The organism is Microcoleus sp. PH2017_28_MFU_U_A, from assembly GCF_020738035.1.
In the GTDB taxonomy this organism is placed as follows: domain Bacteria; phylum Cyanobacteriota; class Cyanobacteriia; order Cyanobacteriales; family Microcoleaceae; genus Microcoleus.
In genome coordinates, this window is the sequence record NZ_JAEQCX010000032.1 from 1 (window position 1) to 56,630 (window position 56,630).

General features: G+C 47.3%; 45 protein-coding genes. 20 read left to right on the top strand and 25 right to left on the bottom strand.

Annotated features, from left to right (window positions below; all coding sequences use genetic code 11):
• Positions 1–455 precede the first annotated feature (455 nt).
• Positions 456–1,535, top strand: a complete 1,080-nt coding sequence (locus JGK14_RS05355) for a M23 family metallopeptidase (protein WP_293189399.1) — start codon at positions 456–458, stop codon at positions 1,533–1,535.
• A gap of 158 nt (positions 1,536–1,693) precedes the next feature.
• On the top strand, positions 1,694–2,275 hold the full coding sequence (locus JGK14_RS05360) for a hypothetical protein (RefSeq protein ID WP_325314830.1): 582 nt from the start codon (positions 1,694–1,696) through the stop codon (positions 2,273–2,275).
• A gap of 183 nt (positions 2,276–2,458) precedes the next feature.
• On the opposite strand, the gene JGK14_RS05365 is transcribed toward JGK14_RS05360, so the two are convergent.
• Positions 2,459–2,692, bottom strand: coding sequence for a hypothetical protein (locus JGK14_RS05365; RefSeq protein WP_293153381.1), 234 nt, complete (start codon positions 2,690–2,692; stop codon positions 2,459–2,461).
• Between the two features lie 180 nt (positions 2,693–2,872).
• Here JGK14_RS05365 and JGK14_RS05370 point away from each other — a divergent pair, with 180 nt between their 5' ends.
• Positions 2,873–5,095, top strand: coding sequence for an NAD(P)/FAD-dependent oxidoreductase (locus JGK14_RS05370; protein WP_325314831.1), 2,223 nt, complete (start codon positions 2,873–2,875; stop codon positions 5,093–5,095).
• Positions 5,096–5,411: 316 nt separating this feature from the next.
• On the opposite strand, the gene JGK14_RS05375 is transcribed toward JGK14_RS05370, so the two are convergent.
• The 3 genes from JGK14_RS05375 to JGK14_RS05385 form a co-directional block, all read right to left on the bottom strand.
• Positions 5,412–6,749 (bottom strand): hypothetical protein, encoded by a 1,338-nt coding sequence (locus JGK14_RS05375; protein ID WP_293196973.1) that lies wholly within the window; start codon positions 6,747–6,749, stop codon positions 5,412–5,414.
• A gap of 215 nt (positions 6,750–6,964) precedes the next feature.
• Entirely contained in the window at positions 6,965–7,630 is a 666-nt protein-coding gene (locus JGK14_RS05380; RefSeq protein WP_293178576.1) for a (2Fe-2S) ferredoxin domain-containing protein, read from the bottom strand.
• Between the two features lie 182 nt (positions 7,631–7,812).
• The gene (locus JGK14_RS05385) at positions 7,813–8,058 is read right to left on the bottom strand and encodes an Asr1405/Asl0597 family protein (protein ID WP_293178573.1); all 246 of its coding nucleotides are present in this window, start codon (positions 8,056–8,058) and stop codon (positions 7,813–7,815) included.
• Between the two features lie 356 nt (positions 8,059–8,414).
• Between JGK14_RS05385 and JGK14_RS05390 the strand changes: the two genes are divergently transcribed.
• Positions 8,415–8,957, top strand: coding sequence for a Dps family protein (locus JGK14_RS05390; protein ID WP_293178570.1), 543 nt, complete (start codon positions 8,415–8,417; stop codon positions 8,955–8,957).
• A gap of 324 nt (positions 8,958–9,281) precedes the next feature.
• Here JGK14_RS05390 and chlP read toward each other — a convergent pair whose 3' ends face one another.
• Complete coding sequence (gene chlP, locus JGK14_RS05395) at positions 9,282–10,502, bottom strand: geranylgeranyl reductase (protein WP_293178567.1); 1,221 nt, start codon at positions 10,500–10,502, stop codon at positions 9,282–9,284.
• A 506-nt stretch (positions 10,503–11,008) separates the two neighbouring features.
• Here chlP and JGK14_RS05400 point away from each other — a divergent pair.
• Positions 11,009–11,395 (top strand): hypothetical protein, encoded by a 387-nt coding sequence (locus JGK14_RS05400; RefSeq protein WP_293196972.1) that lies wholly within the window; start codon positions 11,009–11,011, stop codon positions 11,393–11,395.
• 16 nt (positions 11,396–11,411) lie between these two features.
• Here JGK14_RS05400 and JGK14_RS05405 read toward each other — a convergent pair whose 3' ends face one another.
• The 8 genes from JGK14_RS05405 to JGK14_RS05445 form a co-directional block, all read right to left on the bottom strand.
• On the bottom strand, positions 11,412–11,579 hold the full coding sequence (locus tag JGK14_RS05405; RefSeq protein ID WP_293189391.1) for a hypothetical protein: 168 nt from the start codon (positions 11,577–11,579) through the stop codon (positions 11,412–11,414).
• A gap of 121 nt (positions 11,580–11,700) precedes the next feature.
• The gene (locus tag JGK14_RS05415) at positions 11,701–12,306 is read right to left on the bottom strand and encodes a hypothetical protein (protein ID WP_293189389.1); all 606 of its coding nucleotides are present in this window, start codon (positions 12,304–12,306) and stop codon (positions 11,701–11,703) included.
• A complete protein-coding gene (locus tag JGK14_RS05420) occupies positions 12,306–12,659 on the bottom strand; it encodes an STAS-like domain-containing protein (protein ID WP_293189387.1) in 354 nt (117 codons plus the stop codon). Before JGK14_RS05420 ends, JGK14_RS05415 begins: the two co-directional genes overlap by 1 nt.
• Positions 12,660–12,674: 15 nt before the next feature.
• Complete coding sequence (locus JGK14_RS05425; protein ID WP_293189385.1) at positions 12,675–13,151, bottom strand: ATP-binding protein; 477 nt, start codon at positions 13,149–13,151, stop codon at positions 12,675–12,677.
• Between the two features lie 314 nt (positions 13,152–13,465).
• Complete coding sequence (locus tag JGK14_RS05430) at positions 13,466–13,891, bottom strand: hypothetical protein (RefSeq protein ID WP_293196970.1); 426 nt, start codon at positions 13,889–13,891, stop codon at positions 13,466–13,468.
• A gap of 93 nt (positions 13,892–13,984) precedes the next feature.
• Positions 13,985–14,410, bottom strand: a complete 426-nt coding sequence (locus JGK14_RS05435) for a universal stress protein (protein ID WP_293197003.1) — start codon at positions 14,408–14,410, stop codon at positions 13,985–13,987.
• A gap of 322 nt (positions 14,411–14,732) precedes the next feature.
• On the bottom strand, positions 14,733–16,037 hold the full coding sequence (hisD, locus tag JGK14_RS05440; protein WP_325314832.1) for a histidinol dehydrogenase: 1,305 nt from the start codon (positions 16,035–16,037) through the stop codon (positions 14,733–14,735).
• A 188-nt stretch (positions 16,038–16,225) separates the two neighbouring features.
• A complete protein-coding gene (locus JGK14_RS05445) occupies positions 16,226–16,438 on the bottom strand; it encodes a hypothetical protein (RefSeq protein ID WP_293178543.1) in 213 nt (70 codons plus the stop codon).
• A gap of 467 nt (positions 16,439–16,905) precedes the next feature.
• Between JGK14_RS05445 and rpsT the strand changes: the two genes are divergently transcribed.
• The 3 genes from rpsT to JGK14_RS05460 all read left to right on the top strand — a co-directional run bounded on the left by rpsT (position 16,906) and on the right by JGK14_RS05460 (position 18,450).
• Positions 16,906–17,205 carry a 30S ribosomal protein S20 gene (gene rpsT / locus JGK14_RS05450; RefSeq protein ID WP_293178540.1) on the top strand — a complete coding sequence of 100 codons (300 nt, stop codon included), beginning with the start codon at positions 16,906–16,908 and terminating at the stop codon, positions 17,203–17,205.
• 224 nt (positions 17,206–17,429) lie between these two features.
• Entirely contained in the window at positions 17,430–18,209 is a 780-nt protein-coding gene (locus JGK14_RS05455) for a TatD family hydrolase (RefSeq protein WP_293178537.1), read from the top strand.
• A 31-nt stretch (positions 18,210–18,240) separates the two neighbouring features.
• Positions 18,241–18,450: a hypothetical protein gene (locus JGK14_RS05460; protein ID WP_293178534.1), complete on the top strand. Its 210-nt coding sequence runs from the start codon at positions 18,241–18,243 to the stop codon at positions 18,448–18,450.
• Between the two features lie 116 nt (positions 18,451–18,566).
• On the opposite strand, the gene JGK14_RS05465 is transcribed toward JGK14_RS05460, so the two are convergent.
• Complete coding sequence (locus tag JGK14_RS05465; RefSeq protein WP_293178531.1) at positions 18,567–18,710, bottom strand: hypothetical protein; 144 nt, start codon at positions 18,708–18,710, stop codon at positions 18,567–18,569.
• Between the two features lie 102 nt (positions 18,711–18,812).
• On the opposite strand from JGK14_RS05465, the gene rpoB reads away from it, so the two are divergent.
• The 4 genes from rpoB to JGK14_RS05485 all read left to right on the top strand — a co-directional run bounded on the left by rpoB (position 18,813) and on the right by JGK14_RS05485 (position 29,927).
• The gene (gene rpoB / locus JGK14_RS05470; protein WP_293178528.1) at positions 18,813–22,199 is read left to right on the top strand and encodes a DNA-directed RNA polymerase subunit beta; all 3,387 of its coding nucleotides are present in this window, start codon (positions 18,813–18,815) and stop codon (positions 22,197–22,199) included.
• A 133-nt stretch (positions 22,200–22,332) separates the two neighbouring features.
• On the top strand, positions 22,333–23,421 hold the full coding sequence (locus JGK14_RS05475; protein WP_325314833.1) for an HNH endonuclease: 1,089 nt from the start codon (positions 22,333–22,335) through the stop codon (positions 23,419–23,421).
• 83 nt (positions 23,422–23,504) lie between these two features.
• The gene (locus JGK14_RS05480) at positions 23,505–25,379 is read left to right on the top strand and encodes a DNA-directed RNA polymerase subunit gamma (RefSeq protein ID WP_293189380.1); all 1,875 of its coding nucleotides are present in this window, start codon (positions 23,505–23,507) and stop codon (positions 25,377–25,379) included.
• Between the two features lie 405 nt (positions 25,380–25,784).
• Entirely contained in the window at positions 25,785–29,927 is a 4,143-nt protein-coding gene (locus JGK14_RS05485; RefSeq protein ID WP_293324240.1) for a DNA-directed RNA polymerase subunit beta'', read from the top strand.
• Between the two features lie 306 nt (positions 29,928–30,233).
• Here the strand turns inward: JGK14_RS05485 and JGK14_RS05490 are convergent, their stop codons facing one another.
• Positions 30,234–31,550, bottom strand: a complete 1,317-nt coding sequence (locus JGK14_RS05490) for an RNA-guided endonuclease InsQ/TnpB family protein (protein WP_293189379.1) — start codon at positions 31,548–31,550, stop codon at positions 30,234–30,236.
• Between the two features lie 740 nt (positions 31,551–32,290).
• Entirely contained in the window at positions 32,291–32,686 is a 396-nt protein-coding gene (locus JGK14_RS05495) for a response regulator (protein WP_293153459.1), read from the bottom strand.
• A 1,472-nt stretch (positions 32,687–34,158) separates the two neighbouring features.
• Here JGK14_RS05495 and iscB point away from each other — a divergent pair.
• The 4 genes from iscB (at position 34,159) to JGK14_RS05515 (ending at position 40,080) form a co-directional block, all read left to right on the top strand.
• Positions 34,159–35,451, top strand: coding sequence for an RNA-guided endonuclease IscB (gene iscB / locus JGK14_RS05500; protein ID WP_293178516.1), 1,293 nt, complete (start codon positions 34,159–34,161; stop codon positions 35,449–35,451).
• Between the two features lie 64 nt (positions 35,452–35,515).
• Entirely contained in the window at positions 35,516–38,068 is a 2,553-nt protein-coding gene (locus tag JGK14_RS05505; protein WP_293189378.1) for a DNA gyrase/topoisomerase IV subunit A, read from the top strand.
• A 290-nt stretch (positions 38,069–38,358) separates the two neighbouring features.
• Complete coding sequence (locus JGK14_RS05510) at positions 38,359–39,801, top strand: ATP-binding cassette domain-containing protein (protein ID WP_293269336.1); 1,443 nt, start codon at positions 38,359–38,361, stop codon at positions 39,799–39,801.
• Positions 39,802–39,927: 126 nt separating this feature from the next.
• Positions 39,928–40,080, top strand: a complete 153-nt coding sequence (locus tag JGK14_RS05515; RefSeq protein WP_293178506.1) for a chlorophyll A-B binding protein — start codon at positions 39,928–39,930, stop codon at positions 40,078–40,080.
• A gap of 238 nt (positions 40,081–40,318) precedes the next feature.
• Here the strand turns inward: JGK14_RS05515 and rpoD are convergent, their stop codons facing one another.
• Together rpoD and JGK14_RS05525 are read right to left on the bottom strand one after the other, a co-directional pair.
• Positions 40,319–41,488 (bottom strand): RNA polymerase sigma factor RpoD, encoded by a 1,170-nt coding sequence (gene rpoD, locus JGK14_RS05520; RefSeq protein WP_293178503.1) that lies wholly within the window; start codon positions 41,486–41,488, stop codon positions 40,319–40,321.
• Positions 41,489–42,174: 686 nt separating this feature from the next.
• Positions 42,175–42,336 (bottom strand): hypothetical protein, encoded by a 162-nt coding sequence (locus JGK14_RS05525; RefSeq protein WP_293178500.1) that lies wholly within the window; start codon positions 42,334–42,336, stop codon positions 42,175–42,177.
• Between the two features lie 800 nt (positions 42,337–43,136).
• Between JGK14_RS05525 and JGK14_RS05530 the strand changes: the two genes are divergently transcribed.
• Complete coding sequence (locus JGK14_RS05530) at positions 43,137–43,367, top strand: hypothetical protein (protein ID WP_293189374.1); 231 nt, start codon at positions 43,137–43,139, stop codon at positions 43,365–43,367.
• Here the strand turns inward: JGK14_RS05530 and JGK14_RS05535 are convergent.
• The 4 genes from JGK14_RS05535 to JGK14_RS05550 all read right to left on the bottom strand — a co-directional run bounded on the left by JGK14_RS05535 (position 43,364) and on the right by JGK14_RS05550 (position 49,327).
• On the bottom strand, positions 43,364–46,384 hold the full coding sequence (locus JGK14_RS05535) for a tetratricopeptide repeat protein (RefSeq protein ID WP_325314834.1): 3,021 nt from the start codon (positions 46,382–46,384) through the stop codon (positions 43,364–43,366). The two genes, JGK14_RS05530 and JGK14_RS05535, sit on opposite strands and share 4 nt — an antisense overlap.
• 258 nt (positions 46,385–46,642) lie before the next feature.
• Entirely contained in the window at positions 46,643–47,527 is an 885-nt protein-coding gene (locus tag JGK14_RS05540; RefSeq protein ID WP_293185819.1) for an ABC transporter permease, read from the bottom strand.
• Between the two features lie 10 nt (positions 47,528–47,537).
• Positions 47,538–48,695: a glycosyltransferase family 2 protein gene (locus JGK14_RS05545; protein ID WP_293216140.1), complete on the bottom strand. Its 1,158-nt coding sequence runs from the start codon at positions 48,693–48,695 to the stop codon at positions 47,538–47,540.
• Between the two features lie 23 nt (positions 48,696–48,718).
• Positions 48,719–49,327: a class I SAM-dependent methyltransferase gene (locus JGK14_RS05550; protein WP_293185821.1), complete on the bottom strand. Its 609-nt coding sequence runs from the start codon at positions 49,325–49,327 to the stop codon at positions 48,719–48,721.
• Between the two features lie 199 nt (positions 49,328–49,526).
• Here JGK14_RS05550 and JGK14_RS05555 point away from each other — a divergent pair, with 199 nt between their 5' ends.
• Positions 49,527–49,829: a hypothetical protein gene (locus tag JGK14_RS05555; RefSeq protein WP_293185823.1), complete on the top strand. Its 303-nt coding sequence runs from the start codon at positions 49,527–49,529 to the stop codon at positions 49,827–49,829.
• Between the two features lie 51 nt (positions 49,830–49,880).
• Here the strand turns inward: JGK14_RS05555 and trxB are convergent, their stop codons facing one another.
• Positions 49,881–51,248 (bottom strand): thioredoxin-disulfide reductase, encoded by a 1,368-nt coding sequence (gene trxB / locus JGK14_RS05560; protein ID WP_293185824.1) that lies wholly within the window; start codon positions 51,246–51,248, stop codon positions 49,881–49,883.
• 516 nt (positions 51,249–51,764) lie between these two features.
• On the opposite strand from trxB, the gene JGK14_RS05565 reads away from it, so the two are divergent.
• Complete coding sequence (locus JGK14_RS05565) at positions 51,765–52,772, top strand: methyltransferase domain-containing protein (protein WP_293204763.1); 1,008 nt, start codon at positions 51,765–51,767, stop codon at positions 52,770–52,772.
• A gap of 221 nt (positions 52,773–52,993) precedes the next feature.
• On the opposite strand, the gene JGK14_RS05570 is transcribed toward JGK14_RS05565, so the two are convergent.
• Both JGK14_RS05570 and JGK14_RS05575 read right to left on the bottom strand, forming a co-directional pair.
• Entirely contained in the window at positions 52,994–54,109 is a 1,116-nt protein-coding gene (locus tag JGK14_RS05570) for a GGDEF domain-containing protein (RefSeq protein WP_293204765.1), read from the bottom strand.
• Positions 54,110–54,749: 640 nt separating this feature from the next.
• On the bottom strand, positions 54,750–55,244 hold the full coding sequence (locus JGK14_RS05575) for a DUF427 domain-containing protein (protein WP_293216142.1): 495 nt from the start codon (positions 55,242–55,244) through the stop codon (positions 54,750–54,752).
• Positions 55,245–55,357: 113 nt separating this feature from the next.
• Between JGK14_RS05575 and JGK14_RS05580 the strand changes: the two genes are divergently transcribed.
• Positions 55,358–56,569 carry a GH25 family lysozyme gene (locus JGK14_RS05580; protein WP_293216144.1) on the top strand — a complete coding sequence of 404 codons (1,212 nt, stop codon included), beginning with the start codon at positions 55,358–55,360 and terminating at the stop codon, positions 56,567–56,569.
• Positions 56,570–56,630: the final 61 nt, after the last annotated feature.

Below are 56,630 nucleotides of genomic sequence, written 5' to 3' on the forward strand. Positions count from 1 at the left end.
GCGACTCGATACAGAAAAAACTTATCTTTAACCAAGCTTGAATATATTGATCGCTCCTGCTCTTGGTTGGCAATCAATTATTCAGCAAGCCCTATATAAGCCCCCGGATTTATCCGTGGAATCAATCCCAAATCGAAAATCAAAAATCCTCTCTTCCCCCGGATTTATCCGTGGAATTAATCTAAAATCTAAAATCTAAAATCGATTGACGCACCGTAGCAATTACAATTATTAATTCCATAGAAATTATCGGTTATTTGCATAACTCCCCGCCGGAAATAGCCCTGCCGTTTCCCTACAGATGAAATCCTCTAAGCAATATTGTTCATAATTCGTATTGCCACAAATCTAGGAAACAAAAACACCCGATCGATCGTCGAGATTCCTGAGCAAGTATATTTTGAATGATTAATAGATTTTTCACTACCCACCTCAGCTTTACATCCCACCGGCGAATGATTTTACTATCAAAAAAACAGATTTCTACAATTTTGTTGACCGTGGGGTTGACAACTATTTCTAGCTGTGGTAATAACACGGGAGTTAATGCGCCGATCGCCCAAGCCAACTCGATCGCCCAACGCCTCGTCTCTTCAGCAGTCGCCCAACAGCCCAACAGCCCGAAATTCGGTCAGCCGATCGCCTGTACCCTAGGAAAAGACTGTTTTGTCATGCACTATTTCGATCGCGATCCAAGCCCTGGCGCCGTTGAATTCGGCTGCGGGCGACAAACCTACGACGGGCACGACGGCATAGATTTTGCCATTCCCGACGCCAAAGCAATGGCTAAAGGAGTCCCCGTTGTCGCCTCCGCTGCGGGGAAAGTTTTGCGAGTGCGAGATGGTGTAGTCGATCGGCGTTTGCAAAACCAGACAGACAAAACCAACGTCGCAGGTACAGAATGCGGCAACGGTATGGTAATCGATCACGGCAACGGCTGGGAAGCCCAATATTGCCACCTCCGCCAAAACAGCCTTGTTGTCAAACCGGGAATGCAGGTACAAAAAGGCACTGTTTTGGGCATGGTGGGCAACTCTGGCTTAGCCTCTTTCCCCCACGTACACATCACTTTTCGCTATCAAGGCAAGCCCGTAGATCCGTTTGTGGGGCCAGACGCGAAGTTAGGCTGCAACATTGCCCGCAATCCAATTTGGGACAAGCCGATCGACTATGTTTCTACCGGTTTAATTCGCGCCGGTTTTGCCCCCAAGCCGCCGGATGAGAATACTGTCTGGGCGGGACAATTTTCGGAAACTCAACTACCTGTCAACAGTCCGGTTTTATTGTTTTGGGTGCAGAGTTACGGAGTCCTCAAGGGCGATCGCGAACAATACAAAATATTTGCACCCGATGGCAAAACTATCGTCAACGACAGCAAGGAAATTCCAGCCCCCAGCCGCACTTGGTTGCGTTATGTCGGCAAAAGAAACAGCACAAATTCTCCCCTGACTCCCGGAGTGTGGCGCGCTGAATATCGGTTGACGCGGGGCGATCGGGTTTTAGCAGAAGTTAAGCGAGAAGTTGAATTGCGTTAGCGGCTAAGCCTTATAAACTTTAATATCCCTTTATTTCTTAGTCCGCGGAGGCGGACATCGTTTGTGTAGATGCGGTTTCAACCGCCGACTTTTATTTAGATTTAGTTCCCGATCGCACTTTTAAAAGAATGTCATACAGTCAATTCATCAACCTAGAAATGATTGAAACCAACTTTGGCATCACCATTGCTGACAAAGTTGGTATTTTTGCCAATTTACCCAAATCCGAGTATAGCGACCTTCTCAGTCAAACCCTGCAAGAAAATATCTCTTTAGCTTTAGCAATTAATACCGAAAAAGCTCGCTCAGAATTAATTGTTACACCTATTTTAGTAGAACTGAGAAAGCAGTTTAAGTATCAAATTAGCTTGTTTTCAGGAAAAGAGTTTAATGTAGATTTAGAAAAAGGATTGACTGGTTTTTGTGATTTTCTAATTAGTCGTTCTCCAGAACAACTTTTAATTAAAGCCCCGGTTGTCGCCTTAGTAGAAGCTAAAAATGATGATATCCAAGCTGGATTGCCACAATGTATGGCAGAAATGATTGCAGCTCAAATTTTTAATGAAAGACGAAACAATAATATTTCCGAAATATATGGAGTGGTCACAACCGGAACAAACTGGAAATTTTTACGACTTAGCAATCAAATTATGGAAGTGGATTTAAATGATTATTTTATTGATAATATCAGTCAAATTATTGGCATATTAAAATACTTAATAAACGCAGCTAACCTGTGAAACTCAAACTATCTTGAAAGTCATCTGCGTTTATCTGCGTTTATCTGCGGTTTCCCCAATCAAAGATTTATGCCATAAGTCTATAATTTTTGCACGATCGCCAATTCTACCGGACAATGTAGCTGTCATCAGCTTATTGTCCCCGGCTCGATCGCACTGGCGAATGCTTCTGATTTTGACAATTTAGGGCAAATTTTCCCAAGCTTGAGCCACAATCTCACTCAGCCAGCGCCTTTGAGTCAAATCGAGCAGATTGTCGTCCGCCAGTACCTCAGCCTTTAACTCATCCAAAGACTGCGATCGCGATCGGGCAATCTGAACCACACCCACGATCGCAGATGCCACCAATTCTTCATTCAGCGGCTGCTGTCGCAAAGCAATCATTTCTTGAGGATTCGTAGGAATGGGATAATTCATGAAATTGCATACCGAAGAAAGTAGATATTCAGCCACTGCGGGGTTTCCAGCCAATTAGCTAAAAATCTGAGAACAATGTAAACTTATTTAAAACTAAATAAGTATTTGGGAGTATAGCCTACTTTGCTCCCTTGTCAACTCCCCCATCTTTATGAATTTATTGAGAATTGAGACATTAAAATGCAAGAAATTCTTTATTTAGAAGTCCCGACACCCGATACAGCAGCCGTCTGCACTTGGTTGCAACAGGAATTCGATCCCGGAATCGGAGAAAAAATTATTACTCCTGACGGTTTTCGCCTGCTTTCCAACGTCACAGCAGCCAAATTGGTCAAATCTGGAGCTCAAAATGCTAATCTAAAACCGACATTCGCCCATAGCAATTCCGAAAAGCGCAATTCGCGATCGACAGAACTTTCGACCTTTGTCTGGTCAGTCCAGCGCACAACTTATTTAAAAGTCTTTCGTATCGAAGACGCACCCGCTGGAGAAAGAAAGTTCCTGGAAACTCTGAATCTGGCTGTAAGAAACAAGTTTCCCGAACTATACCCAGAACCCCCCGTTATAGACCTCTCCAAACAGTCAATTTTTGAAGCTCTTGCCCCCTATTACCCCCTTACCGTCAAATACTTCAAAAAAATGCCCAAAGGCGAATACGACCTCCAGCGCGTCTACTGGTGGGAGCAGCGCTGGCGTGAAGGTACTCGCAATCCTCAAGCGCCAAAGCAAGTAGTGTTTTTGAAGAAGGAAGAAGTCCGAGGGAAGTCGGAAGAAGTCCGAGGGAAGAGGGAAGAAGGCACAGTTTCGGTGTCGGATGTTGGGGATAGTTTTAAGGAAGAAGGAAGAGGGGAGAAGAAAGAAGGCACAGTTTCGGTGTCGGATGTTGGGGATACTGTTTACGACTTGATTTATATTGGCGGGGCGTTGGGGGTAATTCACGCCGCAGTCATGGCGAGATTGGGCTACCGAGTGCTGCTGCTGGAAAGAATGCCTTTCGGGCGGATGAATCGCGAGTGGAATATTTCGCGGGATGAAATTCAAAGCTTAATTGATTTGGGTTTGTTTACGGCTGCGGAAATCGAAACTTTGATTGCGCGAGAATATAAAGATGGCTATAACAAGTTTTTTGATGCTAACAATCCAACCGTTGCTCAAGCCCCAATCCTGCACACGCCGAAGGTGCTGAATATAGCTTTAGATGGCGAGAAATTGCTGTATTTGGCGGGAGTTAAGCTAACAGAAGCTGGTGGGGAAATTTGGGACGAAACTGAATTTGTTAGAGCCGATGTTGAAGCAAAAAAAGTAGTGGTTCAAGCCAGCCACTTGCCGACAAAAGCCGATCGCACAACCTCCGCCAGACTGCTCGTGGATGCCATGGGTTCAGCTTCTCCCATCGCTTGGCAATTGAACGGAGGACGGGCGTTTGACAGCGTTTGCCCCACCGTCGGAGCTGCCATTGACGGAGGATTTGAGCCTGGAGTTTGGGATTCTGACTACGGGGATGTTCTCTACAGTCACGGCGACATTTCCCGGGGGCGCCAGCTCATTTGGGAACTGTTTCCCGCTGCTGGTGGAGAACTGACAGTTTATCTTTTTCACTACCACCAAGTACATCCCGAAAATCCCGGTTCTTTGCTAGAACTGTACGAGGACTTTTTCGCTATTCTGCCGGAGTACCGTCGCTGCGATATCGACAAATTGGTGTGGAAAAAGCCGACTTTTGGTTATATTCCGGGGCATTTTAGCAGCAACAGCAGCGATCGCGCGGTAGCAGTCGATCGCCTAATTGCGATCGGCGATGCAGCATCCCTGCAATCTCCCTTAGTATTCACCGGTTTTGGCTCCCTCGTCCGCAATCTTTTCCGCTTAACTGACCTTTTGGATACAGCATTAAAACACGATTTATTAAGTGCCAAGCACTTAAACCAAATTCGCGCCTACCAGAGCAACGTGTCAGTAACTTGGCTGTTTTCTAAAGGGATGATGGTTCCCACCGGCCGCAGTTTGCCGCCCCAGAGAATTAATTCAATTCTCAATACCTTCTTCGGCATTTTGGCAGGACAAGAACTCACCGTAGCCGAAACTTTTATCAAAGATAGAGTCGATTGGCTAACTTTCAATCGATTGGCGATTGAAGCAGCCGGAAAAAATCCTTCTCTGCTGCTGTGGATTTTAGATTTTGTCACCTTGGGGGATGTTTGGCGCTGGTTGGGGAGTTACTTGACTTTTACTCTGTTGGCTTTAGCTAGTTGGCTGTTCGGATGGCTACCCAGTTTCGCCCGCAAGGTACAGCCTTGGTTGGAACCCAGATATCCGGGTGTTTGGCTGTGGCTGTTGGCTACCAGCTATGCTCTCACCTACGGCATGGGAAAGGGGAAAAAAGAGTTTTCAGTTGATAGCTGAGTGCGAGCGTTTCGCTGACGTTGAACACGCGAGGATCTCGCTGACGTTGAACACGCGAGCGAGACGCTCGCACTGCACTCGGAATAATATTTTTCCGGTCAAAACCCAAACGACGATCTGTCTTTTTGGTAATTGGTAAATTTGAGCAATTACCAATTACCAATTACCAATTACCATAAAGAATTGGTTTAAAGCCGGAACCCTGATCGGGAGAAATTAAAAGAAGACGATTGATTACTCCAATCCTCTTCCTTCTTTTGTCAACTATCAACTGTCAACTGTCAACTGTCAACTGTCAACTGTCAACTTGCGTTTGCTATCGAAAACTCGGCAATTCAATTTCAGCCAGCGATCGACGTTTTTTAGAAGCCCGCAACGGATTGGAAATCAAGGTCAGCCACTCGGGTTGTCCGGCTGCTGTAGGTTTGACCGCACTCGATCGCACTTCCTGAAGGCCAAAGGTTTCCACTGAATTCAAAATTTGAACCGCCTTAGCCAATTCTTGGCTGCCTAAGGTGGGCGCAGCAGTTTCTGGTTCAGGTTCAGGCTCAGCCGCCGGCAGTTGAGGTTCCGCAACCCCAAGGGGCGAGTCAGTTGCTGGCTCAAACGGCTGGTAGGTTTCCGTCTCCTGCAATTGAATGCCGGATGCTTGGGCTAATTTGTTAAGTTCCATATTTGCGATCGATTCAGGGTCGATCGCATATTCAGCAAGCGCTGCCTCTAGATGCTCTTCGGGATCTGACCAAGCTTGGACAGGGGCAGCGTTGAAGGCTGGTGGCAGGGGACTCTGAGAGCTTCTGACTGCCGCTAGCAAGGATTCTAATTGCTTGTGGGCGCTATCTTCCGCCTCGTCAGGTGGCTCAATAATTGGAGATTTCTGTGGCCTTTCCAGACTTTTTTCCAAAGCAGCTTTAAATTGCAGAGTGTGGCGCTGCTGGCGGTGCAAGCGCGATCGCAATTCCCTGCAAACATTTTCGGTAGCTACTAGCTGGTGAAACTGTTCGTTGTAGCGCTGCACAGTAGACGCACATTCTCGCTCCACAATCGCTAACCTGGTTTGGCTGGTTGTCAACTGACTGCTTAAACTTTCCACTAAAATTTCTTGACCTTGCAGAGTTTGATGGGAAACTTCCACTTTCCCAAACAGTCGCGTCAATTGTTCTTGAATGCTTTCTAGTTCAGCAGTCCGCTGTTCTAGTAACGTTTCGCGATTCTCCAATTTGTTGTGGGACTCTTCGAGGGCTGTTTCTAGCTGAGCGATTCGCTGCAAAAGGTCGCGGTTGCATTCGTGCAGCGCTTGCATGAGGGTAACTGGTGTCGATCCTTTGTTCTTAGCCTGTTCGGCATTCCCAAGCAGATTTTTGAGATTGTCTGAAATCACGGGCGATCCCACCTCTGGCGGCTGTGTCTGAGATGGCAAATTGTTCGGGGAGGGTGTTGTGGGAATTGCATCTACGCTGATCGCGTTGGGAAAATCTAGTGTTTGCCAGTCTTCTTCTGGCTGTTGGGGCACCGTTGCGGGAGTATCTGTCGGACGGGGGGCGATCGGCTCAAAACCCCCAGCAGCAGCAAAATTTGACTGCAATCCTTCGTTCTCGGATCGAACAGCAGGGTGGGGTTGGTGCTGACTGGCTCGAAGATCAGCTTCTGACATGGCTTTTTATCCCAATAGTCACAGGGTCTCAGATACAGTCTATCCTTATAGATTATCTAAAAGAAAGCCCCTAGTTATTGGTTATTGGTTATTGGTTATTGGTTATTGGTTATTGGGCAAGCAGGGCAAGCAGGGCAAGCAGGGCATTGGTCACAAGCAAAATTCTCCGATTGGGGACTCCGACATTCGGGCATTCCGAGATTTCCTGCGATCGGCTAAACTTTAACAACTGCAAAATGTTTGTCAACAATTGCTGGAACTTCTGCCGGTTTGATGCGACTGTAGCGAGTTTTGTCCGGCATCACCACTATATTTGGCCCTGCTTTGCACTGTTTGAGACATCCGGTTCCCTGAACAGTCACTTGCTCTTCTAAACCCCGCGCATTCAAAGCATTTTCTAAAGCTTTACAGACTGCTGCGCCGCCCCGCTTCTGGCAGTCAGATTTTTGACACACTAATATTTTGGTTTGAGTTTTTGCCGCAGCTTTGACAGTTTGAGCTGCTGTGGGAGTGGTGACTTCGGTTTTGCCGATCGCGCCAACTGATGTCAGTACCCCAGCAGGTACGCTGGTAGAGTCGAGGTGTTCGAGCGATCGATCGTTGTGGCCCCGAGCCAGAGTGAGGCTGTGAGCTTTCAGTTTTATTTTACCGTTTTTCAAATTGAGTTCTTTCTCACCTGCAACTTGAACTCTCAACCCAGGAGTCAAAACAGGCGCTAAAAATGACCGCAATTCCTTGGAAAGTTTAACAAGGTATTCTACTTTGCGATCGCTGCTAATACGCAAATATTTAAGTTTATAACCATCTTCAATAATCAGGCTGAGGATTTCTCCCTCTAGGCTGAATTCAGAAACTTGCTTGCCAGACTTATACATTGTCATAACTCCTGGGTTGACTGTTCGGTGAAAATTATCAAACTTGACAAGAAAACGTCGCCAGTGAAGGTATTTATGCGTTGAATCGCATCATTATTTTTACTTCTTCCGTCTTCCTTCTTCCGTCTTCCGTCTTCCTTCTTCCTTCTTCCTTCTTCCTTCTTCCTTCTTCCTTCTTCCTTCGGGCTTTATCCGATTTGCCAGCAGCACTCCAGCAACTGAACCAGTTCGCGCCGAGGGGCACTAACTTGCCTCAACACGCTCATTAGCTGAGCAGCTTGTCTGACAGTGTTGACTTTTGCCCGCAAAGGTTGGTCAACCGCACACCAGCAGGGGATTTCGAGTTCTTGCAAGCGTTTGTAAACTTGCCACCTGTCTAGCCAACTAACTTGCACAATCTCACAAACTTCTAACTCTCGATCGGCTGGATTCATCTTGTGACAACAATAATAATTTGCATTAATTTTTACCCGGACTGATAGCGAGCAGAAGTTAAAAGCCAGATTTCAGAAGAGAATCAAGGATTGTCAAAAGCCCTTTCTGAAAAATTTAGCCTTTTGCCTGCTGCTTTCTGCCTTCGGAGGATTCGCCCCACATTCAGGAAGCACTCAGAACGAGCATCTTTTTCCAGCATAACGCAACTGCTAATAATTCTCAATAGGTTTACAAAAAAATTTTCCTACTCTCGAAACTCTATCACTATGAAGCCAGACCCTGCTTGACTGCTAAATTTAGGATGCTAGACTAACTCTATTGGCAACAATCACTGCCTATTGAGAGGAAAACACTAATGGCCCAGATTCAGAGTGCATTGAGACCGTTTGGTCACATAGCTGAAAACCCAATTTTGTTAGAACATTCAGTCACAGCACCGATTTGTGAAGGAATGAACGCCCTGCTGGCGAGTTTTCAGGCTCTATACCTGCAATATCAAAAACATCATTTTGTCGTGGAAGGAGCAGAATTTTACTCCTTGCACAAATTCTTTGAAGAAAGCTACGGAGAAGCTCAAGATAGCGTCCACGAATTGGGCGAACGGTTGAACGGATTGGGCGGCATACCCGTAGCTAGCTTTAGCAAGTTAGCCGAGATGTGCTGTTTCGCTCCGGAAGCCGACGGCGTGTATTCGTGCCGCCAAATGCTGGAACACGATTTGACTGCCGAACAAGCTATAATCGGTTTGTTGCGCCGTCAAGCAGGACAAGCAGAAAGTTTGGGCGATCGAGCTACGCGCTACCTCTACGAAAAAATCCTGCTAAAAACAGAAGAGCGAGCTTACCACATTTCCCACTTCCTCGCCCCCGACACCTTAGTGCAATTGAACTTGAACTAACCCAAAAAAAGGACTGTCCCTAAATCGGAAAAAAGCTTAAAATCCCCTCCCAATTCAAAATTGGGAGGGGATTTCCGATTGAGCAGCTTATCTGTAGGGATACAGCACTGCTCATTGCTGTCAACTGAAGCCTGAAAGCCTTGATAAATCTCGCTCATCCCCGAGTCTCGATCCCCCTAAATCCCCCTTAAGAAGGGGGACTTTGAGAATATTCCTGTCCCCTCATCGCAGCGGAACTTTCAGAATACTCATGTCCCCCCCTTCTTAAGGGGGGCTAGGGGGGATCTCCGGATTATTATACAAAGTGTGATAACTCGCCAGAGATTAAGGCGCCAAAGCACTACCGCGCAACAAGCTACCAATGGTTTTCGCAGTAATCTTCATCTGAATCAAGGGATTAGCCGGTACTACAGTCTTATACAAGTAGCTATCGAATGTGAGTTTCTGCACATCGCGATCGGCACACATTTCCACAAAAGCTTCGCGAGTAGCATCGGAACGGTAGAACACGCGCTGCAAAATGTCAAGCACTTTGTAGGTAATACCGTAAGCCTTATCCCAGCGCTTCAGATACAGCTTAATTTCTTGTTCAGTCGGAATCCGCGCGCCCTTATTGGAAATTTCCACAATAGTTTCAGCGCACATCCGGCCAGACTTAGCCGCAAAATAGATACCTTCGCCCGAAGACTTGGTAACATAACCAGCAGCGTCGCCTACGAGAGCAACTCGGCCGACAACCCGGCGGGGACGCGGATGTTCTGGGATGGGGTGAGCTTCCACTTTAATGATCTCACCGCCCATGAGTTTTTTGGCAGCGCGGGCGCGGACTCCGGCTTGCAGCTTTTTGATATCAGCTTGATTGACTTTCATCGTGCCGGTACCGACGGCTACGTGGTCGTATTTGGGGAACACCCAGGCGTAGAAGTCGGTGGAAACGTCGTCGCCGACGTACATTTCGGCTAGACCTTCGTAGTAAGCCATTTTATCTTCTGGGAGGCGGATGCGCTCTTGGAAGGCGATCGCATAATTGTAGTCACCAGCATCAATCGCCTTAGCTACGCGGGAGTTAGCGCCGTCAGCCCCAATTACCAAATCGACTTTCAGGGTTTTCTGAGTTCCCACAGCGGTGCCGTTGGAGTGGTCGGCGTAGTGGAGAATGTAGGGGTCGGTGTTGTTGCCTGGAATTTCTAAGGTGTGAACAGTACCGTTAATCAGTTTGGCACCTAAGGAAGCGGCCCGATCGCGCAAAAAGCCATCGAGGACTTCGCGGCGGCACATACCGATGTATTCGTGTTCGTTTTCGATGTTGATATCCACCTCTACATTGGAGGGGGAAATCATTTTCATTTTTCTGACTTGGCGATCGATAATACTTTGTGGCAAGTCAAATTCTTCAACCATGCACAGAGGAATTGCCCCACCGCAGGGTTTAGCGTTGTCTAATTTGCGTTCAAATAAATAAGTTTCGATGCCTGCTTTTACCAATGTTTCGGCGGCGCAAGAACCCGCTGGCCCCGATCCAACAACTGCAACCCGTAGTGTCAAAGCTTTTCTCCCAATTTTTTCTATAAGTCTTTACCAGTCAGATGTGATGGTATCACGGAGTTTCTCTGCTGTGGGGTGAGAATGGGAGATTTAAATGAAATGCAACAGAGCTTAACAATTGGATACAAAAATGGGGTTTTTGATGCTGGTTTCTATGGAAAATCTTAAATTTTTTATGGTAGATGAATGCGGATGGACGCTAATGTGCGATCGAATGTTTAGCGGTATTTTTAAGAACAGGCTTTTCGGCTTGTTCCACAAGAGATAAATTAACTGGTTCCCAGGCTGGAGCCTGGGAAGCGAGATCTAGAGGCTCTGCCTCGTCAGTGTGTAAAATGGAGGCTCTGCCTCCGGATCTACGTTACCAGGCTCCAGCCTGGTAACGAGTAGAACGAGTTGACAATGAATTTTCTTGTGGGGTGGGCTTCTAGCCCGCCCGATCGAACTCCATGCAATTACGTTACATTTAAGTTAAGTAAAGCTCCTATATAAAATTTCAAATTGCTATGCTAGGTAATTTTCAACAAAGCCAACTGCGGATTGAGGTTGAAGCTTCGGAAACAGCGATTCGAGACAGTTTGGTGCGTCCGGTGCAGTTGCAGCAGTGGCTGTGGCCTCAGCAGTTTTCTCAGGGTTTGCCCGAATTGCTCGATCGCGAATTGACATTCACAAGTTGGATTGGCCCGGTAGCGGTGCAGCACTATGTGGAGATTGCAGAGTCAAATTGTCTGCGACTGTTGTTGAGTCAGGGAATTGACGGGTTTCACGAGTGGTATTGGGGCGACGGTTGGGTGCAGTCTCGGTTGGAGGGGGTGTCGCTGCTACCGCTGAATTTGGGACAAACTGCTAGTTTGTTGCGGCTGCGGGAGTTTTTGGCGGGGAAGGGGAAGTAGGGCTAGGGGGCGTTGCTTAATCGGAGGATGAAAAAGAACCAGGCAAAAATCCAGAAGCTTTGTTGACAATGGTTTTTAGGATTTGCATATTTAGCCCTTCATACTGTAAGTCAGCAACGCCGGCTAGGGAAATCGATCGCCCGATCGACTCAGCACAAATGGGATGAATCAAATCCATCATCATCACACGCTCTGACGGCGAAAATGTAGCCTTAATTGCCGCTGACGAATTGGCAAGCTTAATAGAGACAGTATATCTGCTGCGATCGCGTGTTGATTACTTATGAAGCATTTGGTCTTATTTCTTATCTAGTAATCAGCTTACCTTGATTTCTTGCTGCCGTAATTACATTGCGGTTAGCAGTAAAAACTTTGATACCAGGAACAGTCACATAATCACCATCATCAGTAATTACTTGAACTACCCCTGCTTTATCCATTGCTTCGAGAATTAGCAGATCGTAGCCATCTAAAAGTTGAGTTTGAAATCTGGTTAAAGATGCGTTAGTTGTAGTTTCATCAATAGTCACATCAGTCGATACAGCAATAGATGTTACCTGACCCCAAGCAGCTAGAACTTCAGCTACTACGTTAGCTCTTTCTGTTGGCTCGTTATGGCGATATTCTTTTGTGTTTAATGTAGCCGAAAAAATTGCTCGTTCTGCCTGTTCAATATTATGTGCTAACTCTGCCAAAGAAAGCCCACAATATAAAAGCAATCCTTGAGCAGAAATAATTTTTGTTAAATAAGCAGGATAATCATTTATTTGATAGCTTTTCGCAGAGGTACTGGCTGGAGTGTAAGTCAGCCAGTACCAGACATTAGTATCTACCAGAAAAATGTCATCTTTTTGAGGTGTGTCAAACTGGATATTAACTACCTCAGCCTTGACTGTATATTGGATTGCCATTATACATTTCCCACCTGTTGGCTGACAATTTCATTGATTGCATTGCGGGTTGCATCATCTGCTGCGTAGTAGCGTTTTGAGTTCTTAATCACCTGTTTGAGTATTTGATTGCCTACAGTATTAAGATGAGAAAATGTCAGCAGACGGTTTAAAGTGTCTGGGGAGATATCCCTAAGTAGCTGTCCAATGGCAAAATTGAAGAACGGAGATGCAAAAATCTCTACACCAGCAAAGTCAAGCTCTACAGCGTGCTCTGCCCGTAGTTCGGGGTATGTCAACTCATACACCTTCATACCGTCATCGGGTGTCATGCAAGTTTTCCCAATCAAAGTGCCAATCTTGTAAGATTTCATATTTCAGAAGTTCCCTCAGAAAAGTGGGGCGTCGCCGTCGGTGTCAGAAGCCAGCACATAAATGGCTTCATCACATTGGAGAGTAATGTTAACCAGTGTCCCTCCGAAAAAGGTTGGGCGATTTTGGTAAGTTTCCTCATCTTTGTTAATCAGGACATACCCATTGTGACTGAAAAACTCCAATTTTCCTCCATTCATCTTTACAAATCTTTTCAGAGAGTCAAGTCCAACACCCCCAGCAACATCACCGCGCCTGGTTGTAGTTCCTGCTTCAAATGCCCATTTTAGGGCTTCGTCTGCTGGTAAATCCGAGAGTTTTCGGAATAGGCGCACATTTTGGGGAATCCCAACACCGAAGTCAATCACAGTGAGTTTTAGTTCCTTTTTTTTAGGGTAGTGCTGTCCACAGCTAAAGACTCCGATTTCTGTTTGCCCATGCTCAAAGGCGTTAGCGTATATCTCCCAAACAGTTCCTACGATGACGTTTTGCAATTTTTGACCAAAAAATTGGGATACAAGCCCTGTCCTTCTAGGACGGCTTTATGTTAGAATTTAATTGGTTGAAATTCCCACCTAAGATTGCAGCGATATATACTCATTCCGAGTTGAAACCGAGACTGATCCAGTAATAGGGAAAGACTGAAGGGCAATGGTTAAAACCCAACCTGGAAGCAAAATAAAAAGTATTGTTATGTTTTCAAACGAAACGATACATATAGTCGGGATAGGGCATTGCCACGACTCTAAATGGGCGCAGAGACAGAGTAAGACTACGACCGTAGCGTCAGTCGATGAAGCGTCAAGAATCACCGCTGCTTCAGCACGGTGAGTATGTCAATTATATCAACCCAGTCTCGTCCTAGCCATTTTTCTGCTAGGTAGTCAACCAAGCCATCTTTATCTTGTTTTTTATCTTCTCGATAAGGGATAGAATTACCCTGCCAAGGTTCTTTATTCTCACAAAAAGTATACATGAATCCGTTTTGTTCAAGATTCATTTTTATGTTCTTATGAATACTATCCCAATTAATGTTTAATTTTATCGAGCGGGATTGAATGAGACGAATCAATCCTCCCAGAAAAGCTACGGCATTTTGTCTGAGAAAAAAACATTTAGAAAAGTCAATAATTACTTCTGAGCAATCCTCATTTAGTTGCTCCAAAAGCTGAAACAGATTGTCAAAATCGTTCAGATTATCATTGATTGTAGGGATGTTAAGAGTCACGCTCATAATTATTCTATGGAAGGCTTGATCCAGAAAGAAATTTAGTAAAATATCAATCAGCCGATGATCGCACTGTCAACCTCTGCGGTTCAATTCCCCCTACCTCGATCGCACAACCAACACCGAACAAGGAGCCTCAGCCACAACCTCAGCACTCACCGAACCCTCCAAAATCCGCTTCAAACCAGTCAAACCCCGACAGCCGATCGCAATTAAGTCCACTTTATAAATATTCGCCAAACGCAAAATCTCCTCGGCCGGTTCCCCCGCCACAATCTCCAACTCACTCTGGCAAGGCAACATTTCCTGATAAGATTGCAACAACTTCTCTACTTCTCGATAAGCAATCTCATTTCCCTGAGCGTGAGGTCGATCGACCACCGCATCAAAATCCAGCGTATCAGAACTCACAACATGAACTAAAATCACCTTCGCCGTAGGTTCTAGTTTAAACTGCCCCACAGCTTGCAAAACCTGTGCTGCAAACTCAGAATTGTCGATCGCCACCAAAAGAGTATCCAATATAATGCACCTTTAAATCTCAGATATTAGACTTTAAACTTCTCATTGATAGTCGCCTACTTTCCACAATTTAGCGCTTCCCACCAACAGCATCATTACTACACAGAAACCCGGTTTCTTAACATAATTGCGTCATTTACGCAAGATAAGCTGTCCTACATTTAAATTGTATGTCAAAAATCACTTAAAAACTCTTGTGGGATGGGCTTCTAGCCCGTCCCGAATATACAATTTAAATGTGCAACAGCTTATTGAAAGAAACCGGGTTTCTTAAGCCCGAAGTGCGTAAATCTCGATCGCCAACCTCAAATCTACCATCTAAAAATCACCCTCCCTCATTTTCAGTCCGCAAGCGCACCGAATCAGCGTGAGAAGGCAAACCCTCAGCTTCGGCCAACACATTAATCGCCCTACCCACCTTCTTCAGTGCAGCCGGCGAATATTGAATCAAACTCGAATGCTTCATAAAAGTTTCCACACCCAGCGGCGAAGCATAGCGCGGAGCACCAGAAGTCGGCAAAGTATGATTCGGGCCGGCCAAATAATCGCCCACGGCTTCCGGTGTCGAACAGCCCAGGAAAATCGCCCCAGCGTGCCGAATTTGGTCGAGCAAAGCCCAGGGATCTGCCACTTGCAATTCCAAGTGTTCGGGAGCAAACTCGTTAGACAGTTCCGCCGCCGCCTTCAGAGACTCAACTACTACAACTAAACCGTAATTGGCGATCGCCTTTTCAGTCAAAGTCCGGCGCGGGTGATTTACTAATTGTCTGTCAACTTCAGCCACCACCTTTCTAGCAAGCACCGAATCCGCCGTCAGCAAAATCGCCGACGCCATCGAATCGTGCTCGGCTTGAGCCAACATATCCGCAGCTACGTGTACGGGATTCGCCGAAGCATCAGCAATAATCAGCACCTCCGACGGCCCCGCCAGAGAATCGATCCCGACTGTTCCGTAAACCAGTTTTTTCGCCAGCGTGACGTAAATATTCCCCGGCCCGGTAATTAAATCTACCTTGGGAATAGTTTCTGTACCGTAGGCCAAAGCTGCGATCGCCTGCGCCCCGCCAACCCGATAAATCTCATCAACTCCCGCTTCCTGAGCCGCTACCAGCACCGCCGGATTCATTTTCTTCTCCTGCCCGGGGGGAGTACACATCACCAGTCTCGGCACCTTGGCGACCTTTGCAGGCACCGCATTCATGATCACCGAGCTGGGATAGGACGCCTGACCGCCAGGGATGTAAATTCCCGCGCGATCGACCGGCGTGTAGCGCTTGCCCAAAACAACCTCGTCATCACCAAACTGCACCCAAGACTTGGGGACGCGCTGTCGGTGAAACGCTTCTACCTGTTTGCAAGCCAACCGGATCGCATTTAATAATTCTTTCGATATTTGCTGATAGGCAGCATCCAATTCGGCGCCACTCACGCGCAAATCTGTCGCATTTAGGGTGATGCGGTCAAATTCAGCAGTATATTGCAGCACAGCCTGATCGCCTTTGCGTCTTACAGCTTGCAGCACCTCGCGCACGGTGGCTTCTTTGTGAATAACAAGTTCGTCGTGGGTGCGATCGCAGATTCGTCGCAGTTCAGCTTGCGCCTCAACCCACTGAGTAATAATTCGCAGCATGGAGATTAGGAATGCCGTCAATAATTCACTAACATTTGCTTGACAATTGGGGATTTTTGTGGCTATCTCCTGGACAAGTCAGCCACCACCAGCCCACAAGCTTAAACCGCGAGACTCGCGGGAGTTTCTAAGGCTTCAGTGCAGCGTTATAAATCTCTGTCGATGATTTTGCAACACTGAGAGCTTTTCTAGAAATTGCTCGCCAGAGAATCGGGTGCGGAGGGAGAGGGGGAGAGGGGGAGAGGGGAGAGGGGGGAGAGGGGGGAGAGGGGGAGAGGGGGAGAGGGGGAGAGGGAAAAATCTTCTGCCCTTTTCCTTCTGCCCTTTTCCTTCTTCCTTCTGCCCTTTTCCTTCTTCCTTCTTCCTTCTTCCTTCTTCCCTCTTCCTTCGACGAAGCCCAAATAACCCGTACTCTTTGTTATAGCTTAACTTGGATTTTTCAGGGAATGGGATTTTGAGCCGAATCGATGCTATATTAGTTTTTTCGACACCTGATAATTTTTTATAAAAAAACGCCAAGTTATTGTATACTTGAAAATTGCGCGCAATAAACCGTGAATTTAACTCGTGACGGTGGAAACCCCGCAAGACGCCTCGATCGCACCCTTGTCATACCTTTGGGTATCGTCAGAGGTAAAAAAAAAGGCAGTTAAATGAGTCAATTAAAAATTATTGCGCGATCGCCCTTGAAAAAATAGCCCCAGGCTCAGCTTGAATCCGATCGATCGGCTCATGGCTGACTCAGCTTTAAAAAAATCAAGCTTTTTGTGGCTCCCACCCGAAAAGATTGTCCCTCAAAATCTCCGTGTCTTGAGACTATCTTGAGACTATGATGTATCAATCAATACCTACTTCCACAAACTGAACTATGGCAAATATTAAGTCCGCCGTCAAACGAGTCAAAATCGCCGAGCGCAACCGCTTGTACAACAAGTCGTACAAGTCAGCGGTAAAAACTTTGATGAAAAAGTATTTTGCAGCCGTCGATAAATACGCCGCATCTCCGACACCAGAATTAATGCAAGAAGTCCAGCAGCGGATGTCTGAGGCCTACAGCAAAATTGACAAAGCTGTGAAAAAAGGTGTACTGCACCGCAACAACGGCGCTCGCAAAAAGTCCCGCTTGGCAAGAACCATCAAGCCACACGAAACACAAGTAGCATCCTAAGACAGAAGAAGGAAGAAGGAAGAAGGAAGAAGGAAGAAGGAAGAAGGAAAAAAGCAGCAGGAAGTAAGAAGGAAGAAGAAGAAAAAGTAGCAGGAAGAAGGAAGAGAGAAGATTTTCCCCCTCTCCCCCTCTCCCCCCTCTCCCACTCTCCCCCTCTCCCCCTCTCCCACTCCCCCCCTCTCCCACTCTCCCCCTCGTCTACTCTCTCACTCTCCCATTCCCCCATGCAGCTCATCGATACTCACGTTCATATCAACTTTCAGACTTTCAAGTCGGAGTTAGAAGCCATTCGAGAACGCTGGCGCGAAGCTGGTGTAGTTCGATTGGTTCATTCTTGTGTAGAACCCGAAGAGTTTGCTGGAATTCAAGCAATTGCCAATCAGTTTGCAGAAGTCTCTTTTGCGGTGGGGCTTCATCCCCTAGATGCCGCCAAGTGGAAAGACGAAACTGCAAGCCTGATTAGGGAATTAGCAAGTTCTGACTCTCGGGTAGTGGCGATCGGCGAAACTGGACTAGACTTTTTTAAGGCTGACGATCGCGAACACCAGTTTAAAGTGTTTGAGGCACAGCTTGAAATTGCCCAGGAACTTGACAAACCAGTCATTATTCACTGTCGCGACGCCGCCGCCCCAATGGCTGAAATGCTGCGGAACTTTTGGGAAAGACGCGGCCCAGTACGCGGGGTGATGCACTGCTGGGGAGGCACGCCCGAAGAAACCCAGTGGTTTTTAGACCTGGGTTTCTACATCAGTTTTAGCGGCACAGTCACCTTTAAAAAAGCCTTGCAAATACAAGAATCAGCTTGTATGGTAAATAGCGATCGCATCCTAGTCGAGACAGATTGTCCTTTTCTCGCGCCCGTACCCCAGCGGGGAAAACGCAACGAACCAGCTTACGTCTACTACGTAGCCGAGCAAGTTGCTAAATTGAGAGGAGTTTCTCTCTTGACTTTGTCCCAGCAGACAACCGAAAATGCCTGTCAGCTATTCGGGTTGTCACTTTAGCTACTAGCGCATAGAGAAACGAGGAAAACAGGTGGAGTTCGGGGGAAAAGATAGGAAAAATCCCATCTATATCCTGATACAAAAACCGGATTCATCCTTAATCTCAGATTCTTTGGGAGTTGCCGTAGTGCGATCGGATTTGCGTCCTATAATAATAAAAAGAACCGACCGATCGGGCGATCGCTTGCTTGCGGGCGCCGTCGCAGTCGCCGAACTGCTAGCTTGGGCGAGGGCGCGCTAATCTTCCGGACAGACAAAAACGTCAAGCAATACCTCAAACTTACACTCAATTTTACACATTACAAGCAACTTGGAACCTCAGCAATTTGGCAATAGCTGTAAAGTCAATTTTAGGAGTCAAATGTGTAAGGGATTTACCCTGGAGTACCAAGAGATCGGAGCTAAAAGAATCTCGATCGCAGCCAGAACCCGCACAAAAATAATGCGAGCAACCAATAAAAACAACCGTTGCAGCAGTTGGTAGGCGATCGAAAACATCATATAAATTCTCTCACACAATCCATCAAAAAAACGCAACAAGGTAAAAACGCCAAGCCTTGGCGCCATGTAAAAAGCTAGAGCCACTGCGGAAAAAGGACACCCATGACGACTAAAGATTACACAGAATTCGCCTTCACCTTGCCCGACTTGATCGAAATCCAGCGGGCAAGTTTTCGCTGGTTCCTAGAAGCCGGACTGATTGAAGAACTAGACAGCTTCTCCCCGATTACAGACTACACGGGAAAGCTGGAACTCCACTTCATCGGCAAAGACTTCAAACTCAAGCGCCCAAAATACGATGTAGACGAAGCTAAGCGCCGGGACAGCACCTACTCGGTGCAAATGTACGTCCCCACCCGCTTGATTAACAAAGAAACAGGCGAAATCAAAGAGCAAGAAGTCTTCATCGGCGATTTGCCTTTGATGACCGAACGCGGCACTTTCATCATCAACGGTGCGGAACGAGTCATCGTCAACCAAATCGTCCGTTCCCCAGGCGTATACTACAAATCAGAAACCGACAAAAACGGCCGCCGTTCCTACAACGCCAGTCTGATCCCCAACCGCGGCGCGTGGCTGAAATTTGAAACAGACAAAAACGATCTAGTCTGGGTGAGAATCGACAAAACCCGCAAGCTGTCGGCCCAAGTTCTGCTCAAAGCCCTAGGCCTGACAGACGGCGAAATCTACGACAGCCTGCGCCACCCGGAATACTTCCAAAAAACGATCGAGAAAGAAGGACAGTTCGGCGAAGAAGAAGCTTTGATGGAGCTCTACCGCAAACTCCGTCCGGGCGAACCCCCCACCGTAGCCGGCGGCGAACAGCTCCTCAATTCGCGTTTCTTTGACCCCAAACGCTACGATTTGGGCCGAGTCGGCCGCTACAAACTCAACAAAAAACTGCGGTTGACAGTCCCCGATACCATGCGGGTACTGACATCCCAAGATATCTTGACGGCGATCGACTATCTGATCAACCTGGAATTCGACATCGGTTCAACGGATGACATCGACCACTTAGGGAACCGCCGCGTCCGCAGCGTCGGCGAACTGCTGCAAAACCAAGTGCGCGTCGGATTGAACCGCCTAGAACGGATTATCCGCGAACGGATGACAGTTTCCGATGCCGACTCCCTCAGCCCCGCTTCCCTAGTCAACCCCAAACCATTGGTAGCAGCAATCAAGGAATTCTTCGGTTCCTCGCAGCTATCCCAGTTCATGGATCAAACCAATCCCCTAGCAGAACTGACCCACAAACGCCGGCTTTCCGCCCTCGGCCCAGGAGGCTTGACTCGGGAACGCGCCGGTTTCGCCGTGCGGGATATTCACCCATCCCACTACGGCCGGATTTGCCCCATTGAAACACCAGAAGGCCCCAACGCCGGACTCATCGGCTCTTTGGCAACCCACGCCCGCGTCAACCCCTACGGCTTCATCGAAACTCCTTTTTACCCAGTTGAAAAAGGACAAGTATTGCGGGACAAAGCCCCGGTTTACATGACAGCCGATGAAGAAGACGACTTGCGCGTCGCCCCCGGAGACATCAGCCTCGACGAAAACAACAACCTCTTGGGCGAAACCGTAGCCGTGCGCTACCGCCAAGAATTCACCACCACCACCCCGATGCAGGTGGACTACATGGCGATTTCGCCAGTGCAAATCGTCTCCGTCGCGACATCGCTGATTCCGTTCTTGGAACACGACGACGCCAACCGAGCTCTGATGGGATCGAATATGCAGCGGCAAGCTGTGCCGCTACTGAAACCAGAACGTCCCCTTGTGGGTACGGGCTTGGAAGCTCAAGCCGCCCGAGATTCCGGGATGGTGGTAGTTTCTAAGGTCAACGGCGAGGTAATTTACATCGATGCCACCCGGATTATTGTCAAGCCCCTAGCGGTAGATGCCGAGTCGAATTCCAGCGAAGAACATTTCATGATTCGCGAATACGACGAGCTCAAAACCAAGCAGCCCTCGGTGTGGAAGCAAAAATATGCCGGCTGCATCGAACACGAATTGCAAAAATATCAGCGATCGAACCAGGATACCTGTTTAAACCAACGTCCTTTGATCTATGAGGGCGATCGCGTCGTAGCAGGTCAAGTGCTCGCCGACGGTTCCTCCACCGAAGGCGCCGAACTCGCCCTGGGCCACAACATCCTCGTAGCATATATGCCCTGGGAGGGATACAACTACGAAGATGCCATGCTCATTAGCGAGCGTTTGGTGTACGAAGACGTATACACCTCGATTCACATCGAGAAATACGAAATCGAAGCCCGCCAAACCAAACTCGGCCCCGAAGAAATCACCCGCGAAATTCCCAACGTCGGCGAAGACGCGCTGCGCCAGCTAGACGAACAGGGAATCATCCGCAAAGGTGCTTGGGTAGAAGCCAGCGACATTTTGGTAGGGAAGGTGACTCCCAAAGGCGAATCCGACCAACCGCCGGAAGAAAAACTGCTGCGGGCAATCTTCGGCGAAAAAGCCCGAGACGTGCGCGACAACTCCCTCCGCGTCCCTAACGGCGAAAAAGGCCGCGTGGTGGACGTGCGCGTGTTTACCCGCGAACAGGGCGACGAACTGCCCCCCGGCGCCAACATGGTTGTCCGCGTCTACGTAGCCCAAAAACGCAAGATTCAAGTCGGCGACAAAATGGCCGGCCGCCACGGTAACAAAGGTATCGTCTCCCGGATTCTGCCGATGGAAGATATGCCTTATCTCCCAGACGGGACTCCGGTTGACATCGTACTCAACCCCTTGGGCGTACCGTCGCGGATGAACGTAGGTCAGATTTTCGAGTGCTTGCTGGGCTGGGCGGGCGAAAATTTGTCGATGCGGTTCAAGATGGTGCCGTTTGACGAAATGCACGGCGCTGAAAAGTCGCGGGAAACCGTTCACGGCAAGTTAGAGGAGGCGCGCGAAAAAACTGGCAAACCTTGGGTATTTAACGAAAAACATCCAGGCAAAACTATAGTTTACGACGGCCGCACCGGCGAACCGTTCGATCGCCCCGTCACAGTCGGCATCGCCTATATGCTCAAACTCGTCCACTTGGTAGATGACAAAATCCACGCCCGGAGCACGGGGCCTTACTCGCTGGTAACGCAGCAGCCTTTGGGTGGCAAAGCGCAGCAGGGGGGTCAGCGGTTCGGAGAAATGGAAGTTTGGGCTCTCGAAGCGTTCGGCGCAGCTTATACTTTGCAAGAGTTGCTGACTGTCAAGTCGGACGATATGCAGGGTAGAAATGAAGCCTTGAATGCGATCGTCAAAGGCAAAGCCATCCCGCGCCCCGGTACGCCGGAATCGTTCAAAGTGCTGATGCGGGAGTTGCAGTCTTTGTGCTTGGACATTGCCGTGCACAAGGTGAATACGAACGACGAAGGCAGCGAGCACGTAGAAGTCGATTTGATGGCGGATGCTGGTGGGCGGCGATCGCCCTCCAGGCCTACTTACGAATCGCTTTCTCGCGACGAACTCGACGAGGATTAGGGATTAAAGATTTTAGATTTTTTGGCAACATTCAATCTAAAATCTTTAATCGATACTCTCAAATGAAAATGCCTCAACAGTGTTCGTACCACTGTTGAGGCGAATCAACGCTCTAAAAAGGAGAGACGCTGACATGACTATTGTAACAGTTATCCCTGGAATTGAAGGAGAATTAGACCTGGCGACAGGCTGTATTAATTGGCAAGGCAGTAAGTTTGGTAACGGTTACGGGCGTAAGTGGATCGATGGCAAAACGGTATTAGTCCACCGATTAGTCCTCGAATCGAAAATAGCAGGATTCCTCGATTCCAGTTATTTTGCTTGCCACACCTGCGACAATCCCGGCTGCATCAACCCGGAACATCTCTTAGCTGGGTCTGCTGCTGAGAATACCGGACAAATGATGGGGCGCTATCGCAAAACTCCTAGACGAAAAAGTATTGCGGGACTTGATAAATTGTCGATCGCACAACTGCGGGAAATTCAGACTAAATATTTATCTGGAAAAGTCAAGAACCACCTAGCAAAAGAGTATGGGGTACAACATGAAACTATTACTAAGATCGTTCAGACAAATATTCCCGATAACTTCACCACAGTTTCCCCACGTTTTCTAGGAGAAATTCAAGACAACGGCTGCATAATTTTCCAAGGCGCAAAAGATGGTTCAGGCTATGGTAGGTACTTCAAAAATGGCAAGTTAAAATCAGTTACTCGTGCTGTTTTAGCAGAGAAATTAGGATGTGAAGTTCCCACCTATATGGATGCTTGTCATACTTGCGATACTCCCAGTTGTATTAATCCAGAACACCTCTGGGCTGGTACTCGCACTCAGAATTTATTAGATGCTTCCCAAAAAGGACGCACCCAAGGAAAAAGTCATCCCCTTTGCAACGCCAAATTAGACTGGGAAAAAGTGCGAGAAATCCGGCAAAAACTAGCAGCAGGAGAGAGAATGAAGGATGTAGCTGAAGCATACGGCGTAACTCCCTCAACTATACACACTATTAAGTATCACCTGACTTGGAAGGAAGAAGGCGAAGAGGTTCCAATTCCTCGCAGGGGTGGATATATCGATCGCAAACTGACTTTTGCTCAAGCACAGGATGTGCGAGAACGAATTAAAGCTGGAGAATCCATTGCTAAAATAGCTCTGGAATTTGCAGTATCGACAAGTGTCATTTATGACATTAAAAATAATGTCACATATAAAGGAGTCTGACATTGATTTAATTGCAAAACAATCAATCAAAACAGATAAATTACAGCAAACAATTTCAAGTAAATCATCGAGTGGAGTCAAGAATGGCTAAGATAGAACAACGATTTGATTACGTAAAGATTGGGTTAGCTTCACCCGAAAGAATTCGACAATGGGGAGAGAGAACTTTACCCAATGGTCAGCTTACCGGTGAGATCATAAAACCAGAAACAATTAATTACCGTACATTAAAACCGGAAATGGACGGATTGTTTTGCGAGCGCATTTTTGGGCCTGCAAAAGATTGGGAATGTCATTGTGGCAAGTACAAAAGAGTCCGTCATAGAGGCATTGTGTGCGAGAGATGCGGTGTGGAAGTCACTGAATCTCGTGTCCGCCGCCACCGCATGGGATTTATCAAATTAGCAGCTCCAGTGGCTCACGTTTGGTATCTCAAAGGCATCCCCAGTTACATGGCAATTCTGTTAGATATGCCCCTGCGAGATGTCGAACAAATTGTCTATTTCAATGCCTATGTTGTGCTGAATGCTGGTAATGCTGAAAAGCTCCAATACAAGCAATTGCTCACCGAAGATGCTTGGCTGGAAATAGAAGATGAACTTTACAGCGAAGATTCCACGCTGACAGGCGTAGAAGTAGGCATTGGTGCGGAAGCTTTGCAAGTTTTGCTGCAAAATATTCCGCTAGAAAGCGAAGCGGAAAAGCTGCGGGAAGATATTGCTAATGCTAAAGGTCAAAAACGCGCGAAGTTAATTAAACGTTTGCGGGTAATTGACAACTTTATCGCTACGGGTTCTCATCCCGATTGGATGGTACTCAATGTGATTCCGGTGATTCCCCCAGACTTGCGGCCGATGGTACAGCTAGACGGTGGACGTTTTGCAACCAGTGACCTTAATGACCTTTATCGGAGAGTTATTAACCGCAATAATCGCTTGGCCAGATTGCAAGAAATTCTGGCGCCGGAAATTATCATTCGCAACGAAAAGCGGATGTTACAAGAGGCTGTGGATGCGCTAATTGATAACGGCCGCCGTGGCCGGACTGTGGTGGGCGCAAACAACCGTCCGCTGAAGTCGCTGTCGGACATTATTGAAGGGAAACAAGGTCGTTTCCGGCAAAACTTGCTGGGTAAACGGGTTGACTACTCTGGACGTTCGGTAATTGTGGTGGGGCCGAAACTGAAGATTCATCAGTGCGGTTTACCGAGGGAAATGGCGATCGAGCTTTTCCAGCCCTTCGTCATCCACCGCCTGATCCGCCAAGGACTCGTCAACAACATCAAAGCAGCCAAAAAACTGATTCAACGCAACGATCCCAGCGTTTGGGACGTGCTGCAAGAGGTAATTGAAGGACACCCTGTCATGCTGAACCGGGCCCCTACGCTGCACCGTTTGGGGATTCAAGCCTTTGAGCCGATTTTGGTGGACGGGAGAGCAATTCAGCTTCACCCGCTAGTCTGTCCGGCTTTTAACGCTGACTTTGACGGCGACCAAATGGCGGTACACGTGCCTTTGTCTCTGGAATCTCAGGCTGAAGCGCGCTTGCTGATGTTGGCTTCTAATAACATTATGTCGCCGGCAACTGGAAGACCGATCGTCACTCCTTCTCAAGATATGGTGCTCGGTTGCTATTACTTGACAGCCGACAATCCTAACGGTCAAAAAGGAGCAGGTCATTACTTCTCTAATCTTAATGATGCGGTTGTAGCTTACGAACAAGGAGTCGTGGACTTGCACTCCTACGTGTGGGTGAGGTTTCAAGGCGCGATCGAAAACACAGAACCCGAAGGTGAACCGCTGAAGGTGGAGCGATCGACTGACGGTACTGTGACGAAAGAATACAAGTTCCGCCGCGTTCGGGAAGATGCAGAGGGTAAGAGGATCAATCAGTTTATTCGGACTACTCCGGGCAGGATTATTTATCACCAAACGATCGAATCGGTAATTAACAATTAGGAATTGGGTAATTGTTCAACAGTTGACAGTTGACAGTTGACAGTTGACAGTTTGAGAGCGACCTTTACCTAGAAGGAAGAGGATTGGAGTAATGAATAGTCTGATTTTAATTTCTCCCTCAAAGACTTGGGGCTTTCAACCAATTCTTTCTGGTAATTGGTAATTGGTAAGTCCTAAAGGCGAAAAAAATGAGGTGCGACTTAGCGGCAAGGTAGACAAAGCAAACCCTAAATATCGATGTTAGGCTGCTGAAATTCTATTAATTACCAATGACCAATGACCAATGACTAATGACAAGGTTCGCGAGCTCTTAAGCTCGCACTTCTGACCAATGACTAATGACAAGGTTCGCGAGCTCTTAAGCTCGCACTTCTGACCAATGACTAAATTACTAACAGCAGAAAAATGACAGAAAATAAGGAAAATAAGGAAATTGTTTTTCGCAATCGAGTTGTTGACAAAGGTCAGCTCAAAAAATTAATCTCTTGGTCATTCATGAACTATGGAACGGCCCGCACGGCGCAAATGGCCGACAAACTCAAAGACTTGGGTTTTCGGTTTGCGACCAGAGCGGGAGTTTCAATTAGCGTAGACGACCTGCAAGTACCGCCAATCAAACGACAACTGCTCGAAGCAGCCGAAGAAGAAATCCGAATCACCGAACAAAAATACACCAGAGGCGAAATCACCGAAGTCGAACGCTTCCAAAAAGTAATCGACACCTGGAACAGCACCTCAGAAGACCTCAAAGACGAAGTAGTCAAAAACTTCCGAGCCACAGACCCGCTCAACTCGGTGTACATGATGGCCTTCTCCGGCGCCCGGGGGAACATCTCCCAAGTGCGGCAGCTCGTCGGAATGCGCGGATTGATGGCAGACCCCCAAGGGGAAATCATCGACTTGCCAATTAAAACCAACTTCCGCGAAGGACTCACCGTTACCGAATACATCATTTCGTCCTACGGAGCGCGCAAAGGCTTAGTAGATACCGCCCTCCGCACCGCCGACTCCGGCTACCTGACTCGTCGGTTAGTCGATGTATCCCAAGATGTCATCGTGCGCGAAGTAGACTGTGGCACCCAACGCGGGATTCGTGTCCGCCCCATGACCGACGGTGCGACCGTGCTCATCCCCCTGAAAGATCGGCTGCTGGGGCGGGTGTTGGCCCGAGATGTGGTCAATCCCAAAACCAAAGAAATCGTGACTTTTGAGAACGAAAGAGCCGCCCGCAACCAGCCGATTACAGAAGAATTGGCAGGAGAAATCGGTAAGTCTGGAGTGCCAGAAGTTTATTTACGATCGCCCCTAACTTGCGAAGCCACCCGTTCCGTTTGCCAGTGCTGCTACGGTTGGAGCCTCGCCCACCTGAAAATGGTGGACATGGGAGAAGCGATCGGGATTATTGCCGCCCAGTCGATCGGGGAACCAGGAACCCAGCTCACCATGCGTACCTTCCACACAGGCGGCGTATTTACTGGAGAAGTCGCCAAACAAGAACGCGCACCATTTCCCGGCGTCGCCAAGTTTAAGAACTTACGCACCCGCGCCTTCCGTACCAGACACGGTGAAGAAGCCCTCGTCGCCGAAAACAACGGCAAACTCGTATTCGAGGGCGAAGGCTACGAAGAAGGCAAATCCGGCGCCAAAAATCAGAAGCTGAAAGTAGAATTCGCGATCGTCCAAGGTTCGACCCTGATGGTCAAAGACGGACAGCGCGCCATCCCCGGTCAAGTATTGGCAGAAGTGCCGATCGTCGGACGCGCCGCCCGCAAAACCACCGAAAAAGTCACAACAGACGTAGCCTCCGACTTGGCCGGCGAAGCCAAATTTGCCGACCTAGTACCAGAGGAAAAAACCGACCGTCAAGGAAACACCACCCGCACCGCCAGCAGAGGCGGACTGATTTGGATTCTCTCGGGTGAAGTCTACAACTTGCTCCCGGGTGCCGAACCAGCAGTCAAAAATGGCGATCGCATCGCAGCCAACAGCGTCATCGCCGAAACCAAACTCGTCTCCGAACACGGCGGCGTAGTCCGCATCGCCGACGAGCGAGAAATCGAAATCATCACCGCTCAAGTCCTTCTAGACCAAGCCATCGTCCGCGCCGAAAGCGCCGGCGGCCGCGAACACTACATCATCGAAACCGCCTCCAACCAAAGGTTTTCGCTCAAAACAGCACCAGGAAGCAAAGTCATCAACGGCGAAGTCGTCGCAGAACTGCTCGACGACAGCTACCGCACCGCCACCGGAGGCATCGTCAAATACGCCGGAGTCGAAGTCCACAAGCGCGGCAAAGCCAAACTCGGCTACGAAGTCGTCAAAGGCGGCACCCTGCTGTGGATTCCCGAAGAATGCCACGAAGTCAACAAAGACATCTCCCTACTCCTAGTAGAAGACGGCCAGTACGTCGAAGCCGGCACCGAAGTCGTCAAAGATATTTTCTGCCAAACCAGCGGCGCCGTAGAAGTTACCCAGAAAAACGACATCCTCCGGGAAATCGTGATCAAGCCCGGAACGTTGCACTCGGTCGATCGCCCGCCGCTCACTTACGGCGAAGGTCAAATAGTCAGTGCCGGTCAAGAAATCTTCCCCGGCTTAATTGCCGAAGAATTGGGCTATGCCGAATACATCGAAACCCCCGAAGGCCCAGCATTGCTGCTGCGCCCCGTAGTCGAGTACCCCGTACCCGACAAACCACCCATACCTTCCCAAACAGCCCTCAACGAGTCGATCGCCCTCAAAGCAGTCCAACGCCTCCCCTACAAAGACGGAGAGCGCGTCAAATCAGTCGAAGGACTCGAACTGCTGCGGACTCAGCTCATCTTAGAAATTGGTTCCGGCGCGCCGCAACTGGCAGCAGATATCGAACTCCTGCCCGACGATGGGGACGCCTTAGCTTTTGGAGCCGACGGTTCCGGCCCAGCTTGGGTTGGCTCAGAAGCGGCGGTGGCGTCGCAAGAACTAGCTCTCGTCGAAGGCGAAGAAGTCCCAGCGCCGTCTCGGATTTTCCGCTTGCAGTTAGTGATTTTGGAATCGCTGGTAATTCGGCGGGACGTATCGGCAGATCCGACCCAAGGCAGCACCCACACCAGACTATTGGTAGAAGACGGACAGTCGATCGCCCCCAGCGCAGTAGTCGCCCGCACCGAGATTCTCTGCAAAGAAGCCGGCATCGTCCGGGGCATCCGCGAAGGGCAGGGCGAACCCATCCGCCGATTGTTAGTCATGCGGGATGCCGATTCCGTCACAGTTTCAGTAGCGGGTACGCCCGAGGTGAGTCCCGGTCAATTACTCGTAGCCGGTACAGAAGTAGCGCCGGGAGTAATTCTGGAAGAGTCCGGTCAAGTCGTGAAAGTTATACCAACCTCCAATGACGGAGAAGAAGCCAAAATAGTATTGCGCGTAGCCCGTCCCTACCGAGTTTCCGGGGGTGCGGTGCTCCACGTAGACGACGGCGACTTGGTGCAACGCGGCGACAACTTAGTCATCCTCGTATTCGAGCGAGCCAAAACTGGGGACATCATTCAAGGTTTACCCCGGATTGAGGAATTGCTCGAAGGGCGGAAACCGAAGGAAGCTTGCATTTTAGCCAAGCGCCCGGGGACAGCTCAGGTAGTCACCGACGATGATGTGGTGGAACTCGCCGTAGTCGAGGATGACGGCCGAATCGAGCAATATCCTTTATTACCAGGCCAAAACCCGATCGTCTCCGACGGACAGCGCGTTGGCGTCGCCGAAGCCTTAACCGACGGCCCCGCCAACCCCCACGAAATTCTCGAAGTATTTTTCCAAGTCCTCAAAGAGCGCCAACCTACCTTCGAGGCCGCTTTGGAGAGTTTCCAGCAGGTGCAGACTTTCCTCGTCAACGAAGTGCAATCGGTGTACCAGTCTCAAGGCGTGGATATTTCCGACAAACACATCGAAGTAATCGTCCGCCAGATGACCAACAAAGTCCGCATGGAGGACGGCGGCGACACCACCATGCTCCCCGGCGAGTTGGTCGAACTGCGGCAAGTCGAACAGGTGAACGAAGCCATGTCGATTACTGGCGGCGCCCCCGCCGACTACACCCCGGTGCTGCTGGGGATTACCAAAGCTTCGCTCAATACCGACAGCTTTATTTCCGCAGCTTCCTTCCAAGAAACCACAAGGGTGCTCACCGAAGCTGCGATCGAAGGCAAATCCGACTGGCTGCGCGGCCTCAAGGAAAACGTGATCATCGGCCGCCTGATTCCCGCCGGAACTGGGTTCAATGCCTATGAGGATGCTAGCGTTCAAGATGCCGGTTTTGAGGGTGCTGTCTTTGACGACGACATCCAGGATTTGCAGGAAGATGTCGTGTTGGACGATCGCACTGCCCGCCGCAAGTATACGATCGAGAGTCCTTTTGATGTCGCCCGCGCCCCTGACATTGAATCCGATGAGGATTTTGAGGAAGTTGAGGTTGATGAGGACGATTTTGTCCCTGATACTGATGATGATTCCTTAGGCGCGATCGCCGATGATGATGATGATATCGGTTACGACTTCGACGAGGACGAAGACTAAAACGAGTGTTTTGAGATAGATTGCCGCGCAGCCAGCGATCCTGAACTGCGCGGCAATTTTTGAGAGATCCTCCCAACCAACAGGCGCAAGCGTTGGTTGAAAAATCTTAAATTTTTGGTTTCAAAACTTAAAATTCAAAATTCACAGGCGAAAGTGCGATCGGCACATCAAATCGCCCGAAAAAAGAAGGCAGAAGATATTCAGCCGCAGGCATAAATCAGAATTCATTGACACTCTCAGCGCTAAAGCGACTGAGATTCTTAAGACATTGCGGCCTTAATATCCTGATTGCTCAGGTTCCCAAACTCACCACGTTTGCTCTGCGAGCGTGGTGATATTTTTTGGGCGTTTAGGTGTTGAGCACCTAGTTTCGCGTCCTGGCCCACGTACCATTCTCAAAGCTCGATCTCTAATCGTTTTTGCAGCGCCAATATCGGCGTGTTCGTGATATCCGCACTCAACACAGATGAATTTTTCTCCATCTCTGTTGGATTTATCGATCTGACTGCAATTCCTGCATTCCTGACTAGAGTGTTTAGGATTAACTTTGATTACGATTTTTCCTTGCTTTGCAGCCAGATACTCAATCTTTAATCCCAAATCGCCCCAACCTGCATCAGACATAGCGCGATTCAATCCCTTTTTTCTGGATTGCCCATTCTTCAGAAACCTCCCAGTTTTCTCGTCACTTTTTACTTTACATCGGCGCATCATCCCTGAAATATTTAAATCTTCTGTGGCAATTACATCAACGTTACGAGATACTATTAAATTTGCAGTTTTCCATTGATATGCTTGACGCTTATCGCTAATCTTTTGATGGAAATTCCCAACTTTAATAGCTGCTTTTTTGCGATTTTTACTACCCTTAATTTTGCGACTAACCCGTCTCTGTCTGATTTTTAGAGTCCGCTTAGCTTTTTTGTTCGTCGAAAACTTGGGATTTTTGATTTGGTATCCATCAGAAAGGTGAACCAGTTTAGTGATTCCTAGGTCGCAACCTATTACTTTGGGGTTATCGCCAACAGGAGTAGCGCTGTATTCAGGTACAGATTTATCCTCTATTCTAATAGAAACATACCAGCCATTCTGGCGTTTTCTAACCGCGCAAGCCTTGATGGTAAACCCATCTGGGATTGAGCGAGAGTTGTAAAACCGCATCCAACCCAGTTTGGGTAGGTAAATTTTATTACCCTTGATTTTTACTCCCATCACGAAAGTAAAAGATGTGAAGTTGCTGCGGTTTTTAAATTTAGGAAATCCCCTACCTTCAAAGAAGTTTTTGTAGGCAATGTCTAAGCGTTTAACATTCTGTTGTAAAACTGTTGAGTCAATTCCACTATACCAAGGTCTAGCCATTTTTAACTCAGGTAATGCTGTAATCTGAATGTCACCAGCACTTCGACGAGGATTTCTAGCTTTGCCTTCTTTGTCAGACTTAGAATCTTTCCAAGGATTTCCGGTTGCGCCACTTTTACTTACGAAGCAGGTCAATGGTGAAGCTTCGCCTTTCGTTCTAATGTCACAGTAATTGCCTTGGATAAACTGCTGGCTGTACTGACAGATTCTGTCATTTAAGCACCAATTATACTGGCTTCGCAGCATATCTATCCAAGCAGACATTTTTGATGATTGTGTTTGATTGGGTCGCAACTTATAAACATAGTTTATTATCAATCTAGTTCACCTCCCTGGCTTGTATTTTAACATCTTTCTTTGGTTTTAAGTATTAAGAATCAAAAAAGATTCACGGCGGTTGAAACCGCCCGTGTCGCTTGCATCTCAGGTCTAAAGACACTGAGTTTTCCGCTTACCGAATGTTTTTTTATAAAACTTGAAAATTAAAATTTTTAATTGTTTGAATCAAACTATAAATAAAATTATTTCTTCCTTATAATACCAATTTTCAAAATTAATACAACATTAGTTGTAGGCTGTGGATCCACGAAAAATTCGTAGCTATATATCGACAATTTGACAGAGCCGCACCTGACCACAATGGTACAAGCGACCAAACAAAACATTTATTATGTCGCAATCTTTTGTCAAAATGGTATTATAAACACGCTCGCATTATTCAAGCCAGTCTGCGAAAATAACTATTTGTTCTGATGTGGGTTTAAGCACGAATTCGTAGGTTAGATTGAACACTAGGTCTTTAAGAAATATCAAGACTTTTCTTAAAAAGTCGATCAAATAAAAGCCGTCCTAGAAGGACGGGGCTGAAGAAGCCAAGTTTTCGGTAAAAGACCGCTAACCCAAGCGTATTAAACTACAAACTTCGTGGCTTCCCTCCGTTACATTTGTTACATCCGACAGCCGACGAATCCGTTGCTGAACTTCCTGCTTCAAATATGGTTCGCTTACTCAGGGAGCAAAGCCTTGATCCGATCGACAAACTCTTGATGGTCTACTACGGGTTTAGAGATGTAACCGTCGGCACCGCTTTGATCCAGAAAAGTTTCTCTATCACCGGCCATCGCGTGAGCCGTCACCAATATAATCGGCAGCGAGGCGGTTTGCGGGTCAGCTTTCAGCAGTTGAGTAATCTTAATGCCGTCAACAGATTTTCCCTGGTACACGCTGCGCGAAAGAGACACGTCCATTAAAATCAAATCAGCTTGGCCGGCCGCAGCAATCTGCATCACCTCTTCAACATTTTCCGTGTGCTTGACAGCTAAGCCCCCCCGCTTAGTAAGTATTTTGGAAAAAACTCGAGCATTAACCAAATCGTCCTCTACAATCAGAACGGTTTTCATAAATAAATATGGGAAGTATGGAAACTTTGCGACATGAGTCAAAAGAGGAACACGGCACGAGGATTAGATTCCCCGTCAAAAATGCAGAGTTTTTAGCGCCATCAGCCGGGAACCCTGCAAAACCCGCATATATTCCTTGAGCGACTACCGTGAGAGGGTGTACAGATGCCCAGAAGCATCCATTACCATCATTTAGACTACTACATACAAACAAACAGATACATTTAACCCGGTAGAAGCTGAAAATCAACCTTTACTGTGTATGGCACAATTGGTAAGATGCAATCTTACGCCTTTGTGTCGCGGATCTGTCACAGCCTTTAAAAAAAGGCTAAAAGTGCCATTCATATCACGCCCGATGCCATGACCGCAAGAAGGACAAACTGTTGGTTACCTTCTAACTTTTTGTGGTTCTGTCCATACTTTGAACAGGTTTTAGATGTATATTCTTCAGTCAGTCTGCTACAATACATCCGCGCTTAGATGCGGAAATGCTTTAACGTAAAATAGGGTGAACCTATTGATATTACTACAATCTACCACAGTCTACTAGAATATTTCAAATAATTGTCTACCTTAGATAGAGTGTTTAGTTGTTTTTTAGAACTAGACCTGACACTGACGCTCGTCTCACGATCCCCCGGTAGCAAGTTTTTAGTAACCTGTTGTCGATTTAAATTGTATATTTGAATTCTCTATTCCCCTTCACGGTTACATTTTCTCCCCGACGACCGAGAATCTCCCTCTCTCCCCCGAATATCGCAGACAATTTCGGGATTGCTACTGCTTATCCTCTCTTGTGGTCAGGACTCCAACTTGTACCATTTTAGATTTTAGATTTTAGACTGGGGACGATCGCTCGGATAGGGGTATGAAGGTGGACTGAGGTTGAGGGCAGTTCCATTACTTTTTGTAACTGCTATGGGAGTCCCGGAGCCTTGACAATTATTTTCTTTCTTGCTCTTAGAGTCAAGCAATGTTGATTGACCTACTCGGGCCTTCCCATTCGGATCGGAGTACCCAATATAGCGGGGATGGTTGGGGATTCGCCATTCTCAGTTTTGACCGCTATCGAGCTGGTGTCAGAGGCTTGAGAGTTCGCCCGGATAGATTTGACCCGGCTGAATTCTGAACGATCTGCCTTTGTGAGCGATTATAAGGAAAAGTATGACTGTGAATCAACCTTCTCGCGGCGGGTAAATAGACAGGTAGGCACAAAGGTCGGCAACATAGAGTAGCAAAGAAGCGGAGTAATTCGAGGGAAACGGAGTAATTCGGAGTACCCTGCTACACCAGATTTCACACACACCAAGAGTGTGATAGCCGCTGGAGGGTCATGACTCAATCAATTCGGGCAAGATTCAAGCGTCAGGGGAGGAACATCGCGTAGCTTCTGAACGTGGAACACCGCACCCTGGTAACAAGCCTGTAAGCCAATCGATGCAAACATTACCAAGTCCCCAGATGCAGAAATGCAAATTCAAGCTAATTACGTTTTCCTGTTGAATCACGACAGGACGTTCCTCAACATGGTGCATCCTGCCCGTGCTAGAGAGCTGTTGACCAAACAAAAAGCAGCGGTGTACAGATCATATCCGTTTGCGATCGTCCTCAAGCAACAGATTCTCAATCCCACACTCAAACCCTATCGGCTCAAAATAGATCCAGGTTCTAAATGGACGGGTTTCGCCATTCAATGCGGTGAAGATATTGTCTTCGGCATGGAACTAAAGCATCGAGGATTGCAAATCAGCGCTGACCTCAAACAACGGGCTAGCGTGCGAGGCTCGCGGCGTTCGCGCAATCTTAGATATCGAGCAAAGCGTTTTAATCGAAAGCAGCCTACAGGATGGTTAGCCCCCAGCTTGCGACATAGAGTTCAAACGGTAGAAACTTGGATTAAGCGATTCATGCGCTACAGTCCCATCACTGAGATTGAGATTGAGCAAGTCCGGTTTGACACACAACTGATGCAGAATCCTGAGATTAGTGGAGTGCAATATCAAGCGGGTGAACTGGCTGGCTATGAGGTGAAGCAATATCTACTAGAAAAGTGGGAACAAAAATGCTCGTACTGCGGTGCAACCGATACCCCCCTGGAAGTAGAACACATTCAGGCTAAATCAAAAGGTGGGTCAAACCGAGTCAGCAACCTTGCTCTTTCCTGTGTTCCGTGCAACCAGAAGAAGGGGAATCGCGATATCCAAGATTTCCTTTCGGGCAAACCCGACCTGCTACAACGTATTCTTGCACAAGCCAAGCAACCCCTTAAAGATGCAGCAGCAGTGAATTCAACCCGTTTTGCCATTGTCAGGATGGCAAAAGAGCTATGCGACACGGTGAAGTGTTGGACGGGCGGCAGAACTAAATTCAACCGCACTCAACAGGGCTTAGAGAAGTCACATAGCATTGATGCCGCCTGTGTCGGGAAATCTGGTCGCTCGATTCAATTGAGAACAACTCAGCCTCTGATTGTCACGTGTTTTGGGCACGGCACAAGGCAGGAAATACGAGTCAACAAACACGGGTTCCCAGCAGTGAAAAATACACGAGTACGATACAAGCACGTCAAAACAGGCGATACAGTTAAGTTCACGCTGGATACTGACCGCAAGAATTCACGAGCCGGAACCTATACGGCGCGAGTGAAAAAACCTACTGCAAAGGGTTTTGAGGTTTTAATTAATCAGTTTCGTATTGGAGTTTCTACCATAAAAAACGTGAAGTTTATTCACCGACAGGACGGCTACTCATATCGATTTTAGTTCACTCCGTTTCACCCCAGAATACTCCGATATTCTGCTATCTAGTAATTAGACATAAGGACTCATGGCTAAACAACTCAACCTACTTTCCGGGCAAGTAATTTCTACGCCTCTGCACGCCGAGATGCAGCAATCGTACCTCGAATATGCCATGAGTGTGATCGTCGGGCGAGCTTTGCCTGATGTCCGCGACGGTTTAAAACCTGTGCACCGTCGAATTTTGTACGCGATGCACGAACTCGGTTTGACACCAGACCGACCTTACCGCAAGTGCGCCCGGGTAGTTGGAGATGTTTTGGGAAAATATCACCCCCACGGCGACCAATCGGTTTACGACGCTCTGGTGCGAATGGCTCAGGAGTTTTCGAGCCGCTATCCTTTGCTGGCGGGTCACGGCAATTTCGGTTCGGTGGACAATGACCCTGCTGCTGCGATGCGCTACACGGAAACTAGACTGGCATCGATCGCCCACGAAGCCATGCTAACCCAAGTCGGTGACGCAACTGTTGATTTTACTAATAACTTTGACAGTTCGCAGCAGGAACCGACGGCGCTCCCTGCTCAGTTGCCGTTTCTGTTGCTCAACGGTTGTACTGGCATTGCTGTCGGGATGGCTACTAATATCCCGCCGCACAATTTGGGCGAGGTGGTAGACGGTTTAATTGCTTTGATTGAAAATCCGGAGATCTCGGATGAGAAGTTGATCGAACTAATTCCGGGCCCAGATTTCCCGACCGGAGGGGAAATCGTCTCTACAGAGGGCATTGTTGATGCCTACACTAAGGGTCGAGGTAGCATTGCGGTCAGGGGTATAGCTGGGGTGGAAGAAGTGCCTGGGAATCGCAAGGTACGAACTAAAACGGCGATCGTCGTGACGGAGTTTCCGTTTCAGGTAAATAAGGCAGCTTGGATTGAAAAGGTGGCGGAGTTGGTGAATGCCGGCCGCCTCGACGGTATTTCTGATTTGCGTGACGAGAGCGATCGCGAAGGCATTCGAGTTGTAATTGAACTTAAACGAGAATTTACTCCAGAGGCGGTGCTGGCTCGTCTTTACCAACAAACTGACCTGCAAACAAATTTTGGCGCGATTTTGCTGGCAATTGTCAACGGTCAACCCCGACAGTTGACCTTGAGACAATTGTTGCAAGAATTTCTCGATTTCCGAGAAGTGACTCTCACCCGCCGCTACAATTACGAGTTGCAGGCGGCAGAACGTCGCTGTCACATTGTCCAAGGCTTAATGTTGGCTTTGACAAATCTTGATACTGCGATCGACATTCTCAGAAATGCTCCTGACGGGACTACTGCTAAGCAAACTTTCCAAGTTCGCCTTAATCTGAGCGAAAGTCAAGCTGATGCGATTTTGGCGATGCCGATGCGTCGGCTGACTGGTATGGAAAGGCAAAATTTGCAGTCTGAGTTGGATGAGTTGATGGGGAATATTCAAGAATTGCAGCGGTTGTTGAGCGACAGGCGCGAACTTTTGAAGGCTTTAAAGAAGGAATTGCGATCGCTAAAACGCAAGTACGCTGACGAACGTCGCACTAAATTTGCCAATGGAACCGGACGCGCCAGAACTGCTCAAACACAACCGGCTGGCAAGAAAAATGCTGGTGTGAAGCCTTTGTTGCCGGCAACAATTTCACCTAATTTATTGCCCGATATTGAACCGGAGGAAACTATTGTTGAATTTTCGCACAAGCAGTACGTGAGACGATTGCCCGCTGCGGAACGCCCGCGCTCGAAAAGTCGCGAAAAATCGGTTTCAGCTTTAGAAAAAAATGAAGATTTTATTGTGACGGCAAACCTGACAAAAACCGATCGCACTTTGGTCGTCTTAATTCCTAACGGCAAAGCTTATCCGCTGAAAGTGGCTGATATTCCTAGTAGCAGCCAAAAAGACCGGGGAACGCCGATTGTTAGTTTGTTGTCGCCCAGTGCTACTAAAGAAAGTGCAGGTCGTGCTTTCTCGGAAATCACAGTTGCACACTTTATTTTGCCGGAAAATTCGGAGGCTGCGGATTTAGTAACTCTGACTCAACAAGGCAAAATTAAGCGCTTGCCGATGCAGGAATTTGCTGAGCTGACTAATCGCGGCGTGACTGTTGTTAAACTCAAGGAGGACGATCGACTGCGTAATGCTAGTCTCAGCAAAGTTGGCGACCAAGTGGTCGTCGCAACTTCGGGAGGTCGAGTCCTCCGATTTGATGTTGATGACGAACAACTGCCGCCCATGGGCCGCACCGCCCAGGGTTCTCAAGTCACCAGGTTGCGGAAGCAGGAACAGTTGGTGGGTTGTATTACGATCGACCGGGAGGACAGTCTGGTGCTAATTTCGGAGTTGGGTTGGGCTAAACGAATGCCTGCGGGTTCTGTCAGGCTGACTAACCGCGGCGAAATTGGCACTCAAGCTTTTCGCTTTGCAGAGCCTAAAGATGCTTTGGTTGGATTGCTGCGGGCTGTTCCGGGTACGGATGTTAAACTTTTTACGACTGCTGGCCGCCTGCTGCGATCGACTACTGATGCTATAGCTTTTTGGGGGAAGGATGCTCCGGGCGATCGGGTTTTTGACCTCAATCCTGGTGAAAGAATTATCAAGGTTATCAGTAGTCAATAGTCAATAGTCAGTAGTCAGTAGTCAGTAGTCAGTAGTCAGTAGTCAATAGTCAGTAGTCAGTAGTCAATAGTCAGTAGTCATTGGTAATGGGTAATTATTTGGGGAGCATCTCAGTTTTGTTTTTATAGTGCTGTCCCCGCTCGCGAGGGTTAGATCGGCAAGCGACCGGGGACGATCACACTAAAAGAAAAAATTATTTTTACAAAAATGAAATTCTCCCATTATTCTTCCCTCTTCCCTCTTCCTTCTTCCTTCTTCCTTCCTCCAAATCTAAAATCTAAAATCGTTTGATGGCGCAAGTTGTATTAGAAAATATCTACAAAAGTTTTCCCCTCCGCCAAGGAGAACAGGAAAAAGTAGCAAACAACGTCGCAGAAAGTGTCTCAACAGAGACTCCTAGCTCTTCGTCTAACACTGTTTTGCGGCGGATTAACCTGACCGTCCTCGACGGGGAATTCATGGTGTTGGTGGGGCCTTCGGGCTGCGGAAAAAGCACTTTGCTGCGATCGATCGCAGGTTTGGAAGTTTTGACAGCCGGCAATATCTGGATTGGCGATCGGCTCGTTAATGATTTACCTCCAAAAGACCGAGATATCGCTATGGTGTTTCAAAATTATGCTCTCTATCCTCACTTAACAGTCTACGATAATCTCGCCTTTGGATTGCGCCGCTCACAGAAGGAAGAAGTCCGAGGGAAGAAGGAAGAAGGAAGAGGGAAGAGGGAAGAGGGAAGAGGGAAGAGGGAAGAGGGAAGAAGGAATGAGGAAGCAGAGACAGTGACAGTGACAGAAAAAGGAAGAAGGGAGAAGGTAGAACTAATCAGGAATAAGATAGAAGAGGCGATCGATTATTTAGCTTCTAATACTGTAAGCAAAGAGCGAATATATACTTTAGGGGAGGACTTTTTAGTGGGAGCAACTCGCAAGCTTCCTCCGGGTTTGCGCTATTTGTCGGAACGGGAAAAGGCGGTAGGAGAAAGAGTTAGGGCGGTTGCTCAATTATTGCAAATAGAACCGCTTTTAAATCGCTTGCCGAAACAACTTTCGGGAGGACAAAAGCAGCGGGTGGCTTTGGGTAGGGCGATGGCTCGAAATCCTGAAGTGTTTTTGATGGACGAACCGCTATCGAATCTTGATGCGAAGTTGAGGGCGGAAACTCGATCGCAAATTGTGCAGTTGCAGCGGCAGTTGGGCACTACCACTATTTATGTGACTCACGACCAAACTGAGGCGATGACTATGGGCGATCGCATTGCGATTATGAATGCTGGCCAGCTTCAGCAAGTCGCTAAGCCTCTAGAGCTTTACAACAAGCCAGCTAATCTATTTGTGGCTGAGTTTATCGGTTCTCCGCCGATGAATTTTTTGCCCGTGCAGTTTACCGCGCCGCTGTTGATTTCTCACCCGCAGTTTCGCTTTACTTTACCCGATATTTGGGCGAAAAATCTACAAAAATATGACGGGCGAGGACTGATTTTGGGCATTCGCCCGGAACATCTCAGCATTAACCCTCCTGCTACCAAAAATTTGTCGGTACAAGTGGAAATTGTGGAGGCTTTGGGACACGAAACTTATTTGCGGGTGTGTTTGACTGACGATCGGGCTGTGCGGATGCAGGTGCGGGTGCCTCCCGAGCGATCGATCCGTGTTGGCGAGGAGCTTTGGCTGGCGATCGCCCATGACAAAATTCACTTGTTCGATCCTGATACCGAATTGGCGATTTTTCCTCGGTAGGAAACAGGAGAAAGGTCGATCGACCTTTGCGATCGATATCACGCATCACAAACTTGCATTTTTTTCAAGTAACTGTTATATTAATTAACATGAGCCTTACAAAAGTTAATGAAGGGAGTTCGCACTATGCAAGAACAAAAACGCAACGCTTGGAACTGGGGCTTCAGCGCAGGTGCTGAAAATTGGAACGGTCGTTTAGCAATGATTGGTTTCTCTGCCGCTGTCATCATTGAATTGGTTTCCGGTCAAGGCGTGCTGCACTTCTGGGGCCTGATCTAATTTTCTAGTTAAAACTTTTCAGACACTGCAAAGCTTGGGAGTTCTTTTGGGGACTCCCAAAATTTTGCCCGTGCGTTTTTAGCAGCGCAATTTTTGCAGGAGAATTTACCCGCAGCAAATAGCTAATTGCCGTCGTGCATTGAGCAGTACAATGTTTAACAGCGATCGCTCTTTTTGGGGTAGGGGGTTCCACCCCAAAAGAGCAAATCACTCTTTTGGGTGATGCGAGACAAATGCTCTAGCGGATATATTCTTTTAAGATGCTGTTACGGTTGGGATGGCGCAATTTCCGCAGGGCTTTAGCCTCGATTTGGCGAATCCTCTCGCGAGTGACGTTAAAGATTTGACCAATTTCCTCCAAGGTCTTCATCCGTCCGTCATCTAAGCCGTAACGCAGCCTCAGTACATCCCGTTCTCGGGGGCTGAGAGTGTCCAAAACGCTTTCCAAATCTTCCCTGAGCAAGTTCTTTGAGACTTGATCTTCTGGCGTTTCCCCGTCAGATTCAATAAAGTCTCCCAGACGCGAGTCTTCCTCTTTGCCGATCGGAGTTTCTAAAGAAATTGGCAACTGTGCGGATTTAGCAATAAAGCGCAACTTCTCGATGGTCATCTCCATCTTGGTGGCGATTTCTTCTTCCGTAGGCTTGCGGCCCATTTCCTGAGAAAGCAGCTTGGTAGTTTTTTTGATCCGCGAGATGGTTTCGTAAAGGTGAACCGGGAGGCGGATAGTCCGGGATTGATCGGCGATTGCTCTGGTGATGGCTTGACGTATCCACCAAGTTGCGTAGGTGGAAAATTTGTAGCCTTTTTCGTGGTCGAATTTTTCAGCAGCCCGGATTAGACCCAAAGAGCCTTCTTGAATCAAATCTTGGAAAGACAAACCGCGATTCATGTACTTTTTGGCGATCGACACCACCAAACGCAGGTTTGATTGCACCATCTTCTCCTTGGCGCGCCTACCAACGTGGAGTCGGTGACGGAATGCAGGTAGTGCCATGTCTACAGCAGTAGCCCATTCGTTGTCTTTAGGTTCGCGGTCTAACTCTTCGAGCAATTGTTCTCGAACTCGCTCCAATTCCAGCAAATCTGCAATCTTGCGGGCGAGTTCAATCTCTTCGTCTGCTCGCAACAGTCGAATCCGACCGATTTCTTGCAGGTAGAGACGAATAGAGTCTTCTGTATAATGCTTTTTCTTTGCCTGAGCCCGACGGCGGGCTTTCGCGCCTTTGCCAGCTTTAGTGTCGTCCTCCTCAGACGGGTTGTCTAGAAAATCTTCTCGATCGTCTTCTTCGTCGATAAAGAGTTCCAACTCGCTCTCAGGTAGAACGCTTTCGGCGTTCCTCAGCAACTCGATAGTTTCCATTTTGGGTGTAATTTTGGTTTCGAGTACGGTGTTAGCCTGGATCATGCCGCCTTCCTCATGCTCCTGAATTAAAGAATAAATAACAGTGGAATAGTGTCTGTTTGTAGTTTAGACAAGTTAGCCAGTATTGACATTCCCGCAGGAAGAAATCGTGGAATTTTCGGTCTGCTAAGTGAAGCAGTAACCGAAACCGCACCAATTTTATGAGTCAAAGTTCGAGCTCTGGGAAAGAAGTAGCCAGCGCATTCACTCGATCGCCGACTTTAACGTCGCAACCTCGGATTGAGCGTGCGGCTTTTTCTTGTTTGGGCTAGTTAACGCATCGTCTGCGATACCTGACCCAGAAAAGCAAACCCGGAGATGCGATCGCACCTCAAAAAATACTGGCTTTTTTACTCGGCACTTCGATGTTTTACCCGTACAAGTTTTCTGGCACGGAACCCTCTAACTTTTCTGTTATGGGTGTCCAACTTTTGATTTGCTTGCTGCTTTCACTCTGGTCGTCAGACATCACAGTTGCACGGCAAATTTTCGCCACCTTGGATGCGGGTCTGCTGCCTCAAATGTAACAGCAGAGAGTCGAAGCACCAAACTGTGAGAATCGGATCTTGGAAAGACCCTTACGATTGTAGCCGTTCTCACAAAAAATGGAAGTTGTTTTCCGTTTTTTGTCAAGAACCTAGAAAACTTTGTCAGCTTAGCTTGACAATACTGACTCATGTCTGGCTCAGCTAAATCCTGAGAACGGCCCGGAAAAACTTGGGCGCGATCGAACGGCGCTGTTTTGTGTGGATATCTGGGTTAAAGGCTGCGGCGCAGTCTGCCAGAGAGTTAGCAGACAATTTTTGACTTGCCGGAATTGAGACCAATACAATCCGTGTAGATGCACCCATCTTTACCCTGTTTCCCTGAATTGAATCATACGCAATCTGCGATTGAATAAAGCTTGTGAGCTTTAGTTGTAAGTCGGCAACTCTCTCATGAGAGACCGACGATCGCCCCCAATGAAGCGTTGCGGGTTTAGTAGTGCAACAGGGGCTTTCTTTGTTAAGTTAGCTCAATTTTGAAAAATTGGGGCTGCTTTTGACATTACATCACATTAAGTTCGTAACGTCACATTCTCATTTAAGCTTGTCTGTGAGCTTTGCGGTCTCAGAGATAACAGCCAGAATGAGAAAGTTTGCTAAGAGTTCGCTCCTGCGGTAATTGTTACGCTGCGAACTGTTCGGGGATTGCTTGTCTCTCTAGCTAATATCTACATTCATTTTAATCTCAGAAACAACTTAAGTCCAATATTACTAAGTTTACCTCGATCTCGCCGAGGCAGATCTTCCTCACGGGCGATCGCCTCCATGGCGACACTTGATGGATTTGAGAAACTCCAAGCTCTCTTGAGAGGAGCTAGCCGTTCAACCGACACCTGTTCCCTCAAAAAATGCGATGGTAGACCCGCGATCCCAACCATCATGGTATAGCTGATTCCATCGAAAATCTCAAATCGAAAATTGTCTGACCTGATTGTTGAAAAGACGTGCAACTTTATACTTAATTAAAAAATATCCGCTGCAATATAAAGACACGATGAACCTTTTCTCCGCAATACTAAGTAATATTACGGGACGACCTGCTGTATTTAAAACCAACTCATGCTATTTTAGATGCAAGATTGGGGATTGGGCGTGGGGAATGATTCATGGGATCGGGACTAGGATCTGACAAAACAGTTGTCTTCTGTTGGAAAACAGGGAGCGGCAAAACCAGACTCAGGCTTAAGTATAAAGGTTGGTGGCAAGGACAAAAAATTTGCCGCCATCATTATCCTATTAAAAACAACTGTGCAACCGATCGCGATCGCCACTCCTGTTGGGCACTCAATCACCGCTTGGCGACTCCAAACCTCCGACAACCGCGATCGAATAATTAAACTGACTCAACTGCACGATAATAAAAAGCTTCAAGGGCTGCGACGCAAGTTTTATCGCCGTACAGACGCCCTTGTCTTTGCAAAATTCGATCGGCAATACTCTGCCTCCATTCCGATTCTAAGCCCAGCCTCACAGCTATTTTTACGTATTCTGCTGCGGTTTGAGCAACTGTTTCGGTGACTCCCAGCATTTGCAAAATCCCAGAGGAATGGCGGCCCCGCATAAATTCTCCCGGACAAGTGACAATTGGTAAATTGCACGCGATCGCTTCCAAAGTCGTGTGACCTCCAGACCAACCGAAACTGTCGAGAAAAACATCAGACAAAAGTTGAAGATTCCAATAAGCTTTCTCATCCATTTTAGGTAAAATCGCGCAAAAATCAGCGCTATCCAAACCGTACTTAGCAAAAGTCCGCTGGAGGCGCTGCTGAAACAGTTTACCAATATCAACATTCGGACGTGATATAAAGGCAAACTGAGCTTGAGGAACCTGTCGGGCAATTTCCGCGAACATATAGTCGTGCTGCGGCAGGTATTTGCAGAGAGTTTGACAGCAGAGATAAACAACAGCCCCCTCCCGCAGGCAAAAATTTGCACGAGTGGCCGTTGTGCTAGGAATCGTGGGCTGCGGGTAAGAAATGCCAATATTCGGCAAGCGAATTAATTTTTCGGAATAATGTAAAACAGCATTTTCCGGTTCCATCAAGTCGCTGGAGAGGAAGTAATCGACGGTGGGCAATCCTGAAGTCATCGGATGCGCCCAAGAGGTACACTGAATGGGAGCAAGGCGCAAGGCTGCAAGTTGAGTCATTTGCGGTTGCAGCCCAATATCGAGGAAAACCAGTACGTGTAATTGGTCAGCAATAATTTGTTGGCAGATTAATTCTAAGTTGCCAGGGATGTAGTGGAAAGTATCGCTGTAAAATCGGAACTGTTGAGTAAAGTTGTCTTGCGTCTCGGTAATTTGATAGCAATATACTTCAAATTCGCTGCTGCTGTGTTGCAGCCAGCCGAGGGTTAATTTGCCGACTGTATGTCCCCACAAGCAACCAGATATGTAGCCGATGCGAATTTTTCCGGTTTTGCTGGGGGGAGGTAGCGGTAAATCCTTTACCCACTGCGGGTAGTTAGCAGCCATGACTTTGCGAACAAATTGCCCGTACTGTTTCTGGATATCTAAGTCGTTGCCGCCTTGGTAAGCTAGAAAGAAGTTGGTGTGCTGACTGATAATTGTTAAGGCTTTTTGTTGGCCTGCATCTGTATCGAGGTTGGTTTGTTGGATTAACAGTTTGATTCCCGTCTCGAACCGATCGCGATAAACAGCTATTTCCTCTACACTTTGATAAATCACCGGCAGAATTAAATACTGTCCCGGATTAAAAAAGCTGTCTTCGGGAAATAAACTCGACGCATCGGTCGCAATTGCGATCGCTTCTGAATTTCTCCCGGATGCTACCAAAGCCAAGACTAAATTGCGGTAAAGACTGGCGTCTGCTGGATAAAGCTCGATCGCCTCCCGGCAAACTTGAATGGCGGCTGCATATTCATCTAAATGTTGGTAACACTCAGCCAAATTCAAGTATAATTGAAGGTCGCCTGTTTGAACTTCTAAAAATTTCCTGTACTCGATAACGGCTTGTTGATATTCACCGCGCCCATAGCAATCGTTGCCAAAATAAAGGTATGCTTGAATTGGGTCATTTTTGAGACGGCGGGCAAAGTCGAGATTGGCGACAACTTCAGCAGCATCGGGCTGCAATTGCAGGGCAGTTTCGTAAAGCTCGATCGCGCGATCGACTTCTGTTTTCGACAGTAGCAAGTTTCCCAGATTCAGATAGCTGCCAAAATGAGCGGGATTAAGTGCGATCGCTTGACGGTAAATTGACTCAGCTCGATCGACATCGCCGATTTGTCCTAAAATATTGCCTAAATTATTATAAGCATCAATGCAGTTGGGTTCGAGGGCGATCGCCTCTCGATAAGCTCTTACGGCACCGATAACATCCCCGGTTTTTTCCAACACCAAGCCCAAGCTGTAATGAGCGCCAGCTACGGAGGAATCCACCGCCAAACATTCGCTCAGCAGATCTTGCGCTTCTCGATACCGCTCTGTGGCATAATAAAGTGTACCGAGATTTTGCCAAGCATCTACTTGATTTGGATCGTACTGCAAAACCTGCTTGTACTTCTCCTCTGCTGCTATAAATTGTCCGGCTTGGTGCAGGTTTAAAGCTTGACTGTACAGCTCTGCGGTGATTTTTTTTCGATCGGATTGCTGCAAATCGTAAATTGATTGAATCGCAGCTCGACTGCCCAATTGCTGAAAAGTTGACCACTCGTAATTGCCGGATGTATTGACGACATCCCAACTAAAAACCTGCAAGCCATTCCAAGCATCGCTAAATTCAGGTGCAGAAAAATCAAATAGCAGTTGGCATTGAGGGTGGGCGGCGATAAAATCCCAGTTGGCTTGACGCGGAGTCTCCCAATTGCTATTGCTGACGACAATCAGTGCCGAGTCTGCTAAAAAAGGTTTGGATAAAAGTAAAGCTAGTAAGTGCGATCGATAATCGTGAGCGGCATCATAAAACAATACACCAATGCGATCGGCAGATTGCATTTCCCGCAAATCCCAGAAAAATTCCTCAAAATTTTGATTGCAAAAAACAACTTGTTCCGATATATTAAAGTTGGCTAGGTTTTCTCCTAAATTATCGCTGCTGTCGCCAAAAGTATCAAATTCCGAAAAGTCATCAACGGCACAAGCGGTTATTTGTGAATGATTTAGCAGCGTACCGATTAAGCTGCCGCCTTGAAAGCAGCCGATTTCGCAGTAAATTTCTTCGGGAGACATACATTCGACAGCAAAATTTAGCAACTGCATTGCATTGGCTGTCGTTGTGGTTTGCAGAGAGTTGATTATTTGCTGAAATTGACTGGATTTTGGTTCGGCTTGCGGTGTCCCCCAGTTATTGTACAACTCGGATATGTGTTCGAGAAATGTTTGGTATTTCATCTTTTGCGTTTGCTTGTCAAACAGTTCGTAGTCAGGACTTTAGTCCTCGGAAAAGAAAGGACCCAAGTCCGAACGATCAAACCTTTTTAGACTAGAGTATTGAGAAAGGCAAGGACTGAAGTCCTCACTACGAACCTTTTTTAGGACTATAATTATAAGAGAAGAAAGGACTGAAGTCCTCACTACGAACCTTTTTGTAGGACTATAATTATAAGAGAAGAAAGGACTGAAGTCCTCACTACGAACCAATCTTTCCTATTACTGCTGGTTCCGCAGCCGGGGATTGACAAATTCGTTCAATCCTTCTCCCACCAAAGACAGCCCAACAACCATTAAAGTCATTGCCAAACCGGGAAACAAAGCCGTCCACCAAATGCCCGTAGGTAGCGCATCTAAAGCTAAACGCAAATCGTGTCCCCATTCCGGAGTTTCTTCGGGAAGTCCCAAACCGAGAAATCCTAAGCCTCCTAATGTTAGAATTGCATCGGCGGCGTTGAGCGCGAACAGCACCGGTACGCTCTGAATTACGTTGAGAAACAGGTAGCGCGACAACACTGTCCAAGTGTCAGCACCCATGGCGCGGGCGGCTTCGACAAATAATTCGGTTTTGACGCTGGCGGTGTGATTCCTGACGACGCGGTAGTATTGAGGGATGTAGGAAATGCTCAGGGCGATCGCAGCATTCAATACTCCTTTTCCCACGACAAATGCTAAAGTTAACGAAAGCAGCAATCCCGGCAACGTATAAATTGTATCCATTAAAAATAACAGCACGCGATCGAGCTTGCCACCCAAATAACCGCTAACCAAACCCAGCGGCACGCCGATAAACAAACTCAACGCTGTGGCTAAAATCACGACTTGCCAAGCCGCCCGCGAAGCAAACAGCGTGCGCGAAAAAACATCGTAGCCGCTGCGGCTGGTACCGAACCAATAATTCGCCGACGGCGGTTCGTGAATCGGGTTAATCAAAGCATCGGTAGGATTTTGCAGCCATCCCCAACCTTGCATGACGGGAGATAAGGTTGCTACTATGATAAATAAGGCAGTTATTGCCAAACCCGCCCACATCATTTTCATTGACAGGCTTGACGGTGAGGCAATGTTGAGAAATCGCGGTAATTGAACTTTGTTTAGTGTCATGTTTAGCCGTTTACTGATTGAAGCTTTGTCGGATTTTTGCTAAATTTTCCTGGGCTGCTGTGCAGTTTTCATCGAAAGTCAGCGCTAGTTCAAATGCCGATACTGCATCCGACCAGCGCTTCAGGTTAATATAAGCTAGACCCAAACAGCAAGCCGGGTCGGTGGTGGTGAAACTTGGCTCGAAAGGCTCTCTTGTATAGTAGCTGTTATCTTTACCCAGTTTCAGGCAATTCTCAAAGTAAGCAACGGCACCTAACGGAAATCCTAGATTAATTAATGTCATGCCAGCTATATAATTTAGGGGAGGATAGTTGGGACACCATTCCAGACCTCGCTGACACAGTAACATGGTTGTTTCATAGTCTCGATTTTGGAGCGATCGCCCTGCTAAAGTAAAAACTAAGGAGGGAATGAAACCAAATTCTTCTGGAGGGTTGCCGTCTATCAAATGCGGAAACAATCTTTCTAATGCTTCCTCCCAGCAGTCTCGCGCTTTCTCGTCCTCGCCCGCTGAGCCGTACATCCCAGCTAGGGAGTACAATAGCATGAGACTAAGCCCTTCTTCTTGTCGGGCCAGCTCTAAGATGGGAATATTGCGGTTGACAACTTTGGCGGCGACTTGTTGGTGGCTGTTAGCGTGATGCAATACTCTGACACTATCTAAACTGCTGACTTCACTGTCGCTAAAACTGCGGTTTTGATACTGAATTTGCTCGTGAAAGCGACCGACATATCTAATTTCTGGGAGATTGCGAAATAAACGAGTCATGTGTAGCGGAGTCATTCCCGCTTGATGCCTTACTTCTGTTCTAATTATTGAATAAGCGAGCGCTTCTGGGTGGAATTTGAGGGTTTCTCTAAAATCTACTGATGTGACAACTAACTCCTCATCTGCATCCAGCACTAAAATCCACTCACCCGTCACTAAAGATAAAGCATAATTCCGCGCCGTCGCAAAATCGTCGCACCACTCAAAATATCCCACTTTTGCTCCGTACTGAGTGGCAATTTCCGGCGTACCGTCCTCCGAACCCGTATCGACTACAATTATTTCATCAACGTAGGGTTGAACGCTAGCCAAACAGCGCGCTAAATTCTCGCTTTCATTTTTGACGATCGCACAAAAAGATAAAAATGGTTTTTGTCCGAGTGCTGCCCTAATGCTCATTTTTTATCCTGATATCTTGCAACTCAAACAAGTTCGCTGTCGCTGGGAAGGTAGAGTGCTGCTAAAATGCTTGGTAGAGCAATAAGATCTCTGCCAACACTGAACTCATCAATAAATGTTTCCGTAAAAACGTCGCCGTAAGGTAAGAGTAAATCCATTAGGCTTTCTGGAGTGTACTTGCGAACGTGCTCTGGTTCTTCATCAGGGCCGAGGCAATCGTTGGGTACGGCAAAAAAAGCTCTGCCGCCCGATCGCAACACCCTAACTATTTCTATCACGCACGCTCGATCGTCGTCGATATGTTCCAAAACTTCTGTTGCTACTACAACATCAAAACTGCGATCGGGAAAAGGAATTTCGGGTAAAGTTGAGACTACCCCTGAGATCTGTTTGGGAAGTTGGGCGATCGCAGCTTCGGAAATATCCAACCCAGTTACTGAATTGCCAAACTCTAACAACTGAGAAGCCAGGACACCTGCACCGCATCCGAGTTCTAAAACTTCCAGCCCGTGTCCGACGGCCCAACAAACTCTGCCGAAGCAGCCGGGATATCGACGCCAAGTTCCGCGGCCTTCTTCTTGCCAAATCTTATTCCAGTAGTCGGGCTGGAGATTCAAGTTAGTTTGTGTCATCAGAAAAATGGGTAGAAGCCCCGTCTTTCTAGGAGGGCTTTATATTGTTTTTTTTGAATAGACTTGAATTGCATAAGTCTTCGATCGTTCCCGAAACCGCAGATGTCAGACAGATAAAGACAGATAAACGCAGATCGTTTCAGGGTATTTTTCGATTTTGGCAATTCAAGTCTAATTATGTAGGCTTTCGAGTTCCGGTATGCGATCGCCTTGGGATTGGTTAGTTCGGCGTGCCTTTGTGCTGCACTTGCAACGGGACAGTTATGGTTTCAAATCTTCCAATCCTGGAGGTTCCGGACGCGATCGGCAAAGTTTAGCGGTCGTACTTGTTCCGGACAGACCGACGCAGTTCGATCGACTCGGTTGCTGGGTAGATTTTGCTCAACAATCTGCTCGATCGGCGCCAGTCATAATTTTATCAAACATCGACCAGGCTGGTAGTGAGGAATGCAAGTCCGCCGTTCGTAGTGAGGAATGCAAGTCCTTCTGTGGGGGAGACTGAAATTCTCACTAGCAACCAATCCGATCGCAGTCATCCTCTGCCGACACGAGCTTACAAATTGCTGGCAATTAACTCGCGGTACTGGCTTTTTGGCTTAACTCCCTTAAGCTCAGTCACCAAAGCTTTATCTTTAAAATACTGAATCGTCGGCGTACCAATCACGCCAGCATTTTCAGCAATTTCCGGATCTTCTTCGATGTCAATTTCCACGTAGTGAATTTTGCCCTCGAACTCATCTATTACTTTGCTCAAAATCGGTTTGAGACTGTGGCAAGGGCCACAACTCGGAGCCGAGTATTTGACCACAATCAGTCGATCGCTCTCGTGGAACAACTTCCGCAAAGCAAAACCTCCTTCGTGGCGAGTGTCGTTGATATCAAAGTTCTCGCTGGTTTTGCGTACTTTTGGAGCGGGCGGCGCTGCTGCTTGCTGCGATTCCTTGGTTTGATGGAATTCCTGAGTCAAGCCGTTCGATGACAGCCACCTTTCGGCTAGCATCGCCCCCATACAGCCGCTACCGGCAGCAGTGATGGCTTGACGAAACTCGTGGTCTTGCACGTCGCCGACAGCATACACTCCATCGACGCTGGTTTCTACCGAACCGTGTTTCGTGGCGATATAGCTTAGTTCGTCGAGTTCTAGCTGACCTTGGAAAAGCTGAGTGTTGGGAGTGTGACCGATCGCGTAAAACAAACCCTTCACCAGCAAATCGCTCTCGGCGTCGGTCTCAATATTTCTAATTCTCAACCCATCCATCTTGCTCCCCGGCACTCCCAAAACATCCACAGCTTCGGTGTTCCAGTGCACGGTGATTTTAGGATTGCTCAGCACTCGGTCTTGCATGGCTTTGCTAGCGCGCATCTGACCGCGCCGCACCAACATATGGACGTGAGAGCCGTATTTTGTCAGATAAATAGATTCTTCCGCTGCGGTGTCGCCCGCGCCGATGACAGCTAAATCTACTCCTTTAAAAATTGGGGTGGCGCCGTCGCAAATCGCACAGGCAGAAATCCCGTGACTCCAAAATACGTGTTCGCTAGGCAAACCCAATCTTTTGGCAGTCGCACCTGTGGCAATTACTATCGTGTGGGTTTTGATTTCTCGATCGTCCGATCGCACTGTAAACGGCCGCTGGGTTAAATCAACGTAAGTTACATCTTCTGTGTATAACTCGGCACCCCAGCGCACTGCTTGAGCTTTCATCCGATCCATCAGTTGTGGCCCGGTGATGCCTTCGGGAAAGCCGGGGAAGTTTTCGACTTCTGTGGTGGTCATCAGTTGACCGCCGGGAATTCCTCCGGTTTGGTAGCCTTCAAAAACTACGGGTTTGAGGTTTGCTCTCCCGGCGTAGATGGCTGCTGTGTATCCTGCGGGGCCAGAGCCAATAATTACTAGGTTTTCTACGGCTTGTTCAGTCATAGCTGCTTACTTGAACTCATAACGACTTCGTTTAATCTCAATTATAACAGAGATGGAGAAAGTTAGATCGAGCTTATTTCTATTGTTGAGCGGTTGAGGGCGATCGGGACAGCAGAAGCAATTTTGATAAGTAGAATAAATAATAAAATATTTTTAGTTTTAAATGTTCAATCAATCTCCGAAAATCCCCAAAATTACCACCCTTCACTATTGATTCCATTCTCATTTACTTGACGAATTTGCGCCGTTTGAGCTATTATACGATTCTGATACTCAAGGGGTGCTATAACTATTTTTGCTTTTATCGCCTGAAACTCTTTAAAATCGTTAAATAAACGAACTCTGCCAATATTAAAAATACAAGTTTTTGTGCAAAACAGGCATTTTATAGGTTAATAATTGTAACGGAAATTTTGGCAAATTTGACAAAACACCCTATCTATGATATGCAAGGTGGGTCGGAGCAATGGAATTGAGATTTTTAACCGCAGATGTACGCGGATTAACGCAGATAAAATGGATCGAACAAAGATATTGTTTGTGTGCAGCCAGAATAAGTGGCGGAGTTTAACGGCCGAGAAGATCTGCGAGAAAATTAGCGGGTACAGCGCGCGATCGGCTGGAACCGAAAAAGGTGCGAGAATTAAAGTAACTGAAGGTTTGCTCGGTTGGGCGGATTTGATATTTGTGATGGAAAAGAAGCATGGGGATCGACTTCGCAGCAAATTTCCCGACAGTATTAAGGACAAGGAAGTTATTTGCCTGCAAATCCCGGATAATTACAGATATATGGAACCGGAGTTGGTGGAGCTTTTGCAGGCGAAACTCAGCCCCTATATAGAAATCCCAGATGACAAGATAAATTTTATGGAGCGAGTTTTGGAACCGGAGGTGATGGATTCCTTGGAAGAGGCGATCGAATACGATTCGATGGACTTCACTGAGGTTAATGCTGCGTTTGCCAAGAGTGCGGCTGCTTTGGGGCCGGTTTTTGGAAACGTTTTGGACGCGGGTACGGGTACGGCGCGAATTCCAATCGCCCTCACTCAACTGCGGCCGGAATGGAAATTGACCTGTATTGACTTGTCGGCAAATATGCTGAAAGTTGGAGCGCAGAATGTGGAAAAGGCTCGAGTGCGATCGCAAATTAATCTCGAATTAATTGATGCTAAAGCCATGCCTTATCCCGACAATAGTTTTGACATGGTGATTTCCAACAGCATTATCCACCATTTGCCCGATCCGCTGCCGTTTTTACGCGAAGTCCGGCGGGTTTTGAAGCCGAACGGAGCAATATTTTTGCGGGATTTACTCCGGCCCGAAACACGGGAAATTAGGGATAATTTAGTCGAGCTCTATGCGGCAGATTGCAACTCGCATCAGAAACAACTGTTCAGCGATTCGCTACAAGCGGCTTTTACCCTGGATGAGATTGAGACAATGGTGGAAAGTGCCCGATTGGAGGGATTGAGGATTTATGAATCTTCGGACAGGCACTGGACGGCCGAGCGGGTTTGGATGTAAAGTGTGGATTGTGCGATCGAACTAAATTTTTCCTAGTCGCTCCAGAATTATCTCATATCCCATCAAAGTTGTTCGTAGTGAGGGCTAAAGTCCTCAAATTTTGATGAGGACTAAAGTCCTGACTACGAACCAATTTTTGCCGCTTATCTACTTAATCAACTTTTGAAATTTTGATGAGGACTAAAGTCCTGACTACGAATCAATTTTTGCCGCTTATCTACTTAATCTAACTTTACAGTATCGAATATGACCCGATCGCGCCCTGCGTCTTTTGCCTGATAAAGCGAACGATCGGCTGCTGCAATCAAATCTTTTTTTGAGATTGTCGGTACAGGAACCGTACTCGCTACTCCCAAACTTAGTGTAACACAAGGGGATACTGGCGAGTTAATATTTTCAATTGCCATTTTTTTCACCGAGACTCTAATATGTTCTGCAATCGAGACAGCAATCTTTGGTGAAGTTCGAGGCAAAATTACCGCAAATTCTTCACCTCCGTAACGAGCCACCAGCATTTCCTCCCAAACTTCGCCTGCCGAGTCATTTACCGCCTCAACAATTTTTTGTGCTACCTGCTGCAAACAAGCATCTCCCGCCTGATGTCCGTAACTATCGTTGTATTTCTTAAAAAAGTCAATATCACATAAAATCAAAGATATTTCTGCTGCTTCTTGTCCCAATCTCTGCCATGTCTTATCTAAATATTCGTTAAAACAGCGGCGGTTTGCTACCAAAGTTAAACCATCGGAGTTAGCAAGGCGATACAATTCGGAATTAGCTGTTTTTAATTGAGAATTAGCTGCTTCTAGTTCAGATTGTATTACCGATAAATTGTAATAAAGCTCACTAATATACCAAGTAGCTTGTTGGTGAATTTGAGCTAAAGCTACCAATACTTGATGCACGTCTAACAGTCGGTAAACTTGAGGTGCTAACTGCACAACAATCGGCTCGTAAAGTAGTTCCGGCGGCCGCTGCACGGCTCGCTGAGCAGCCATGACAATTAAGGCTACTTCTGGTAAAATCAAAGTATCGGTTTGAGCTATTTGATACAAAGCCAGAATTGGTCTGCAAGCAAATATATCTACTCCGTATGGGCGACTCATCCTTTCCATAAATCGCCTGCGCGATATCATTCCTAAAAAATCTCCATTTACCGTCAAGATAACTCCCGGAAGCAGGGGGTGAGATTGAAACAACCGAGCTACGTCTTTGGCTAGGGATGAAGCTTCAATTTGAAAATTAAAGACAGCCAGATCCTTAAGAGTAGACTCTAAAGTTAAATTTTCAGGTGGTTTTTCAGGGAAGTTAGATGGCGCGATAAATTCCACAGACACAGCGCATATCCGAATGAACAATACAGCAGCAACAAATCTAGTGTCAGCTCTTGAATTATCTTAACATTTATTTATTAGCATTGGCTGTATTCTTGACTACAGTGTTTGTTTGAGGAGGGGCTGATTCGTTAGCTTCGGCAGTGTGGATTGCATTGGTTCATCCTCGCTTAATAATAGACTTATAGTATTCTTGATTTTTTTCTTGTTGGCTTGTTGTCGCGCAAGAAAAGGTTTCTGCGCCCGCCCTTAACTCATGTATGGCGCAGACTAACTCAACAAAATCAGTTTTTAAGCCGAGACGAACTCGTAACTAAGTTGTGCGTAAAAAACGCGGTTTCTTTGCCATTCCTCAAATCAAAACCTAAAGCCGCGAAGGGTGGTGAGAAACCCAGCAATTTCACAATTACCAGAAAGAATTGGTTGAAAGCCGGAACGTTTTTCGGGAGAAATTAAAATCAGACTATTCATTACTCCAATCCTCGGACTTAAGGGTAGAGATCACTCTCAAACTCTCAACTGTCAACTCTCAACTGTCAACTCTCAAACTGTCAACTGTCAACTGTCAACTCTCAAACTGTCAACTGTCAACTGTCAACTCTCAAACTGTCAACTGTCAACTGTCAACTGTCAACTGTTGAACTCACCAACCCCAAGTTCCGATTCCTCCCTTAAAAGGGCCGACAATATCTTTGGTAATCCAACCTCCGTAAAAATCTCCTGGTTGAGATTCCACTAATTCCCCGTCCACATAACAAGCATCCATCTGGCTCGGATAAACAGCCACGTAATCTTTAATAGCTGCAAAAACCTGATTGGGATGAGGATAAAACCAAGCAGCATTTACAACTTCCTTCGACCCTACCGTCACAGTGTAATAACCCGCTTGTCCCTTCCACTCGCACCAAGATCCCCGTGAAGTTTTATGCAAATATTCCATTTGGATGTCCTCGGGAGAGATATAGTAGGCTGGAGGGTGACTTGTCTCCAATACCCGAAACGGGCGGCGCGTATCGGCGATCGTCATTCCGTTAAAAATAATCTCTACGTGTTTGGTCGATTCCTCAAGACGAGGGGGGCGCGGGTAATCCCAAACCGACTCTTGACCGGGGCCTGGCTCTATGCGATCGAGGTTCACTTGTACAATCTCCCCTACAAAAAAACAATTAGCAACTTAGCATTACAATTTAATGTAGCCTTAATCTAGTCGCTTCTTCAGACTTGCGCCAGCTTTCTTAAACTCTCCATTATATGAGCATTCGCGGTATAGATGTTTCCGACTACCAGCCCAACGTCAATTGGCAAGCCGTTGCCAAGGGAGGCATTCTGTTCGCATTTGTCAAATCGACGGAAGGTGCAACATTAGTTTCCCAAACTTTCGCCCGGAATTGGGGGGGAATTAAAGCTGCGGGGATTCAACGCGGTGCATATCACTTTTTTCGACCGGAAAGCAGCGTTCAAGGAGAAATAGATTTGTTCTTGAAAACTGTCAAACTCGAAGCGGGGGATTTGCCACCAGTCTTGGATGTGGAAACTACAGGCGGTTTGAGTGGGGACGAATTGTGCGATCGCGCGACAACTTGGCTCGAAGCAGTGGAAAAAGCCACCTCGATGCGACCAATTATCTACACCTACCCCGGTTTCTGGGACAACCTCGGGACACAGCGGTTGGCAGATTACCCCCTATGGATTGCTCACTATACCAGTGCCGAGGAACCTTGGGTGCCCGGTGGCTGGAAGACTTGGACTTTTTGGCAGTACAGCGACACTAGCACTGTGTCGGGTGTCTCGGGCAATGTAGATGCCAATATTTTTGAAAGCGTCCGAGAAGGCGCCGTAAATTATAAAGTTGCAGACATCCAGAAGCAATTAAGAAGTAAAGGCTTCTATCAAGGCGCGATGGATGGCAAATTTGGAACCTCTACCACAGCCGCCCTCATCTCGTTTCAAAAATCTCAAGGCCTCAATGCAGACGGCATGGCAGGCATCAAAACTTGGGCCGCGTTGATGAGAAAATCTCCCAAAGTAATTGTCCCCCCTACAGCGCCAACACCAACTCCGATACCAACTCCGACACCAATTCCGACACCAATTCCAGTACCAGCCGCGCGGCTGACTGAGCTCTTGTCATCTTACCAAGCTAGTGCTGCTCAAGATACTGCCTTGATTTGGCTACAAACTCAAGTTTCTACCTCTGTTTTAGGGGAATTTGCTCAAAAGTGGCGGACAACTGCCGCACCGGGCGACACTAATTTGCGATTGATAGATGTCAGCAAATTTTATCGCGGTTTGGCAGAACAAGACCAAGCTTTAGATTGGCTGCAAAAACAAATTTCGCCGGCTGTTATTGCCGAGTTTGCCCAAAAATGGCGTTCTCAATCTAATCCCACAAATTCTCCGATTCGGCTGATAGATGCCTGCAAATTTTATCAGAAAATTGGGTTTAAAACCCCGTCCTTCTAGGACGGCTTTAATTTTCTTTGAATCTTCCTGATTCTATCAGCAAAACATAGTATAATAGAAC

What these genes read in the sequence shown, in the direction of transcription:
- JGK14_RS05355 (WP_293189399.1), top strand. Translation starts at nt 456, where the DNA reads ATGATTTTACTATCAAAAAAACAGATTTCTACAATTTTGTTGACCGTG.
- JGK14_RS05360 (WP_325314830.1), top strand. Translation starts at nt 1,694, where the DNA reads ATGATTGAAACCAACTTTGGCATCACCATTGCTGACAAAGTTGGTATT.
- JGK14_RS05365 (WP_293153381.1), bottom strand. Translation starts at nt 2,692, where the DNA reads ATGAATTATCCCATTCCTACGAATCCTCAAGAAATGATTGCTTTGCGA.
- JGK14_RS05370 (WP_325314831.1), top strand. Translation starts at nt 2,873, where the DNA reads ATGCAAGAAATTCTTTATTTAGAAGTCCCGACACCCGATACAGCAGCC.
- JGK14_RS05375 (WP_293196973.1), bottom strand. Translation starts at nt 6,749, where the DNA reads ATGTCAGAAGCTGATCTTCGAGCCAGTCAGCACCAACCCCACCCTGCT.
- JGK14_RS05380 (WP_293178576.1), bottom strand. Translation starts at nt 7,630, where the DNA reads ATGACAATGTATAAGTCTGGCAAGCAAGTTTCTGAATTCAGCCTAGAG.
- JGK14_RS05385 (WP_293178573.1), bottom strand. Translation starts at nt 8,058, where the DNA reads ATGAATCCAGCCGATCGAGAGTTAGAAGTTTGTGAGATTGTGCAAGTT.
- JGK14_RS05390 (WP_293178570.1), top strand. Translation starts at nt 8,415, where the DNA reads ATGGCCCAGATTCAGAGTGCATTGAGACCGTTTGGTCACATAGCTGAA.
- JGK14_RS05400 (WP_293196972.1), top strand. Translation starts at nt 11,009, where the DNA reads ATGCTAGGTAATTTTCAACAAAGCCAACTGCGGATTGAGGTTGAAGCT.
- JGK14_RS05405 (WP_293189391.1), bottom strand. Translation starts at nt 11,579, where the DNA reads ATGATGATGGATTTGATTCATCCCATTTGTGCTGAGTCGATCGGGCGA.
- JGK14_RS05415 (WP_293189389.1), bottom strand. Translation starts at nt 12,306, where the DNA reads ATGGCAATCCAATATACAGTCAAGGCTGAGGTAGTTAATATCCAGTTT.
- JGK14_RS05420 (WP_293189387.1), bottom strand. Translation starts at nt 12,659, where the DNA reads ATGAAATCTTACAAGATTGGCACTTTGATTGGGAAAACTTGCATGACA.
- JGK14_RS05430 (WP_293196970.1), bottom strand. Translation starts at nt 13,891, where the DNA reads ATGAGCGTGACTCTTAACATCCCTACAATCAATGATAATCTGAACGAT.
- hisD (WP_325314832.1), bottom strand. Translation starts at nt 16,037, where the DNA reads ATGCTGCGAATTATTACTCAGTGGGTTGAGGCGCAAGCTGAACTGCGA.
- rpsT (WP_293178540.1), top strand. Translation starts at nt 16,906, where the DNA reads ATGGCAAATATTAAGTCCGCCGTCAAACGAGTCAAAATCGCCGAGCGC.
- JGK14_RS05455 (WP_293178537.1), top strand. Translation starts at nt 17,430, where the DNA reads ATGCAGCTCATCGATACTCACGTTCATATCAACTTTCAGACTTTCAAG.
- JGK14_RS05465 (WP_293178531.1), bottom strand. Translation starts at nt 18,710, where the DNA reads ATGATGTTTTCGATCGCCTACCAACTGCTGCAACGGTTGTTTTTATTG.
- rpoB (WP_293178528.1), top strand. Translation starts at nt 18,813, where the DNA reads ATGACGACTAAAGATTACACAGAATTCGCCTTCACCTTGCCCGACTTG.
- JGK14_RS05475 (WP_325314833.1), top strand. Translation starts at nt 22,333, where the DNA reads ATGACTATTGTAACAGTTATCCCTGGAATTGAAGGAGAATTAGACCTG.
- JGK14_RS05480 (WP_293189380.1), top strand. Translation starts at nt 23,505, where the DNA reads ATGGCTAAGATAGAACAACGATTTGATTACGTAAAGATTGGGTTAGCT.
- JGK14_RS05485 (WP_293324240.1), top strand. Translation starts at nt 25,785, where the DNA reads ATGACAGAAAATAAGGAAAATAAGGAAATTGTTTTTCGCAATCGAGTT.
- JGK14_RS05490 (WP_293189379.1), bottom strand. Translation starts at nt 31,550, where the DNA reads ATGTCTGCTTGGATAGATATGCTGCGAAGCCAGTATAATTGGTGCTTA.
- JGK14_RS05495 (WP_293153459.1), bottom strand. Translation starts at nt 32,686, where the DNA reads ATGAAAACCGTTCTGATTGTAGAGGACGATTTGGTTAATGCTCGAGTT.
- iscB (WP_293178516.1), top strand. Translation starts at nt 34,159, where the DNA reads ATGCAAATTCAAGCTAATTACGTTTTCCTGTTGAATCACGACAGGACG.
- JGK14_RS05505 (WP_293189378.1), top strand. Translation starts at nt 35,516, where the DNA reads ATGGCTAAACAACTCAACCTACTTTCCGGGCAAGTAATTTCTACGCCT.
- JGK14_RS05510 (WP_293269336.1), top strand. Translation starts at nt 38,359, where the DNA reads ATGGCGCAAGTTGTATTAGAAAATATCTACAAAAGTTTTCCCCTCCGC.
- JGK14_RS05515 (WP_293178506.1), top strand. Translation starts at nt 39,928, where the DNA reads ATGCAAGAACAAAAACGCAACGCTTGGAACTGGGGCTTCAGCGCAGGT.
- rpoD (WP_293178503.1), bottom strand. Translation starts at nt 41,488, where the DNA reads ATGATCCAGGCTAACACCGTACTCGAAACCAAAATTACACCCAAAATG.
- JGK14_RS05525 (WP_293178500.1), bottom strand. Translation starts at nt 42,336, where the DNA reads ATGGGTGCATCTACACGGATTGTATTGGTCTCAATTCCGGCAAGTCAA.
- JGK14_RS05530 (WP_293189374.1), top strand. Translation starts at nt 43,137, where the DNA reads ATGGGATCGGGACTAGGATCTGACAAAACAGTTGTCTTCTGTTGGAAA.
- JGK14_RS05535 (WP_325314834.1), bottom strand. Translation starts at nt 46,384, where the DNA reads ATGAAATACCAAACATTTCTCGAACACATATCCGAGTTGTACAATAAC.
- JGK14_RS05540 (WP_293185819.1), bottom strand. Translation starts at nt 47,527, where the DNA reads ATGACACTAAACAAAGTTCAATTACCGCGATTTCTCAACATTGCCTCA.
- JGK14_RS05545 (WP_293216140.1), bottom strand. Translation starts at nt 48,695, where the DNA reads ATGAGCATTAGGGCAGCACTCGGACAAAAACCATTTTTATCTTTTTGT.
- JGK14_RS05550 (WP_293185821.1), bottom strand. Translation starts at nt 49,327, where the DNA reads ATGACACAAACTAACTTGAATCTCCAGCCCGACTACTGGAATAAGATT.
- JGK14_RS05555 (WP_293185823.1), top strand. Translation starts at nt 49,527, where the DNA reads ATGCGATCGCCTTGGGATTGGTTAGTTCGGCGTGCCTTTGTGCTGCAC.
- trxB (WP_293185824.1), bottom strand. Translation starts at nt 51,248, where the DNA reads ATGACTGAACAAGCCGTAGAAAACCTAGTAATTATTGGCTCTGGCCCC.
- JGK14_RS05565 (WP_293204763.1), top strand. Translation starts at nt 51,765, where the DNA reads ATGGATCGAACAAAGATATTGTTTGTGTGCAGCCAGAATAAGTGGCGG.
- JGK14_RS05580 (WP_293216144.1), top strand. Translation starts at nt 55,358, where the DNA reads ATGAGCATTCGCGGTATAGATGTTTCCGACTACCAGCCCAACGTCAAT.